The organism is Marinomonas primoryensis (assembly GCF_013372285.1).
Taxonomy (GTDB): Bacteria; Pseudomonadota; Gammaproteobacteria; order Pseudomonadales; family Marinomonadaceae; genus Marinomonas; species Marinomonas primoryensis.
In genome coordinates this window covers 3,807,501-3,863,491 of sequence record NZ_CP054301.1, presented here as the reverse complement: position 1 = coordinate 3,863,491, position 55,991 = coordinate 3,807,501, and the positions used below count along the sequence as shown (strand labels likewise).

The 55,991-nt window shown below is 44.7% G+C and carries 60 protein-coding genes and 1 rRNA gene (2 of these 61 cut by a window edge); 56 read left to right on the top strand and 5 right to left on the bottom strand.

The annotated features are described in order from the left end of the window. The 37 genes from rplA to rplQ form a co-directional block, all read left to right on the top strand. Positions 1–684, top strand: partial view of a 50S ribosomal protein L1 gene (gene rplA, locus MP3633_RS18005; protein ID WP_112135185.1) — the 3' portion only. The gene continues 18 nt to the left of window position 1, outside the view; the window shows 684 of its 702 coding nt (coding positions 19–702); the start codon falls outside the window, past its left edge; its stop codon occupies positions 682–684. Between the two features lie 232 nt (positions 685–916). Beyond that, positions 917–1,417 carry a 50S ribosomal protein L10 gene (rplJ, locus tag MP3633_RS18000; RefSeq protein ID WP_112135184.1) on the top strand — a complete coding sequence of 167 codons (501 nt, stop codon included), beginning with the start codon at positions 917–919 and terminating at the stop codon, positions 1,415–1,417. A gap of 77 nt (positions 1,418–1,494) precedes the next feature. After that, positions 1,495–1,863 (top strand): 50S ribosomal protein L7/L12, encoded by a 369-nt coding sequence (gene rplL, locus MP3633_RS17995; RefSeq protein WP_112135182.1) that lies wholly within the window; start codon positions 1,495–1,497, stop codon positions 1,861–1,863. Positions 1,864–2,051: 188 nt separating this feature from the next. Beyond that, entirely contained in the window at positions 2,052–6,152 is a 4,101-nt protein-coding gene (gene rpoB / locus MP3633_RS17990) for a DNA-directed RNA polymerase subunit beta (RefSeq protein ID WP_112135181.1), read from the top strand. A gap of 65 nt (positions 6,153–6,217) precedes the next feature. Further along, a complete protein-coding gene (rpoC, locus tag MP3633_RS17985; RefSeq protein ID WP_112135179.1) occupies positions 6,218–10,420 on the top strand; it encodes a DNA-directed RNA polymerase subunit beta' in 4,203 nt (1,400 codons plus the stop codon). A 137-nt stretch (positions 10,421–10,557) separates the two neighbouring features. Then, a complete protein-coding gene (rpsL, locus tag MP3633_RS17980; protein ID WP_013659444.1) occupies positions 10,558–10,929 on the top strand; it encodes a 30S ribosomal protein S12 in 372 nt (123 codons plus the stop codon). Positions 10,930–11,028: 99 nt separating this feature from the next. Beyond that, positions 11,029–11,502: a 30S ribosomal protein S7 gene (rpsG, locus tag MP3633_RS17975; RefSeq protein ID WP_176336548.1), complete on the top strand. Its 474-nt coding sequence runs from the start codon at positions 11,029–11,031 to the stop codon at positions 11,500–11,502. Positions 11,503–11,523: 21 nt separating this feature from the next. Continuing rightward, the gene (fusA, locus tag MP3633_RS17970) at positions 11,524–13,617 is read left to right on the top strand and encodes an elongation factor G (protein ID WP_176336547.1); all 2,094 of its coding nucleotides are present in this window, start codon (positions 11,524–11,526) and stop codon (positions 13,615–13,617) included. Between the two features lie 35 nt (positions 13,618–13,652). Then, positions 13,653–14,876 carry an elongation factor Tu gene (gene tuf, locus MP3633_RS17965; RefSeq protein ID WP_176336546.1) on the top strand — a complete coding sequence of 408 codons (1,224 nt, stop codon included), beginning with the start codon at positions 13,653–13,655 and terminating at the stop codon, positions 14,874–14,876. Between the two features lie 207 nt (positions 14,877–15,083). Beyond that, the gene (gene rpsJ / locus MP3633_RS17960) at positions 15,084–15,395 is read left to right on the top strand and encodes a 30S ribosomal protein S10 (protein WP_012071937.1); all 312 of its coding nucleotides are present in this window, start codon (positions 15,084–15,086) and stop codon (positions 15,393–15,395) included. Between the two features lie 127 nt (positions 15,396–15,522). After that, complete coding sequence (rplC, locus tag MP3633_RS17955) at positions 15,523–16,161, top strand: 50S ribosomal protein L3 (protein WP_176336545.1); 639 nt, start codon at positions 15,523–15,525, stop codon at positions 16,159–16,161. A 12-nt stretch (positions 16,162–16,173) separates the two neighbouring features. Continuing rightward, positions 16,174–16,779, top strand: a complete 606-nt coding sequence (gene rplD, locus MP3633_RS17950; RefSeq protein WP_176336544.1) for a 50S ribosomal protein L4 — start codon at positions 16,174–16,176, stop codon at positions 16,777–16,779. Next, complete coding sequence (gene rplW / locus MP3633_RS17945) at positions 16,776–17,072, top strand: 50S ribosomal protein L23 (RefSeq protein ID WP_112135167.1); 297 nt, start codon at positions 16,776–16,778, stop codon at positions 17,070–17,072. The genes rplD and rplW overlap by 4 nt, the downstream gene beginning before the upstream one ends. Positions 17,073–17,086: 14 nt before the next feature. Next, entirely contained in the window at positions 17,087–17,911 is an 825-nt protein-coding gene (gene rplB, locus MP3633_RS17940; protein ID WP_112135165.1) for a 50S ribosomal protein L2, read from the top strand. 15 nt (positions 17,912–17,926) lie between these two features. Further along, complete coding sequence (rpsS, locus tag MP3633_RS17935; RefSeq protein WP_112135163.1) at positions 17,927–18,202, top strand: 30S ribosomal protein S19; 276 nt, start codon at positions 17,927–17,929, stop codon at positions 18,200–18,202. A gap of 13 nt (positions 18,203–18,215) precedes the next feature. Next, complete coding sequence (gene rplV / locus MP3633_RS17930) at positions 18,216–18,548, top strand: 50S ribosomal protein L22 (protein WP_012071931.1); 333 nt, start codon at positions 18,216–18,218, stop codon at positions 18,546–18,548. A 14-nt stretch (positions 18,549–18,562) separates the two neighbouring features. After that, on the top strand, positions 18,563–19,243 hold the full coding sequence (gene rpsC, locus MP3633_RS17925) for a 30S ribosomal protein S3 (protein WP_176336543.1): 681 nt from the start codon (positions 18,563–18,565) through the stop codon (positions 19,241–19,243). A gap of 10 nt (positions 19,244–19,253) precedes the next feature. Beyond that, positions 19,254–19,667 (top strand): 50S ribosomal protein L16, encoded by a 414-nt coding sequence (gene rplP, locus MP3633_RS17920; protein WP_024023522.1) that lies wholly within the window; start codon positions 19,254–19,256, stop codon positions 19,665–19,667. Further along, a complete protein-coding gene (rpmC, locus tag MP3633_RS17915) occupies positions 19,668–19,859 on the top strand; it encodes a 50S ribosomal protein L29 (RefSeq protein ID WP_112135159.1) in 192 nt (63 codons plus the stop codon). It begins immediately after the preceding gene. Position 19,860: 1 nt separating this feature from the next. Next, on the top strand, positions 19,861–20,121 hold the full coding sequence (gene rpsQ / locus MP3633_RS17910) for a 30S ribosomal protein S17 (RefSeq protein WP_024023520.1): 261 nt from the start codon (positions 19,861–19,863) through the stop codon (positions 20,119–20,121). Positions 20,122–20,173: 52 nt separating this feature from the next. Continuing rightward, positions 20,174–20,542, top strand: coding sequence for a 50S ribosomal protein L14 (gene rplN / locus MP3633_RS17905; protein WP_112135157.1), 369 nt, complete (start codon positions 20,174–20,176; stop codon positions 20,540–20,542). An 18-nt stretch (positions 20,543–20,560) separates the two neighbouring features. Continuing rightward, positions 20,561–20,878, top strand: coding sequence for a 50S ribosomal protein L24 (rplX, locus tag MP3633_RS17900; protein WP_112135155.1), 318 nt, complete (start codon positions 20,561–20,563; stop codon positions 20,876–20,878). Between the two features lie 17 nt (positions 20,879–20,895). Continuing rightward, a complete protein-coding gene (rplE, locus tag MP3633_RS17895) occupies positions 20,896–21,435 on the top strand; it encodes a 50S ribosomal protein L5 (RefSeq protein WP_112135153.1) in 540 nt (179 codons plus the stop codon). A gap of 12 nt (positions 21,436–21,447) precedes the next feature. After that, positions 21,448–21,753: a 30S ribosomal protein S14 gene (gene rpsN, locus MP3633_RS17890; protein WP_112135151.1), complete on the top strand. Its 306-nt coding sequence runs from the start codon at positions 21,448–21,450 to the stop codon at positions 21,751–21,753. Between the two features lie 131 nt (positions 21,754–21,884). Beyond that, entirely contained in the window at positions 21,885–22,277 is a 393-nt protein-coding gene (gene rpsH / locus MP3633_RS17885; RefSeq protein WP_176336542.1) for a 30S ribosomal protein S8, read from the top strand. An 8-nt stretch (positions 22,278–22,285) separates the two neighbouring features. After that, the gene (gene rplF, locus MP3633_RS17880) at positions 22,286–22,819 is read left to right on the top strand and encodes a 50S ribosomal protein L6 (protein ID WP_112135148.1); all 534 of its coding nucleotides are present in this window, start codon (positions 22,286–22,288) and stop codon (positions 22,817–22,819) included. Between the two features lie 10 nt (positions 22,820–22,829). After that, on the top strand, positions 22,830–23,180 hold the full coding sequence (gene rplR / locus MP3633_RS17875) for a 50S ribosomal protein L18 (RefSeq protein ID WP_112135146.1): 351 nt from the start codon (positions 22,830–22,832) through the stop codon (positions 23,178–23,180). Positions 23,181–23,190: 10 nt separating this feature from the next. Beyond that, positions 23,191–23,691 (top strand): 30S ribosomal protein S5, encoded by a 501-nt coding sequence (rpsE, locus tag MP3633_RS17870; protein WP_112135144.1) that lies wholly within the window; start codon positions 23,191–23,193, stop codon positions 23,689–23,691. Between the two features lie 6 nt (positions 23,692–23,697). Next, positions 23,698–23,883, top strand: a complete 186-nt coding sequence (rpmD, locus tag MP3633_RS17865) for a 50S ribosomal protein L30 (RefSeq protein WP_012071918.1) — start codon at positions 23,698–23,700, stop codon at positions 23,881–23,883. A gap of 1 nt (position 23,884) precedes the next feature. Beyond that, on the top strand, positions 23,885–24,319 hold the full coding sequence (gene rplO, locus MP3633_RS17860; protein WP_024023510.1) for a 50S ribosomal protein L15: 435 nt from the start codon (positions 23,885–23,887) through the stop codon (positions 24,317–24,319). Then, positions 24,320–25,651, top strand: coding sequence for a preprotein translocase subunit SecY (gene secY / locus MP3633_RS17855; RefSeq protein ID WP_112135142.1), 1,332 nt, complete (start codon positions 24,320–24,322; stop codon positions 25,649–25,651). A 19-nt stretch (positions 25,652–25,670) separates the two neighbouring features. Then, entirely contained in the window at positions 25,671–25,784 is a 114-nt protein-coding gene (gene rpmJ, locus MP3633_RS17850) for a 50S ribosomal protein L36 (RefSeq protein ID WP_012071915.1), read from the top strand. Between the two features lie 128 nt (positions 25,785–25,912). After that, positions 25,913–26,269, top strand: a complete 357-nt coding sequence (gene rpsM, locus MP3633_RS17845) for a 30S ribosomal protein S13 (protein WP_112135140.1) — start codon at positions 25,913–25,915, stop codon at positions 26,267–26,269. Positions 26,270–26,334: 65 nt separating this feature from the next. Continuing rightward, positions 26,335–26,727 (top strand): 30S ribosomal protein S11, encoded by a 393-nt coding sequence (gene rpsK, locus MP3633_RS17840; RefSeq protein WP_012071913.1) that lies wholly within the window; start codon positions 26,335–26,337, stop codon positions 26,725–26,727. Positions 26,728–26,743: 16 nt separating this feature from the next. Beyond that, positions 26,744–27,364, top strand: a complete 621-nt coding sequence (gene rpsD, locus MP3633_RS17835) for a 30S ribosomal protein S4 (protein ID WP_112135138.1) — start codon at positions 26,744–26,746, stop codon at positions 27,362–27,364. A 33-nt stretch (positions 27,365–27,397) separates the two neighbouring features. After that, entirely contained in the window at positions 27,398–28,402 is a 1,005-nt protein-coding gene (locus MP3633_RS17830) for a DNA-directed RNA polymerase subunit alpha (protein WP_112135136.1), read from the top strand. 42 nt (positions 28,403–28,444) lie between these two features. Then, positions 28,445–28,822, top strand: coding sequence for a 50S ribosomal protein L17 (gene rplQ / locus MP3633_RS17825; protein ID WP_024023505.1), 378 nt, complete (start codon positions 28,445–28,447; stop codon positions 28,820–28,822). Between the two features lie 120 nt (positions 28,823–28,942). On the opposite strand, the gene uvrA is transcribed toward rplQ, so the two are convergent. Then, positions 28,943–31,765, bottom strand: coding sequence for an excinuclease ABC subunit UvrA (uvrA, locus tag MP3633_RS17820; RefSeq protein ID WP_112135134.1), 2,823 nt, complete (start codon positions 31,763–31,765; stop codon positions 28,943–28,945). A 156-nt stretch (positions 31,766–31,921) separates the two neighbouring features. Here uvrA and MP3633_RS17815 point away from each other — a divergent pair, with 156 nt between their 5' ends. The 6 genes from MP3633_RS17815 (at position 31,922) to MP3633_RS17790 (ending at position 39,786) form a co-directional block, all read left to right on the top strand. Next, positions 31,922–33,280 carry an MFS transporter gene (locus MP3633_RS17815; protein ID WP_176336541.1) on the top strand — a complete coding sequence of 453 codons (1,359 nt, stop codon included), beginning with the start codon at positions 31,922–31,924 and terminating at the stop codon, positions 33,278–33,280. Positions 33,281–33,318: 38 nt separating this feature from the next. Beyond that, on the top strand, positions 33,319–34,056 hold the full coding sequence (ssb, locus tag MP3633_RS17810; protein WP_176336540.1) for a single-stranded DNA-binding protein: 738 nt from the start codon (positions 33,319–33,321) through the stop codon (positions 34,054–34,056). A 125-nt stretch (positions 34,057–34,181) separates the two neighbouring features. Next, positions 34,182–34,763: a DNA endonuclease SmrA gene (smrA, locus tag MP3633_RS17805; protein ID WP_176336539.1), complete on the top strand. Its 582-nt coding sequence runs from the start codon at positions 34,182–34,184 to the stop codon at positions 34,761–34,763. 169 nt (positions 34,764–34,932) lie between these two features. After that, positions 34,933–37,854, top strand: coding sequence for an insulinase family protein (locus MP3633_RS17800; RefSeq protein WP_176336538.1), 2,922 nt, complete (start codon positions 34,933–34,935; stop codon positions 37,852–37,854). 52 nt (positions 37,855–37,906) lie between these two features. After that, positions 37,907–39,019, top strand: a complete 1,113-nt coding sequence (locus MP3633_RS17795) for a 1-acyl-sn-glycerol-3-phosphate acyltransferase (protein WP_176336537.1) — start codon at positions 37,907–37,909, stop codon at positions 39,017–39,019. Between the two features lie 14 nt (positions 39,020–39,033). Beyond that, on the top strand, positions 39,034–39,786 hold the full coding sequence (locus MP3633_RS17790) for a lysophospholipid acyltransferase family protein (RefSeq protein WP_176336861.1): 753 nt from the start codon (positions 39,034–39,036) through the stop codon (positions 39,784–39,786). A gap of 80 nt (positions 39,787–39,866) precedes the next feature. Here the strand turns inward: MP3633_RS17790 and fabB are convergent, their stop codons facing one another. Together fabB and fabA are read right to left on the bottom strand one after the other, a co-directional pair. Continuing rightward, positions 39,867–41,081 (bottom strand): beta-ketoacyl-ACP synthase I, encoded by a 1,215-nt coding sequence (gene fabB / locus MP3633_RS17785; protein WP_112135120.1) that lies wholly within the window; start codon positions 41,079–41,081, stop codon positions 39,867–39,869. A gap of 26 nt (positions 41,082–41,107) precedes the next feature. Then, entirely contained in the window at positions 41,108–41,623 is a 516-nt protein-coding gene (fabA, locus tag MP3633_RS17780; RefSeq protein ID WP_112135118.1) for a bifunctional 3-hydroxydecanoyl-ACP dehydratase/trans-2-decenoyl-ACP isomerase, read from the bottom strand. Positions 41,624–41,909: 286 nt separating this feature from the next. On the opposite strand from fabA, the gene MP3633_RS17775 reads away from it, so the two are divergent. Beyond that, positions 41,910–42,806 (top strand): alpha/beta fold hydrolase, encoded by an 897-nt coding sequence (locus MP3633_RS17775; RefSeq protein ID WP_176336536.1) that lies wholly within the window; start codon positions 41,910–41,912, stop codon positions 42,804–42,806. Between the two features lie 44 nt (positions 42,807–42,850). Here the strand turns inward: MP3633_RS17775 and ispB are convergent, their stop codons facing one another. Further along, positions 42,851–43,831 (bottom strand): octaprenyl diphosphate synthase, encoded by a 981-nt coding sequence (gene ispB / locus MP3633_RS17770; protein ID WP_112135114.1) that lies wholly within the window; start codon positions 43,829–43,831, stop codon positions 42,851–42,853. Between the two features lie 282 nt (positions 43,832–44,113). On the opposite strand from ispB, the gene rplU reads away from it, so the two are divergent. From rplU to MP3633_RS17745, 5 genes are all read left to right on the top strand, one after another. Further along, positions 44,114–44,422 (top strand): 50S ribosomal protein L21, encoded by a 309-nt coding sequence (rplU, locus tag MP3633_RS17765; protein ID WP_112135112.1) that lies wholly within the window; start codon positions 44,114–44,116, stop codon positions 44,420–44,422. A gap of 31 nt (positions 44,423–44,453) precedes the next feature. Next, positions 44,454–44,711, top strand: coding sequence for a 50S ribosomal protein L27 (gene rpmA, locus MP3633_RS17760; RefSeq protein WP_012071897.1), 258 nt, complete (start codon positions 44,454–44,456; stop codon positions 44,709–44,711). A 108-nt stretch (positions 44,712–44,819) separates the two neighbouring features. After that, positions 44,820–46,010 (top strand): Obg family GTPase CgtA, encoded by a 1,191-nt coding sequence (gene cgtA, locus MP3633_RS17755; RefSeq protein ID WP_112135110.1) that lies wholly within the window; start codon positions 44,820–44,822, stop codon positions 46,008–46,010. A 26-nt stretch (positions 46,011–46,036) separates the two neighbouring features. After that, positions 46,037–47,161: a glutamate 5-kinase gene (gene proB / locus MP3633_RS17750; protein ID WP_112135108.1), complete on the top strand. Its 1,125-nt coding sequence runs from the start codon at positions 46,037–46,039 to the stop codon at positions 47,159–47,161. 14 nt (positions 47,162–47,175) lie between these two features. Continuing rightward, positions 47,176–47,538: a diacylglycerol kinase gene (locus tag MP3633_RS17745; RefSeq protein WP_176336535.1), complete on the top strand. Its 363-nt coding sequence runs from the start codon at positions 47,176–47,178 to the stop codon at positions 47,536–47,538. A 67-nt stretch (positions 47,539–47,605) separates the two neighbouring features. On the opposite strand, the gene rpsT is transcribed toward MP3633_RS17745, so the two are convergent. Further along, entirely contained in the window at positions 47,606–47,869 is a 264-nt protein-coding gene (gene rpsT / locus MP3633_RS17740) for a 30S ribosomal protein S20 (protein WP_012071893.1), read from the bottom strand. A gap of 232 nt (positions 47,870–48,101) precedes the next feature. Between rpsT and murJ the strand changes: the two genes are divergently transcribed. The 7 genes from murJ to MP3633_RS17705 all read left to right on the top strand — a co-directional run. Then, a complete protein-coding gene (murJ, locus tag MP3633_RS17735; RefSeq protein ID WP_176336534.1) occupies positions 48,102–49,670 on the top strand; it encodes a murein biosynthesis integral membrane protein MurJ in 1,569 nt (522 codons plus the stop codon). Between the two features lie 137 nt (positions 49,671–49,807). Beyond that, the gene (gene ribF / locus MP3633_RS17730) at positions 49,808–50,743 is read left to right on the top strand and encodes a bifunctional riboflavin kinase/FAD synthetase (protein WP_176336533.1); all 936 of its coding nucleotides are present in this window, start codon (positions 49,808–49,810) and stop codon (positions 50,741–50,743) included. A gap of 27 nt (positions 50,744–50,770) precedes the next feature. Beyond that, positions 50,771–53,593, top strand: a complete 2,823-nt coding sequence (gene ileS, locus MP3633_RS17725; RefSeq protein WP_176336532.1) for an isoleucine--tRNA ligase — start codon at positions 50,771–50,773, stop codon at positions 53,591–53,593. Between the two features lie 14 nt (positions 53,594–53,607). Then, positions 53,608–54,099, top strand: coding sequence for a signal peptidase II (gene lspA / locus MP3633_RS17720; RefSeq protein WP_425324750.1), 492 nt, complete (start codon positions 53,608–53,610; stop codon positions 54,097–54,099). Next, complete coding sequence (locus MP3633_RS17715; RefSeq protein WP_176336530.1) at positions 54,096–54,527, top strand: FKBP-type peptidyl-prolyl cis-trans isomerase; 432 nt, start codon at positions 54,096–54,098, stop codon at positions 54,525–54,527. The genes lspA and MP3633_RS17715 overlap by 4 nt, the downstream gene beginning before the upstream one ends. Further along, the gene (gene ispH / locus MP3633_RS17710; protein ID WP_176336529.1) at positions 54,524–55,474 is read left to right on the top strand and encodes a 4-hydroxy-3-methylbut-2-enyl diphosphate reductase; all 951 of its coding nucleotides are present in this window, start codon (positions 54,524–54,526) and stop codon (positions 55,472–55,474) included. The genes MP3633_RS17715 and ispH overlap by 4 nt, the downstream gene beginning before the upstream one ends. 490 nt (positions 55,475–55,964) lie before the next feature. Beyond that, positions 55,965–55,991: ribosomal RNA gene (locus tag MP3633_RS17705) — 16S ribosomal RNA — on the top strand (it continues 1,514 nt past the right edge of the window).

The window sequence follows — 55,991 nt, the reverse complement described above, 5'->3', positions numbered from 1 at the left end:
CGCGCTCGTTTGATCGCGGAAAAAGTAGAAGCGACAAAGTTGTACTCTGTTGAAGAGGCTGTTGCTCTTTTGTCTGAGCTTTCTACTGTTAAGTTCAAAGAGTCTATCGATGTATCTATTAATCTAGGCGTTGATCCTCGTAAGTCTGATCAGGCTGTGCGTGGTTCTACAGTTTTGCCTAACGGTGCTGGTAAAGATGTTCGCGTTGCTGTGTTTGCGCAAGGTGCAAATGCTGAAGCTGCGAAAGAGGCCGGTGCAGATATTGTTGGTTTTGAAGATTTAGCTGAGCAAGTTAAAGCTGGCAATCTAGATTTTGACGTGGTTATTGCGTCTCCAGATGCAATGCGAATCGTTGGTCAACTTGGTCAAATCTTAGGCCCACGTGGTCTAATGCCTAACCCTAAAGTTGGCACAGTAACGCCTGATGTTGCGACTGCAGTGAAAAATGCAAAAGCAGGTCAAGCTCGTTACCGTACAGATAAAAATGGTATCATTCATGCGGCGGTTGGTTCTATTGAATTCGCTGCGGATGCTATCAAAGGAAACCTTGAAGCACTTTTGGCTGACTTGCGTCGTGCTAAGCCTGCTTCTTCTAAAGGTATCTACATGAAAAAAGTGACTATGTCCTCTACAATGGGACCTGGTCTACAAATTGATTTAGGTACACTTAGTTCTACTAAGTAAGTATTTGAATCATGCGCTTTGGGGTCTGTCTTCATTAGTTTGTTGAGCAGGCCGTCAAAGACCGCAGGAACCTCTTGAAGGTTTAATGAAACGTTGAAAAATGTTTGTCCTGCGCAGATGGTGTGGCCCGATTCAGATTTACTGGATCTAACTCACCAGCAAGTACTTCGAGTAATCGAAGAGTTGGTAAAAAATAGGGGAATTTATTCCCTGCTAATCCAGGAGAAAACCAGTGGCATTAGGTCTAGAAGACAAAAAAGCCATTGTCGCCGAAGTTAGCGAAGCTGCTAAAACTGCATTGTCTGCAGTAGTTGCTGATTCTCGCGGTGTTACCGTGAGTAATATGACAGCACTACGCAAAGAAGCGCGTGAAGCGGGTGTTTATGTACGTGTAGTACGTAACACTTTGGCTCGCCGTGCAGTTGAAGGCACTGACTTCGAATGTCTAACTGAGAGCTTTGTTGGTCCTACGTTGATCGCTTTCTCTAACGAGCACCCAGGTGCGGCAGCTCGTTTATTGAAAACGTTCGCGAAAGCGAACAGCAAGTTTGAAGTGAAGGCGTTGGCGTTCAACGGTGAGTTGATCCCAGCTGGCGACATTGATCGTTTGGCAACACTGCCTACATACGACGAAGCTATTGCGAAACTGATGAGTGTAATGCAGGGCGCAACAAGCAAGTTTGTACGTACTCTTGCAGCAGTTCGCGATCAAAAAGAGCAAGAAGCGGCGTAATTCAATTTACCCACTACTTTTTGAAACAAAATTTTATCACCTTCGGGTGATTTGAAAGAATGCTAGGAATCTGAGTCATGGCTCTAACTAAAGAAGATATCATCAATGCAGTAGCAGAAATGTCTGTAATGGACGTTGTTGAACTAATTTCAGCAATGGAAGAGAAATTCGGTGTAACTGCAGCTGTTGCTGCTGCCGGTCCTGCTGCTGACGCTGGTCCTGCTGCTGAAGAGCAAACTGAATTTGACGTTATTCTTACTGCCGCTGGCGATAAGAAAGTTAACGCAATCAAAGCTGTTCGTGCAGCGACTGGCCTTGGCTTGAAAGAAGCTAAAGCTATCGTTGACGGCGCTCCAATGGCTGTTAAAGAAGGCGTTTCTAAAGAAGATGCTGCCGCTCTTAAAGCAGCTCTTGAAGAAGCTGGTGCATCTGTCGAAGTCAAGTAATGATACTTGTATTTCCAGATTTCGACCAATAGTCGAAATGGCTGGTGACTTTTTGTCACCGGCCTTTTTGGGTTTCTAAAACTCAAATAAAACTTAAAAGAATTTTTCAAGTGGGAGATAATGCTCCCATAAATGGTAAGGCCTGATTTGGGCCTTTTGCGTCAATGTGCACAAGCTGGGGAATGCTGATGGCTTACTCATACACTGAGAAAAAACGTATCCGTAAGGATTTCGGTAAACTGCCGCCCGTTTTGGATGTGCCATACTTGCTGGCAATTCAGCTTGAATCCTACCGTAATTTTCTGCAAGAAGGCAAAAGTCTTGCGGAGCGTGGGGAATTAGGTCTGCATGGGGCTTTTAAATCTGTCTTTCCAATGGTTAGCTTTTCTGGTAGCGCGGCGCTTGAATACGTCGATTATCGTTTAGGTAAACCAGTATTTGATGTTAAAGAGTGTCAGTTGCGCGGTGTTACTTATGCGGCTCCTCTTCGCGTTAAAGTTCGACTCATCATTTATGATAAAGAGTCCTCTAACAAAGCGATTAAAGACATTCGCGAGCAAGAAGTCTACATGGGTGAAATACCGCTCATGACAGATAATGGTACCTTTGTAATTAATGGGACTGAGCGTGTTATCGTTTCTCAATTACACCGCTCTCCTGGTGTGTTTTTTGATCACGATCGTGGTAAGACTCACTCTTCAGGTAAATTACTACATTCTGCTCGTATTATTCCTTACCGTGGTTCTTGGTTGGATTTCGAGTTTGATCCAAAGGATTGCGTATTTGTTCGTATTGACCGTCGTCGTAAGTTGCCGGCAACTATTTTGTTGCGCGCTTTGGGCTACGGAACGGAGCAAATACTCGATGCATTCTTTGAGTCTACCCGTTTCTACTTGAAGCGTGATGGCTTTGAGATGGATCTGGTTGCGAATCGTCTGCGTGGTGAAACGGCATTATTTAATATTGCTGATGCGAATGGTGAACTGATAGTAGAAGAAGGTCGTCGCATAACTGCTAAGCACATTCGTGTGATGGAAAAAGCAGGCCTTGAGCGTTTGTCTGTACCGCTTGAATATATGCTTGGCAAAGTAACGGCTAAAAACCTAGTTCATCCTGCGACGGGTGAGTTGATTGCAGAAGCAAATACTGAGCTATCTGTTGATTTACTAGAGGCCTTGGTTGCTTCTGGGATCACGGAAGTGGATACGCTTTACACGAACGATTTGGACAACGGTCCATTTATTTCTGACACGCTGCGTATTGACCCAACGAGTAATCAGTTGGAAGCGTTGGTAGAAATTTATCGCATGATGCGTCCTGGCGAGCCGCCAACCAAAGAGTCAGCTGAAGGTCTATTTCAAGGTCTGTTTTTCACGGAAGATCGTTATGATCTATCGGGCGTTGGTCGAATGAAATTCAACCGCCGCTTAGGTCGTGATGAAGATACTGGCCCAGGCATTTTGAATAATGATGACATCGTTGCTGTGCTAAGAACCTTGCTGGATATCCGTAATGGTAATGGCATGGTTGATGATATCGATCACTTGGGTAACCGTCGAGTTCGTTCTGTTGGCGAAATGGCTGAGAACCAATTCCGAGTTGGCCTTGTGCGTGTCGAGCGTGCAGTGAAAGAGCGTCTGTCTATGGCGGAGGCTGATGGCCTAATGCCACAAGACCTTTTAAATGCGAAGCCTGTTGCTGCTGCGATTAAAGAGTTCTTTGGTTCTAGCCAATTGTCTCAGTTTATGGACCAAAATAATCCGCTTTCTGAAGTGACGCACAAACGTCGTGTTTCAGCGTTAGGGCCTGGCGGTCTTACGCGTGAGCGTGCTGGTTTTGAAGTTCGTGACGTACACGCCACTCACTATGGTCGTGTTTGTCCAATCGAAACGCCGGAAGGTCCAAACATCGGTTTGATTAACTCGCTATCAACTTACGCGCGTACCAACAGCTACGGCTTCTTGGAAACGCCTTATCGTAAAATTGTTGATGGCAAGATGACAGATGATACCGTTTATATCTCTGCGATCGATGAAGCAAAATATGTTATTGCTCAAGCGTCAGCGAATGTTGATAGCGAAGGCCGTTTGGTTGATGAGTTGGTTCAGGTGCGTCATATGCACGAAACCACTTTGATTCCGAAAGAAAAAGTAAATTTAATGGACGTGTCTCCTCGTCAGGTTGTTTCAGTCGCGGCGTCTTTGATACCGTTCCTTGAACATGATGATGCTAACCGTGCCTTGATGGGATCGAACATGCAGCGTCAGGCTGTACCGACGCTTAAGGCAGATAAGCCTGTTGTTGGTACTGGCATGGAGAAAAACGTTGCTAAAGACTCTGGTGTTTGTATCGTCGCTTCTCGTGGTGGTGTGATTGAGTCTGTTGATGCTAGTCGTATCGTTGTACGTGTGAACTCAGAAGAGACTATCGCTGGTGAAGCAGGTGTGGATATCTACAACCTGACTAAATACGTGCGCTCTAACCAGAATACATGTATTAACCAGCGCACTTTGGTGATGAAGGGTGAGAAGGTTGCCTCTGGCGATATTATGGCTGATGGTCCTTCTGTTGATATGGGTGATTTGGCGCTTGGTCAAAACATGCGTATCGCTTTCATGCCTTGGAATGGTTACAACTTCGAAGACTCGATTCTAGTCTCTGAGCGTGTTGTCGAAGAAGATCGCTTCACTTCCATTCATATTCAAGAGCTGACATGTGTGGCTCGTGATACGAAGCTTGGGCCAGAAGAAATCACTTCTGATATCCCGAACGTCGGTGAAGGTGCGCTTTCTAAACTGGATCAATCCGGTATCGTTTACATCGGTGCTGAAGTAGAACCAGGTGATATTCTAGTTGGTAAAGTAACACCTAAAGGTGAAACTCAGCTGACGCCTGAAGAGAAGCTTTTGCGAGCTATCTTTGGTGAGAAAGCGTCTGACGTGAAAGACACGTCTCAGCGCGTTAAGACAGGTACACGCGGTACAGTTATCGATGTGCAAGTCTTTACTCGTGATGGTATTGAAAAAGATGATCGTGCTAAGTTTATTGAAAAATCGCAACTTGATCAGGTTCGTAAGGACTTGAACGAAGAGTTTCGTATTGTTGAAAAAGCGACGTTCGAACGTTTGGCTGAAACACTCGTTGGTCAGCAAGCGGAAGGCGGTCCTGGTTTAGCTCGAAACGCGATTATTACGGAAGAATACTTATCTAATTTAGATCACCCAGAGTGGTTTAAGATTCGTGTTGCTAATGAAGAAGCGAGTGATCAGCTTGAAAAAGCACAAATCGCTTTGATTGAGCGCCGTAAAGAGCTTGATGCTAAATTCGAAGATAAAAAACGTAAAGTTCAAACTGGTGATGACTTGGCACCTGGCGTTCTTAAGATCGTTAAAGTGTATGTTGCTATCAAGCGTCGTATTCAGCCTGGTGATAAGATGGCTGGTCGTCATGGTAACAAAGGTGTCATCTCTAAGATCATGCCAGTGGAAGACATGCCGTACGATGAAAACGGTGATCCAGTTGATATCGTATTGAACCCGTTGGGTGTTCCATCGCGTATGAACGTTGGTCAGGTTTTGGAAACTCACTTAGGTGCGGCGTCTAAAGGCTTGGGTCGTAAGATCAACGAAATGCTTATTGTAGAGCGCGAGAAAGCAGAAGCCGTTGCAGAACTGCGAAGCTTCCTTGATGAAATTTACAATGGTTACGAAGGCGATTTGCGTTGTGCACGTACGGAAGATTTAGACAGCTTTACAGACGAAGAAATTTTAACCTTGGCGTCAAACTTAACAGGTGGCGTGCCAATGGCGTCTGGTGCCTTTGATGGTGCAAAAGAGTCTGAAATCAAGCGGATGTTGCGCTTAGCTGGAATCAACGAAAGCGGTCAAGTTAAATTGTTTAACGGCCGTACTGGTGATGCTTTCGAGCGACCTGTAACCGTCGGTTACATGTACATGTTGAAGTTGAACCACTTGGTTGACGACAAAATGCACGCACGTTCTACTGGTTCTTACAGCTTGGTTACTCAACAGCCGTTGGGTGGTAAAGCTCAGTTTGGTGGGCAGCGTTTCGGTGAGATGGAAGTATGGGCGCTAGAAGCATACGGTGCCGCTTACACTCTTCAAGAAATGTTGACTGTGAAATCTGATGATGTGAATGGCCGTACGAAGATGTATAAAAACATCGTCGATGGTGATCACAGAATGGAACCTGGAATGCCTGAGTCCTTCAACGTATTGGTGAAAGAGATTCGTTCTCTTGGTATCGATATCGAGCTGGAAACCGAATAAGCACGAATCACATTTGACCTGCTGGGGAGCAAGACTCCCCGGCCTTACGAGTGGGGCGAATACACATGAAAGACTTATTAGGTCTTCTAAAATCACAAGGACAATCTGACGAGTTTGATACGATCCGTATCGGCTTGGCGTCACCAGATATGATTCGTTCATGGTCTTACGGTGAAGTTAAAAAACCGGAAACCATTAACTATCGTACGTTCAAACCAGAACGTGACGGTTTGTTTTGTGCCAAAATCTTTGGTCCTATCAAGGACTATGAGTGCTTGTGTGGTAAATATAAGCGTTTAAAACACCGCGGTGTTATTTGTGAGAAATGTGGCGTTGAAGTGGCTCTGTCTAAAGTGCGTCGTGAACGCATGGGTCATATCGAGCTTGCATCACCTGTTGCTCACATTTGGTTTTTGAAATCTCTTCCGTCACGTATTGGTCTTATCATGGATATGACATTGCGTGATATTGAGCGTGTTTTGTACTTTGAGTCTTTCATCGTGATTGACCCAGGTATGACGACGCTTGATAAAGGGCAATTGATGAATGACGAGCAATACTTTGAAGCGCTAGAAGAGTTCGGTGACGAATTCGATGCCCGCATGGGTGCTGAAGCGGTTCAGATGTTACTTCGTGATTTAGATATGCCTGTAGAAATCAACAGCATGCGTGAAGAGCTGAACAGTACAAATTCCGAAACTCGTATTAAGAAGCTGTCTAAGCGTCTTAAGTTAATTGAGGCATTTTTTCATTCAGGCAACAGCCCTGAGTGGATGGTGCTGGATGTGTTGCCAGTGCTTCCGCCAGATCTTCGTCCGTTGGTGCCTCTTGAAGGTGGCCGTTTCGCGACGTCTGATTTGAACGATCTTTACCGTCGTGTGATTAACCGTAACAACCGTCTAAAACGACTACTAGAGCTGTCTGCTCCAGATATCATCGTACGTAACGAAAAACGTATGTTGCAAGAATCTGTTGATGCCTTGCTTGATAATGGTCGTCGTGGTCGTGCAATTACCGGTTCTAATAAGCGTCCTTTGAAATCTTTGGCTGATATGATCAAAGGTAAACAAGGTCGTTTCCGTCAGAACTTGCTAGGTAAGCGTGTTGATTACTCTGGTCGTTCGGTAATAACAGTAGGTCCGTCACTGCGTTTGCATCAGTGTGGTCTGCCTAAGAAAATGGCACTTGAGCTATTCAAGCCATTCATTTTTTCTAAGCTTGAGCTTCGTGGCATGGCGACGACAATCAAAGCAGCGAAGAAAATGGTTGAGCGTGAAACGCCTGAAGTGTGGGATATCCTTGAAGAGGTTATTCGCGAACATCCAGTGATGTTGAACCGTGCGCCAACACTTCACCGTTTGGGTATCCAAGCGTTTGAGCCTATGTTGATCGAAGGTAAAGCGATTCAGTTGCACCCACTTGTGTGTGCGGCTTACAACGCCGATTTCGATGGTGACCAAATGGCGGTCCACGTTCCGTTGACAATTGAAGCTCAGCTTGAAGCCCGAGCTTTGATGATGTCTACGAACAACATTCTATCGCCTGCAAACGGCGAGCCTATCATTGTGCCTTCTCAGGACGTTGTATTGGGTCTGTATTACATGACTCGTGAGAAAATCAATGCTAAAGGTGAAGGCATGGCGTTTGCTGACATCAAAGAAGTGCATCGTGCGTTTGGTGCGAAACAGGTTGAATTGCACGCTAAAGTAAAAGTGCGTATCAGCCAAGTTGATACGACTCTTGATGGCGATAAGGTACCTTCTACTTTCATCGCAGACACCACAGTCGGTCGTGCTCTTTTATTTGATATCGTACCAGATGGTCTCCCTTTCTCTGTTGTTAACCAAAGCATGAAGAAAAAGGCGATCTCTAACCTGATTAATGAGTGTTATCGTAAAGTAGGCTTGAAAGAGAGCTGTATTTTTGCTGATCAGCTGATGTATATGGGCTTTGCTTATGCAACCTATTCAGGCTGTTCTGTTGGTGTGGATGACTTTGTTATTCCGCCAGAAAAAGCGGCAATCATTGCTAAAGCAGAAGCGGAAGTAAAAGAAATCGAATACCAATACGCGGATGGTCTTGTAACGCAAGGCGAGAAGTACAACAAGGTAATCGATTTATGGTCTCGTACTAACGAAACCGTTACTGAAGCAATGATGAAAAACTTAGCAAAAGAAACGACAGTCAATAAAGCGGGTGAAACGGTAGATCAACAATCCTTTAACTCGGTTTATATGATGGCTGATTCTGGTGCCCGTGGTAGTGTGGCTCAGATGCGTCAGTTGGGTGGTATGCGTGGTTTGATGGCGAAACCAGATGGTTCGATCATCGAAACACCGATCACTGCGAACTTCCGTGAAGGTCTATCAGTACTTCAGTACTTTACCTCTACACACGGTGCTCGTAAGGGTCTTGCTGATACGGCTTTGAAAACGGCTAACTCTGGTTATTTGACGCGTCGTCTTGTTGATGTTGCTCAGGATTTGGTTATCACTGAAGTAGATTGTGGTTCCACTAACGGTATTACTGTGGCGGCTATGATTGAAGGTGGTGATGTTGTTGTTCCTTTGGGTCATCGTGTATTGGGTCGTGTCATTGCCCAAGATGTGATTGATGCAAAAGGCAACGAAATCCTTCCTGCTGGCGTTTTGATTGATGAGCATAATGTTCGTACGATCGAAGCGGCGGGTATTGATGAAATGCTCATTCGCTCTGTAATCACATGTAATACACGACATGGTGTATGTGCTAAGTGTTACGGTCGTGATTTGGCTCGTGGTCATCAAGTGAATATTGGTGAAGCAATTGGTGTTGTGGCAGCACAATCCATTGGCGAGCCAGGTACTCAGTTGACGATGCGTACTTTCCACATCGGTGGTGCGGCATCTCGAGCGTCTGCAGTAGATAGTGTTCAAGTTAAGAGTGCTGGTACCGTTCGTTTTAATAAAATGAAGAGTATTGAGCGTCATACTGGTCATTTGGTTGTTGCGTCTCGTTCTTCTGAGTTGGCAATTGCTGATGAAGCGGGTCGTGAGAAAGAACGTTATAAGCTTCCTTATGGTGCGGTGTTAAGTGTGCGTGAAGGTGATAAAGTAACTGCGGGTCAAATCGTAGCAAACTGGGATCCACATACACACCCAATCGTATCTGAGATGGAAGGTCGTCTTGAGTTTAGTGGTATGGAAGAAAACGTGACGATTCGTCGCCAATCTGACGAAATGACCGGCCTGACAACCATTGAAATCTTGGAAGTGCGTGATCGTCCATCAGCGGGTAAAGATCTACGCCCAATGATTGCGGTTGTTGATGCGGAAGGAAATCCTGTATTAATTCCGGGTACAGACTCTCCTGTACAATACATGTTGCCTGAAAAAGCTCTATTGAGTTTGGATCACGGTGCAACAGTGAAGTCTGGTGAGGTTCTTGCTCGTATTCCTCAAGAATCGATTGGTAACAAAGATATTACCGGTGGTCTGCCGCGAGTGGCTGACCTATTTGAAGCGCGCCGTCCGAAAGATCCTGCAGTTATGGCAGAAACAACGGGTGTAGTGAGCTTTGGTAAAGAGACAAAAGGTAAGATCCGTTTGGTTATCACACCACAAGATGGTAGTGATCCAATTGAGACATTGATTCCTAAGTGGCGTCAAATTAACATCTTTGATGGTGAAGAAGTGGCAAAAGGTGAAGTGATCGCCGATGGTCCTTTGAGCCCTCATGATATCTTGCGTCTTCAGGGTGTAGAAGCTTTGGCTGATTACATCACCAATGAAGTGCAAGAAGTCTATCGCTTGCAAGGCGTTGTGATTAACGATAAGCACATTGAAGTTATCGTTAACCAGATGTTACGTAAAGTAGATGTTGGTGAGTCTGGCGATACAGATCTTATCCAAGGTGATCAGGTTGAATTTACTAAGTTGTTGGATGCGAATGAAAAAGCAGAAAACGAAGGTAAATTCCCTGCGAAGTACGAACGTGTACTTCTAGGTATCACGAAAGCTTCTTTGGCGACTGAGTCCTTTATATCGGCGGCGTCATTCCAAGAGACAACTCGAGTCTTAACGGAAGGTGCGGTAACTGGTAAAAAAGATCACTTACGTGGCTTGAAAGAAAACGTTGTTGTAGGTCGCTTGATACCAGCTGGTACAGGTTTGGCTTACCACAATGAGCGCAAGCGTAAAAAAGAGCTTGCGCAAGCAGCGAAGGAAGGAAGTGCAACAATTAGTGCCTCTGATGTAGAAGAAGCGCTAAGTGCAGCACTGAAAGACTAGTTATTTGCTGCTAAATCGCAAGGGAGGTGGTTTTTTAGTCGCCTCCCTATTGACTGTTTTATAGGCGCAAATTAAACTTGCGCCTCCTTAATTTTGGCGATTTCCGTCATAAGAATTGGAATTGTGGAGCTTGTCTAATGGCAACCGTTAACCAGTTGGTTCGTAAACCACGTAAACGTAAAGTGGCAAAGAGTGACGTTCCTGCGTTACAAGCTTGTCCGCAACGCCGCGGTGTCTGCACTCGCGTATATACTACTACACCTAAAAAGCCTAACTCGGCTTTACGTAAAGTATGTCGTGTTCGCTTGACTAACGGCTTCGAAGTTACTTCATACATCGGTGGTGAAGGTCACAACCTACAAGAACACAGCGTAGTGCTGATTCGTGGCGGTCGTGTAAAAGATCTACCGGGTGTTCGTTATCACACAGTTCGTGGTAGCTTGGATACTTCAGGCGTACAAAATCGTAAGCAAGGCCGTTCTAAATACGGTACTAAGCGTCCTAAGTAAGCTAACGCTACTTAATTTATCGTTTAGAAATAATTTTTTAATACAGTAAGGCCGAGCAATAATTGCATTGTCTCGGGCGAACCTGAAGAGGATATAGCTATGCCTAGAAGACGCGTCGTCGCTAAGCGTGAAATCCTTCCGGATCCTAAACACGGAAGCCAACTTCTCGCTAAATTTATCAACCATGTAATGGTTAGTGGTAAGAAATCTGTTGCAGAGAGCATTGTTTATAATGCACTAAATACTGTTGCAACGCGTGCTAAAACAGATGAGCCAATGGCTATCTTTGAAAAAGCGCTAGAGTCTATCCAGCCAATGGTCGAGGTTAAATCTCGCCGTGTTGGTGGTGCGACTTATCAGGTCCCTGTTGAAGTACGCCCAGTTCGTCGCGCAGCATTGTCTATGCGTTGGTTGGTTGATGCTTCTCGTAAGCGTGGTGAAAAATCCATGGCTCTACGTCTTGCAGGCGAGATTCTAGATGCTGCTGAAAATAAAGGTTCTGCTGTTAAGAAACGTGAAGACGTTCATCGCATGGCAGAAGCTAACAAAGCATTCTCTCACTACCGTTTCTAATTATCCGGAGAAGGATACACAGTGGCACGTAAAACACCTATCAACCGTTACCGTAACATCGGTATTGTTGCGCATGTTGATGCAGGTAAAACGACGACGACTGAACGCGTTCTTTTCTATACTGGTCTGTCTCATAAAATTGGTGAAGTGCACGATGGTGCGGCAACAATGGACTGGATGGAGCAAGAGCAAGAGCGCGGTATTACGATAACTTCAGCAGCAACAACTTGCTTCTGGAGTGGGATGAATAAACAGTTTGAGCATCACCGTATTAATATTATTGATACGCCTGGGCACGTAGATTTTACTATTGAAGTAGAGCGTTCTTTGCGTGTTCTGGATGGTGCTGTTGTTGTGCTTTGTGGTTCTTCGGGTGTGCAGCCTCAAACTGAGACGGTTTGGCGTCAAGCAAACAAGTATGAAGTTCCTCGTATGGTGTTCGTCAATAAGATGGACCGTACAGGGGCTGATTATTTGTGGGTTGTGCGTCAGTTAAAAACTCGTCTTGGTGCGAACGCTATCCCAATTCAAATGAATATCGGCGCTGAAGAAGACTTCAGGGGCGTGATTGATTTGATGTTGATGAAAGCTGTGATGTGGAATGAAGAAGATCAGGGGATGACTTTCTCTTTAGAGGATGTTCCCGCAGATTTGCTTGATGGTGCGTTAGAGTTGCGTGAGCAAATGGTTGAGGCGGCAGCGGAAGCGAATGATGAGCTGACGGATAAGTACCTTGAAGAAGGTGAACTGTCTGTTGACGATATTAAAAGCGGTCTGCGAGCTCGTACATTAGCTAATGAAATTGTCTTGGTGATGTGCGGTTCAGCCTTTAAAAATAAAGGTGTGCAAGCGGTTTTGGATGCTGTTATTGAATATTTACCTTCTCCGCTTGAAGTTAAGGCGATAGAGGGTACGCTTGAGGATGGTGAAACGGTTGTTAATCGAGTTGCTAGTGATGAGGCTCCGTTCTCTGCGCTGGCTTTCAAGATAGCAACAGATCCATTTGTAGGTACATTGACATTCATTCGCGTGTACTCTGGGATGTTACGTTCTGGTGATGCTGTTTATAATTCTGTTAAGCAGAAGCGTGAGCGCATTGGTCGAATGGTTCAGATGCACGCTAATAATCGCGAAGAAATCAAAGAAGTTTTTGCGGGCGATATTGCCGCTGCTGTAGGTATGAAGTATGTAACTACGGGTGATACGCTTTGTGATATGAGTGATGTTGTTGTACTGGAGCGTATGGAATTTCCAGAGCCTGTGATATCTGTTGCGGTTGAGCCTAGATCTCAGGCCGATCAGGATAAAATGGGTGTTGCGCTGGGTAAGTTGGCGCAAGAAGATCCTTCTTTTCGGGTGGAAACACATGAAGAGACGGGTCAAACAATTATTTCCGGTATGGGTGAGCTGCATCTTGATATACTTGTTGATCGTATGCGTCGCGAGTTTAAGGTGGAGGCAAACATTGGTAAGCCTCAGGTTTCCTATCGGGAAAAAATTCGCAAAGAGGTGGTGGTTAATCACAAATTTGTGCGTCAATCCGGTGGTCGTGGTCAATACGGTCACGTCGTGATGAAATTGATTCCAACTGATAAAGATGGGCTCGAGTTTGTCAACGAGATTGTTGGTGGTGCTATTCCTAAAGAATACATCCCTGCAATAGAGAAGGGTGTTTCGGAGCAGATGAAGAACGGCGTAATTGCTGGGTATCCTTTGTTGGGTATCAAGGTTGTGTTGTTCGATGGTTCATTCCATGATGTTGACTCTAATGAAATGGCCTTTAAAATTGCAGCTTCTCAGGGGCTGAGAAAGGGGGCGGCTGATGCTGATCCCTGTGTTCTTGAACCTGTAATGAAAGTGGAAGTTGTAACTCCTGAAGAATACATGGGGGATGTGATGGGAGACCTGAATCGTCGTCGAGGTATTGTTCAGGGGATGGACGATTCCCCGTCAGGGAAGATTATTCGAGCTGAAGTTCCTCTTGGGGAAATGTTTGGATATGCAACTGACGTGCGCAGCTTGTCGCAAGGGCGTGCAAGTTATGCAATGGAGTTTGAGAAATACGCTGAAGCACCGGCTAGTGTGGCAGACGCGATCATCAAAAATGAAGATTAATCATCATACTTACTAATTCTTAAGGTGTATGTATCATGGCAAAGAGTAAATTTGAACGTAATAAACCACATGTTAACGTTGGTACAATTGGCCACGTTGACCATGGTAAAACAACCCTAACAGCTGCACTAACTCGTGTATGTGCAGAAGTTTATGGTGGTACAGCTGTTGCTTTTGACGGTATCGATAATGCTCCAGAAGAGCGCGAGCGTGGTATCACAATCTCGACTTCTCACGTTGAGTATGATTCACCAGTTCGTCACTATGCGCACGTAGATTGTCCTGGACACGCCGATTATGTTAAAAACATGATCACTGGTGCTGCTCAAATGGACGGCGCAATTTTAGTGTGTGGTGCGACTGACGGCCCTATGCCTCAGACTCGTGAGCACATCCTTCTTTCTCGTCAAGTAGGTGTACCTTACATCGTAGTTTTCCTAAACAAATCTGATTTGTTGGCTGAAGACTGTGGTGGTGCGGATTCTGAAGAATACGCTGAAATGCTAGAGTTGGTTGAGATGGAATTGCGTGACCTTCTTTCTGAATACGACTTTCCAGGCGATGATACTCCAATCATCCCGGGTTCTGCTCTAATGGCGTTGAAAGGCGAAGATGAAAACGGCATGGGTACAACGGCTGTGATGAAACTGGTTGAAACGCTAGATTCATACATTCCTGAGCCAGAGCGTGCAATCGATGGTGCATTCTTGATGCCTATCGAAGATGTGTTCTCTATCCAAGGTCGTGGTACGGTTGTTACTGGTCGTGTTGAGCGTGGCATCGTTAAAATCCAAGAAGAAGTTGAAATTGTTGGTATCGTTGATACTACTAAAACAACTTGTACTGGTGTTGAGATGTTCCGTAAACTTCTTGATGAAGGTCGTGCTGGCGAGAACTGTGGTATCTTGTTGCGCGGTACTAAGCGTGAAGATGTTCAGCGTGGTCAAGTATTGGCTAAGCCTGGTTCTATTACTCCTCACACAGAGTTTGAAGCAGAAGTTTATGTGTTGGGTAAAGATGAAGGTGGTCGTCATACACCATTCTTTAAAGGCTACCGTCCACAGTTTTACTTCCGTACAACTGACGTAACTGGTGCTTGTTCTCTTCCTGAAGGCGTAGAAATGGTTATGCCTGGTGATAACATTCAAATGACTGTTGCTCTAATTCACCCAATCGCAATGGACGAAGGTCTACGTTTTGCGATTCGTGAAGGTGGCCGTACAGTTGGTGCTGGTGTTGTAGCTAAAATCATTAAGTAATTAGATATTTATATCTTGTTGCTTTGATTTGAAAAAAGGCTGCCCGTGTTGGGTGGCCTTTTTATTTTGTGGTTTATTTTGTTTGTTCAGAAATTGGTTACTTGACAACCACTTTTTGAATGGCTAATATTCGCCGTCCTTAAAAAAGGATTGTGGCTTAATAAATGTACAGTTAAGTCATACAAAACATTGTATTTGGAGTTGGAAATGCAAAGCCAAAAAATTCGTATTCGTCTGAAAGCATTTGATCACCGTCTGATTGATGCTTCAACACAAGAAATTGTGGACACAGCGAAACGTACAGGTGCGCAAGTACGTGGACCGATTCCACTTCCTACTCGCAAGGAGCGTTATACAGTATTGATTTCTCCACACGTGAACAAAGATGCGCGTGATCAGTATGAAATCCGTACACATAAACGTGTTCTAGACATCGTTGAGCCAACTGAAAAAACAGTTGATGCTTTGATGAAGTTAGATCTTGCGGCAGGCGTGGAAGTACAAATCTCTTTGGGTTAATAGCTCAAAGTTTGGGGTGCGACAACCGACTGGTTATCAGTCGGCTTATGCACATTAGTGGAATGATCTGGAATGATCAGCCGTAGCGGGTGATAGCCCCATACACAACTGGCAAATGAGGTAAAAAATGACTATTCAATTAGTCGGACGCAAAGCCGGAATGACACGTATCTTCACTGAAGATGGTGTATCCGTGCCAGTAACCGTCATCGAGGTTGAACCGAACCGCGTTACTCAGGTGAAAACAACAGGCACTGACGGCTACCAAGCTATTCAAGTAACTGTAGGTTCTCGCCGTTCGAGCCGCGTTAACAAAGCTGCTGCGGGTCATTATGCAAAAGCGAATGTTGAAGCAGGTCGTGGTTTGTGGGAGTTCCGCCTGGCAGGTGACGAAAAAGAAATCAATGTTGGTGATGAGCTAACAGTTGCTGATTTCGAATCTATCCAGATGGTTGATGTAACTGGTCAATCAAAGGGTAAAGGGTTTCAAGGTGCCATCAAGCGTCATAATTTTAGTATGCAAGACGCTACTCATGGTAACTCGTTGTCTCACCGTGCTCCTGGCTCTATCGGTCAATGTCAAACACCTGGTCGTGTTTGGAAAGGCAAGAAGATGGCTGGCCATATGGGCGCTGCACAAGTTACTACTCAATCACTAGAAGTGGTTCGTGTAGATACAGAACGTAACCTTATCCTAGTGAAAGGTGCCGTACCTGGTGCAGTGAATGGTGATGTTATTCTTCAATCAGCTGTTAAAGCTCGCTAAGAGGGGTAGACAATGAACTTGAATCTAACAGGCTCTGAAGGAACTGTTGAAGTTTCCGATTTAGCCTTTGCTCGTGAATACAACGAGGCGTTGGTTCACCAAGTAGTTACATCTTACTTGGCTGGCGCTCGTCAAGGCTCACGCGCTCAAAAAACTCGCTCTGAAGTAGCTGGCGGTGGACGCAAACCTTGGAATCAAAAAGGTTCTGGTCGCGCTCGTGCAGGTACTATCCGCAGCCCTTTATGGCGCTCTGGTGGTGTGACTTTTGCTGCAAAACCGCAAGATCACTCTCAGAAAGTGAACAAGAAGATGTACCGTGCAGCAATGCGCACTATCTGGTCTGAACTTGTACGTCAAGACCGTCTTGTTGTAGTTGAAGAGCTGACATTAGAAGCTCCGAAAACTAAGCTATTCATAGCAAAAATGGCAGAATTGAATATTGTAAACGCTTTGATTATTTCCAATGAATTGGATGATAATTTATTTTTGGCGGCTCGCAACATTCCTAACGTAGATGTGCGTGATGCAGCATCTATCGACCCTGTTAGCTTGATTGCTTACGACAAAGTGTTGGTGACAGTTGGTGCTCTGAAACAAGTTGAGGAGGCACTAGCATGATCGGCGAACGCATTTATAAAGTTCTGTTGGGTCCACATATTTCCGAAAAAGCAACTATCGTAGCCGAAGGCAATGGTCAGTATGTTTTTCGTGTAACTGGTGATGCAACGAAACCTGAAATCAAACAAGCTATCGAAGCGCTTTTTGAAGTCAAAGTTGAGTCTGTGCATACGTTGAACCATAAAGGTAAAACTAAGCGTACAGTTCGTGGTCTAGGTAAACGTAAAGACGTGAAAAAAGCGTATGTACGTTTGGCCGAAGGTCAAGACATCGATTTCATGGTCGCTGAATAAGGGGAGATAGGTCAATGGCTGTTGTAAAAAGTAAGCCAACGTCTGCAGGCCGTCGTCACGTTGTTAAGGTTACTAATAACGATTTGCACAAAGGCGCACCATATGCACCTTTGCTTGAAAAGAAAAGCAGATCGGGTGGACGTAACAATAACGGACGCATCACTACGCGTCACGTAGGTGGTGGTCATAAGCAGCATTATCGTATGGTTGATTTTCGTCGTAACAAAGACGGTATTCCTGCGGTAATTGAGCGTTTGGAGTATGATCCAAACCGTTCTGCAAATATTGCATTGATTAAATATGCTGATGGTGAGCGTCGTTACATTATCGCTTCCAAAGGTATGGTGGCTGGCGCTGTTGTTTTTAGTGGTGCAGATGCCCCTATCAAAGCAGGTAATACTTTGCCTCTGCAAAATATTCCTGTTGGTAGTACGGTGCACTGTATTGAGCTTAAGCCTGGTAAAGGTGCACAAGTTGCGCGCTCTGCCGGTACTTCTGCTCAGCTGGTTGCTCGTGAAGGTCGCTACGTTACACTTCGCCTACGTTCAGGTGAAATGCGTAAAGTATTGACTGAATGTCGCGCTACCTTGGGTGAAGTATCAAACTCTGAGCATAGCTTAAGAGTTCTTGGTAAAGCTGGTGCTACGCGTTGGCGTGGTGTTCGTCCTACCGTTCGCGGTTCGGCGATGAACCCAGTTGATCACCCACATGGTGGTGGTGAAGGTCGTAGCAAAGGTGGTCGTCACCCAGTTACACCATGGGGTGTACCTACTAAAGGGTACAAAACACGCAGCAACAAGCGTACTGATAAACTTATTGTACGTCGCCGTACTAAGTAATAAGAGGAAACGACTGTGCCACGTTCACTAAAAAAAGGTCCTTTTATCGACCTTCATTTGTTGAAAAAGGTAGAGGCTGCGGTAGAGAAAAAAGATCGTCGTCCAATTAAGACTTGGTCGCGCCGTTCTACTATCTTCCCTGATTTTGTAGGGTTGACTATCGCTGTCCATAATGGTCGCCAGCATGTCCCAGTTATTGTAACTGAAGACATGGTCGGTCATAAATTGGGTGAGTTCGCTCCGACCCGTACATATCGTGGTCATACTGCGGACAAGAAAGCCAAACGGTAATAAGGGGTATTAAATGAGTGAAGTAAAAGCTTCATTGAAGGGTGCTCGCCTCTCAGCGCAGAAGGCCCGTTTGGTTGTAGATCAAATCCGCGGTAAATCTGTTAGCGAAGCGCTGAACATTTTAACGTTCAGTCCTAAGAAGGCGGCAGTAATTGTCAAAAAAGTACTAGAGTCTGCTATAGCTAACGCTGAGCATAACGAAGGTGCTGATGTAGATGACTTGCGCGTTTCTACGGCTTACGTTGATGAGGCAATGACTCTGAAGCGTATTATGCCACGTGCCAAAGGCCGTGCTGACCGTATTTTAAAACGCGGTTGTCATATAACAGTTAAAGTCGCTGACTAATTAGGAGAAACCCAATGGGTCAGAAGGTTCATCCAACTGGTATACGCCTAGGGATAGTTAAAGATCATACTTCTACTTGGTATGCGAACAATCAAAACTACTCTAAGCTACTATTAAATGATCTTCAGGTTCGTGAGTACTTGGAGAAAAAATTGGTCCAGGCTTCTGTGTCTCGTATTGAGATTCAGCGTCCTGCTCAGACAGCTCGCATTACTATTCATACTGCCCGTCCGGGTATTGTGATTGGTAAGAAGGGCGAAGATGTCGAGAAACTGCGTAATGCTGTTTCTGAGATGATGGGCGTTCCTGTCCACATCAACATCGAAGAGATTCGTAAGCCTGAAATGGACGCGAAATTGGTTGCGGCAAATATCGCAAGCCAACTAGAGCGTCGCGTTATGTTCCGTCGTGCTATGAAGCGCGCCGTACAGAACGCCATGCGTGCAGGTGCGAAGGGTATCAAGGTTCAGGTAAGTGGTCGTTTAGGCGGTGCAGAGATTGCACGTGCTGAGTGGTACCGTGAAGGCCGTGTGCCTCTACATACACTACGTGCTGACATCGACTACTCCCCTTATGAAGCTCTTACAACTTACGGCATTATTGGCGTAAAAGTGTGGATCTTTAAAGGCGAAATCTTGGGCGGTATTGAACAAGTGCGAGCTGACAAAGGCGCACAAAAGAAGAAGTCTAAGTAGGGGGTAAGTCATGTTACAACCGAAACGTACTAAATTCCGCAAAATGCAGAAAGGTCGTAATCGCGGTCTTGCTCTTCGCGGAAATCAGGTTAGCTTTGGTGAATTCGGATTAAAGTCCACAGAGCGTGGGCGTCTTACTGCTCGTCAAATTGAAGCGGCGCGTCGTGCAATGACTCGTCACATCAAGCGTGGTGGTAAAATCTGGATTCGTGTATTCCCTGATAAGCCGATTACTCAGAAACCTCTAGAGGTTCGTCAGGGTAAAGGTAAGGGTAATGTAGAATACTGGGTTGCACAGATTCAACCTGGCAAGATGCTTTATGAAGTTGAGGGCGTTTCAGAGCAACTAGCACGCGAAGCTTTCGCACTAGCTGCTGCTAAACTACCTTTGTCCACAACTTTCGTAACGCGTACGGTGATGTAGATGATAGCAAAAGAACTGCAAGAAAATTCTGTAGCAGAGCTACAGGCGACCTTAATTGAGCTTTTGCGTGAGCAATTTACATTGCGCATGCAGAAGGCCACTGGTCAGCTGACGCAAACTCATTTGCTTTTGCAAGTCCGCCGCAATATCGCACGCGTTAAAACCGTGCTAAATGATAAGGCAGGTAACTAAAATGGCAGAAACAAAAGCGCGTACAGCTACTGGTAAGGTAGTCAGCGACAAAATGGATAAAACCATTACAGTACTAGTTGAACGTACAGAAAAACATCCTCTTTACGGTAAGTTTGTACGTCGTTCAACTAAATTACACGCTCACGATGAAAACAATGAGTGCCAGATTGGTGATACTGTTAAGGTCGTAGAAACACGTCCTTACTCTAAGTCTAAGACTTGGAACCTGGTTCAAGTTGTTGAGAAAACAGCGGCTTTATAAGCTGCTTTTTTCCTTCGTGAGACTTGTTATCTAACTTGATTGGAGAGCAGAAATGATTCAAACAGAATCGATGCTTGATGTTGCAGATAACAGCGGCGCAAAGCGTGTTCAGTGTATTAAAGTACTGGGTGGCTCACATCGTCGTTATGCTGCTATCGGTGACATTATTAAAGTCACAGTGAAAGAAGCGATCCCTCGTGGTCGTGTTAAAAAAGGGCAGGTTCTTAACGCAGTTGTCGTTAGAACTAGGAAAGGTGTTCGTCGCTCTGATGGTTCCGTGATCCGTTTTGATGTAAACTCAGCGGTTTTATTGAATGCTTCAGGACAGCCACTTGGTACTCGTATCTTTGGCCCTGTAACACGTGAATTGCGTACAGAGCAGTTCATGAAAATAGTTTCTCTTGCACCTGAAGTGCTGTAAGAGGGAAAGGGGACATTTATGCGTAAGATCAAACGTAACGACGAAATTATTGTGATTGCTGGGAAAGACAAAGGCAAGCGCGGTAAAGTTGTTAAGGTAGTAGACGACAGCCGAGTTCTAGTTTCTGGTATTAATACCGTTAAGAAACATGAAAAACCAAACCCTATGAAGGGTTCAACTGGCGGCATCGTTGAACAAGAAGCACCTATTCAGGTTTCAAATGTAGCCATTTTTAATAGTGCTACTGGTAAAGCGGATCGCGTCGGCTTTAAGTTGAATGAAGATGGTACGAAAGTGCGTATCTTTAAATCAAATAGTGAAGCGATCGACGCCTAAGAGCGAGAATTACAGCCATGGCGAGACTTAAGCAAGTATATAAAGATCAAGTTGTAGGAACTCTTATTGAAGAGTTTAGCTACAAAAATGTGATGGAAGTGCCTAAAATCACTAAAATCACATTAAATATGGGTGTTGGTGAAGCTATCGCAGACAAGAAACTTCTTGAGCATGCGGTAAACGATCTTGAAGCACTTAGCGGCCAGAAAGTTGTAGTGACTAAGGCTCGTAAATCTGTAGCAGGCTTTAAAATCCGTGACGGTTATCCGATCGGTTGTAAAGTGACGCTACGTGGTGAGCGTATGTGGGATTTCTTTGACCGTTTGGTTGATGTAGCTATTCCGCGTATCCGTGACTTTCGTGGACTTAATCCAAAGTCTTTTGATGGTCGTGGTAACTACAGCATGGGTGTTAAAGAGCAGATCATCTTCCCAGAAATCGAGTATGATAAAGTGGATCGTGTACGTGGTATGGATATTACCATTACAACGACTGCTCGTACCGACGAAGAAGGTCGTGCTTTGCTAGCCGCCTTTAGTTTCCCTTTCAAGAAATAAGAGGTAGGAATCATGGCTAAGACATCAATGATTCAGCGCGAAGCAAAACGCACTAAATTAGTAGCTAAGTACGCTGAAAAGCGTGCGGCTCTAAAAGCGATCATTAGCGACGTTAATGCATCGGACGATGAAAAGTGGGACGCATCGCTTAAATTACAAGCGCTGCCACGCGATTCATCTTCTTCTCGCCAACGTAACCGTTGTCAAATAACGGGCCGTCCTCATGGCGTTTATCGTAAGTTTGGTTTGTCAAGAATCAAATTACGTGAAGCGGCTATGCGCGGTGACGTACCAGGTTTGAAGAAAGCAAGTTGGTAAGCAAGTAGAGCACGATCATAATACATTGTAGAAAGAGGGGTGTTCATCAAATGCTGGACATCCCACTCTCTGCTGTGTACTATGCGCGAGCTCTATTTGCTGCACAATGTTTTTAAATTAGGAGCTCTTAAATGAGTATGCAAGATACCCTTGCGGATATGTTCACACGTATTCGTAATGCACAGATGGCTGCAAAGACCTCTGTGAGCATGCCTTCATCAAAAATGAAGGCATCGATTGCTGTTGTTCTACGCGAAGAAGGTTACGTAGGTGACTTTTCAGTAGACGATGCAATCAAGCCGACACTAACCATCGAGTTGAAATACTACGAAGGTAAGCCGGTTATTGAACAAATTAAACGCGCATCTCGCCCAAGCTTGCGTCAATACAAAGGCACTGCAGCGCTACCTAAAGTAGAAGCAGGCCTTGGTGTTGCAATCATCTCTACCTCTAAAGGTGTGATGACAGACCGTGCAGCTCGCGCTGCTGGTATCGGTGGCGAAGTAATCTGCACAGTATTCTAGGAGTTAGTATGTCTCGAGTTGCTAATAGTCCCGTGACGCTTCCTAGTGGTGTAGATTTAACCCTAAATGGCCAAACTGTCGTTGTTAAAGGCGGTAAAGGTTCTTTAGAGTTTAATATTCACACAAGCGTACAGGTGTCTAAAGAAGAAAATGTTATTACCTTCGCTGCGCGCGATGGTGCAAAACAAAGCCGTGCCTTAGCTGGTACAACTCGTGCTTTGGTTAACAACATGGTTGTTGGTGTTAGTCAAGGTTTCGAAAAAAGATTGCTTCTTCAAGGTGTTGGTTACCGTGCTGCGCTTAAAGGCAATGTACTTAACCTATCTCTGGGTTTTTCTCATCCAGTAGATTATGAATTACCTGAAGGCATAACAGCTGAATGTGCTTCTCAAACAGAAATCGTGATCAGAGGCGTTGATAAACAAGCCGTTGGTCAGGTTGCTGCAGAAGTTCGCGGTTTCCGTCCGCCAGAGCCTTATAAAGGCAAAGGTGTTCGTTATGCTGACGAGATTATTCGTCGTAAAGAAGCTAAGAAGAAGTAGGTAGACATTCATGAACACTAAAAAACAATCTCGGATTCGTCGTGCACGCCGTGCGCGTTTGCATATTCGTGAGTTAGGTGCGAATCGTCTTACTGTACATCGCACACCACGCCATATGTATGCTCAAGTGATTTCTCCATGTGGTAGTAAAGTGCTTGCTAGCGCCTCTACTCTTGAAGAAGCTCTACGTGGTACAGCGACAGGTAATAAAGTTGCGGCGAAAGAAGTCGGTACTTTGATTGCTACTCGCGCTAAAGAAGCAGGTGTCACTTCGGTCGCTTTTGACCGTTCTGGCTTCAAATATCATGGTCGTGTTCAGGTTCTTGCTGACGCTGCACGTGAAGCCGGTCTAGAGTTCTAAGGGGTAGCAAATGGCGTTTAATGATCAACAAACTAGCGACCTCCAAGAGAAGCTAGTTCAAGTAAACCGCGTTGCTAAAGTTGTAAAGGGCGGACGTATCTTCTCTTTCACAGCTTTGACAGTTGTCGGTGATGGAAAGGGTAAAGTTGGCTTTGGTCGTGGTAAGGCGCGTGAAGTTCCTCAAGCTATTCAAAAAGCAATGGAACAAGCTCGCCGCAACATGGTTTCTGTGAAGCTTAATGGAGATACACTTCAGTATCCTGTTAAAGCTAACCACGGGGCATCTAAAGTTTACATGCAGCCTGCATCTCAAGGTACTGGCATTATAGCCGGTGGTGCAATGCGTGCGGTTCTAGAAATCGCAGGCGTTCACAATGTATTGGCTAAATGTTACGGTTCTACAAACCCTGTAAACGTGGTTCGCGCTACGATTAAAGGTTTGCAGGATATGAAAGCACCTGAACAAATCGCGGCAAAACGCGGTAAGTCAGTCGATCAAATTTTGGGGTAATGTGTCATGGCGAATAATACCATCACAGTTCAACTAACCCGCAGCCCGATCGGTCGTCTTCCAAAGCACCGTGAAACTGTTAAAGGCTTGGGTTTGCGTAAAGTTGGCCAAACACGTGAGTTGGAAGATACTCCTTCAGTACGTGGTATGGTTAATAAAGTTTATTACATGGTAAAAGTGGTAGGGGAATAATATGTTTTTAAATACACTTAGTCCTGCCGAAGGTAGCAAGCATGCTCCTAAACGTGTTGGTCGCGGCATTGGTAGCGGCTTGGGTAAAACCGGCGGGCGAGGCCATAAAGGTCTTAAATCCCGCTCTGGTGGCTCAGTAAAACCTGGTTTTGAAGGTGGTCAAATGCCTTTGCAGCGTCGTCTGCCAAAATTCGGTTTTACTTCACGTCAAGCGAAGTATGTTGCTGAAGTTCGTTTAAACGAACTTGCTGCTGTAAATGCTGAAGTTGTAGATTTGGCTGCTCTTAAAAGTGCGGACATTCTTGGTCATCAAATTAAGACTGCACGTGTAATTTTGTCTGGTTCAATCGACAAAGCTGTTACTGTTCGTGGACTTAAAGTGACTAAAGGTGCTCGTGCCGCAATTGAAGCAGCTGGCGGAAAAGTCGAGGAATAAATGGCAAAGCGTGGCTCACTACCTGCTGGAATGCAAAACGGATTAGGCGAGCTTTGGGCTCGTATTCGTTTTGTGTTTATAGCGATTATTGTATACCGAATCGGTGCACACATTCCTGTCCCAGGTATTAATCCTGACAGATTGTCCGCATTGTTTGACCAAAATGAAGGCACTATTCTGAGTTTATTTAACGTATTCTCAGGGGGCGCGCTTGAACGCATGAGTATTTTTGCGCTCGGGATTTTGCCCTATATTTCTGCCTCTATTATTATGCAGTTATTGACGGTTGTGAGTCCGCAGCTAGAGCAGTTAAAGAAAGAAGGTGAGGCGGGTCGTCGTAAGATTACTCAATACACTCGTTATGGTACTGTGCTTCTTGCTCTTGTTCAGTCGGCCAGTATGGCTGTGGGCTTGGCAAGTCAAGGGATCTCATTCAGTAGTGGTATGGAATTCTATGCTGTTGCAGTGGTGACTCTTGTTGCTGGTACTGTCTTCTTGATGTGGTTAGGTGAGCAAGTTACAGAGAAGGGGATTGGTAATGGTATTTCCATTCTAATCTTCGCTGGTATTGTTGCTGGTCTGCCATCTGCTTTAGGCCGTTCATTTGAGTCGGCTCGTCAAGGCGATATTAATATTCTTGCTTTGTTGTTGATTGGTATAATGGCTATTGCGACTATTGCGTTCGTTGTTTTCATCGAGCGTGGTCAACGTCGCATTACAGTTAATTACGCTAAGCGTCAACAAGGTAAAAAAGTGTTTGCTGCACAGAAGAGTCATTTGCCTCTTAAAGTGAATATGGCTGGTGTTATACCTCCTATCTTTGCTTCAAGTATCCTTTTGTTTCCTGCTTCGATCGGCCAGTGGTTTGGTCAGGGTGATGGAATGGAATGGTTGCAAAATGTCTCTTTGGCACTGGCTCCTGGGCAACCGCTCTATGTGCTGTTGTTTGCGATAGCAATTGTTTTCTTTTGCTTTTTCTATACAGCGCTAGTGTTCAATCCTAAAGATGTGGCAGATAACTTGAAAAAATCCGGTGCTTTCTTGCCGGGTATTCGTCCAGGCGATCATACAGCTCGATATATTGATGGTGTAATGACTCGTTTGACACTGTTTGGTGCTTTGTACATCACACTAGTGTCACTGATGCCTCAATTCTTTGTTGTTGCGTGGAATGTTCCATTCTACTTTGGCGGTACTTCTATGTTGATCGTAGTTGTTGTTGTCATGGACTTTATGTCGCAAGTACAAAGCCATTTGATGAGTCAGCAATATGAGTCGTTAATGAAGAAATCTAATCTGACTGGTTATGGTCCCAATGGCCTAATGCGCTAAGCGTTGGTTGGAGTTGAACATGAAAGTACGTGCATCTGTAAAGAAAATCTGTCGTAACTGTAAAATCGTTCGTCGTAACGGTTCAGTTCGAGTAATTTGCGTTGAGCCTCGTCACAAACAGCGTCAAGGTTAATAGCGAGTTAGCTCGATGATAGGAAAGGGTGGTTGATTTATGTCCTAAAGATAGGCATAATCAGCCGCCCTCATGAAAGTAAAGTGATGAATTATCATTTAATCATCAATAACAACGGAGTAAAATGAATGGCTCGTATAGCCGGTGTCAATATTCCTGACAATAAACATGCGGTCATTTCTCTGACTTACATCTTCGGAATTGGTCGCACCCGTTCGCGCGCTATTTGCGCTGCTACAGGTGTTACGGAAACTGCGAAAATAGGTTCTTTAAGTGATGATATCCTTGATGAACTTCGTGGCGAAGTTGCTAAGTACATTGTAGAGGGTGACTTACGTCGTGAAGTCAGTATGTCTATCAAACGTTTGATGGACTTAGGTTGTAACCGCGGGATTCGTCATCGCCGCAGCCTACCAGTTCGTGGTCAACGCACCAAAACGAACGCACGTACACGAAAAGGCCCTCGTAAGCCTATTCGTAAGTAATTTGAACGCGTTTCGCTCTAGTTACTAAGTTAATTAGAGCTGAGCATTAAATAGGAAAGTGCAATATGGCTAAGCCAGCTACGCGCAATACCAAGAAAAAAGTCAAAAAGACAGTTGTTGATGGCGTTGCTCATGTACACGCATCATTTAACAATACAATTGTGACTATCACCGATCGTCAAGGCAATGCTTTGTCTTGGGCTACTGCCGGTGGTTCTGGTTTTCGCGGTTCTCGAAAAAGTACACCTTTCGCAGCTCAAGTAGCAGCGGAGCGTGCCGGTACTGTCGCACAAGAATTCGGCCTTAAAAACGTTGACGTAATGATTAAGGGTCCTGGCCCTGGTCGTGAGTCCGCAGTTCGTGCATTGAATGCATTGGGCTTGCGTATCAATAACATCACAGATGTGACGCCAATTCCGCACAACGGTTGTCGTCCACCTAAGAAACGTCGCGTTTAACTGAGGAGACAGATACATGGCTCGTTATATAGGTCCAACTTGTAAGTTGTCTCGTCGTGAAGGTACCGACTTGCAATTGAAGAGCGGTTCACGCGCTCTTGAGTCAAAATGTAAAGCAGATACGGTTCCTGGTGTGCATGGTGCACGTCGTAGCCGTCTTTCTGATTACGGCTTGCAATTACGTGAGAAACAAAAAGTTCGTCGTATGTACGGTGTTCTTGAAAAACAATTTAGTAATTACTACAAATCTGCCGCTCGTCTAAAAGGCGCAACTGGTGAAAACCTTTTGCAATTTTTGGAATCACGTTTAGATAACGTTGTTTATCGTGCAGGTTTTGGCTCTACACGTGCGGAAGCTCGTCAACTAGTTGGCCATAAAGGCATTCTAGTTAACGGCGCTACGGTTAATATTGCGTCTTACCAAGTTAAAGCTGGTGATGTAGTGTCAATTCGTGAAAAAGCTAAGAAGCAATTGCGCGTACAAAGCGCACTAGAGCTATCTAAAGGTCGTGCACCGATCCATTGGATCGAAGTTGATTCAACTAAACTGGAAGCTACTTATAAAGCAGTTCCAGAACGTGCCGATTTATCAGCTGAAATTAATGAGAACCTAATTGTCGAACTTTACTCTAAGTAAGCCGGTAATTAGGATTAAGATATAGGTGGATCTATGCAGCGTTCAGTGAGCGAATTGTTAACCCCACGCAACATTGAAGTTCAGGAAATAAGCAATACTCGCGCTAAAGTAACACTGCAACCGTTAGAACGTGGTTTTGGTCATACTTTGGGTAACGCGCTACGCCGTATTCTTCTGTCTTCAATGCCAGGTTGTGCGATTGTTGAAATTGAAATCGACGGTGTATTACACGAATACAGCGCAATCGAAGGGGTTAAAGAAGATGTAATTGAGATTCTTCTTAACCTGAAAGGAGTTGCGATCGCTCTACACGGGCAGGATGAAGCAACTCTTACTCTAAGTAAAAAGGGTCCTGGTATCGTAACAGCTGGAGATATTCAGTTGGTTGCTGATGCAGAGATTGCTAACCCTGATCATGTAATTGCGCACTTGGATGATACTGCTGAATTAACTATGCAGATCAAAGTCGCTCGTGGTCGTGGTTATGAGCCTGCTGATGCTCGTATTGCTGGCGACGATGAGACTCGTCCAATTGGTCGCTTGCAACTGGATGCCTCGTTTAGCCCTGTTCGACGTGTTGCTTACAGTGTTGATAATGCTCGTGTAGAGCAGCGTACAGATTTAGATAAGTTAGTCTTAGACATCGAATCTAATGGTACGATTGACCCTGAAGAAGCTATTCGTCGTGCAGCGACTATTCTACAACAACAGATTGCTGTGTTCGTCGCCCTTGAAAGCGAGAGTGAAGCGCCTGTTGTAGAAGAAGAGGATGAGATTGATCCAATTTTGCTACGCCCGGTTGATGATCTTGAATTGACCGTTCGCAGTGCTAACTGTTTAAAAGCAGAGAACATTTATTACATCGGTGATTTGATTCAACGTACTGAGGTTGAGCTTCTTAAGACGCCTAACCTAGGTAAGAAGTCGTTAACTGAAATCAAAGATGTTTTAGCACAGCGTGGTTTGTCTTTGGGAATGCGTTTAGAGAATTGGCCACCGGCTAGTTTGAAAGACGATAGCAAAGTTCTAGCTCGCTAGGTCATTGTTCCCTGACCACCGTAGTTTGGTAAGGAATGTAAAATGCGTCATCGTAAGAGTGGTCGTCACTTAAACCGTACTAGCTCACATCGTAAAGCGATGTTTAAAAATATGGCTGCTTCTTTGTTTGAGCACGAAGTTATTAAAACTACGTTGCCAAAAGCAAAAGAATTACGCCGTGTTGCTGAGCCTTTGATTACATTGGCGAAAATTGATTCGGTTGCGAATCGTCGTCTAGCCTTTGCTCGTACTCGTAGTAAAGATGCTGTAGGTAAATTGTTTACTGAACTTGGTCCTCGTTACCAAGCTCGTCCTGGCGGTTACATTCGCATTTTAAAATGTGGATTCCGTACAGGTGACAATGCTCCTATGGCTTACGTTGAATTGGTCGATCGACCAGTCGCGGAAGCCGCTGAGTAATATCAGTTAGTAACAAAAAAGCCGAGCTTACTAGCTCGGCTTTTTTTTGTTTTCTAAAAGTATTAGTGCCAAAAAAAACACCCTATGTCATAGAGTGTTTTTTGTTTTATGGCTGTGACTTTAATTGAGCATTAACTTTAAGAACCGCCCTGTGTGTGAATTATCTGCTTGAGCAATGTCCTCAGGTGTTCCTTCGGCAACAATATAGCCACCACCGCTACCACCTTCAGGCCCTAAATCGATCACCCAATCGGCTGTTTTTATGACGTCTAAATTGTGCTCAATAACAACGACGGTATTACCGTGATCTCTAAGTCTATGAAGGACCTTTAGAAGTTGTTCAATATCGGCAAAATGCAATCCGGTAGTTGGTTCATCTAATATGTACAGAGTCGCCCCTGTGTCCCTCTTAGATAACTCTTTTGCTAGTTTTACTCGTTGAGCTTCCCCCCCTGAAAGCGTTGTTGCGGCCTGCCCTAAACGAATATAACCTAGACCAACATCAACGAGTGTTTGTAATTTTCTGGCGATAGATGGAACGGGATCAAAGAACTCACGCGCATCTTCAATAGTCATTTCAAGACATTGACGGATGTTTTTGCCTTTGTAATGAATTTCTAAGGTTTCACGATTGTAGCGTTTGCCTTTACACGTGTCGCAAGGTACATACACATCTGGAAGGAAGTGCATTTCTACCTTAATTACGCCATCTCCTTGACAGGCTTCACAGCGTCCACCTTTTACGTTGAAGCTAAAACGCCCCGGTTTATAACCGCGTGAACGAGCTTCTTGTGTTGCTGAGAAGAGTTCCCGCATTGGTGTGAAGATACCTGTATAAGTGGCAGGGTTAGAGCGAGGCGTCCGACCGATGGGGCTTTGGTCAATATCGACGCACTTATCAAATAGTTCCAAGCCGTCAATACGCTCATGGGGGGCGGCTTTTAATGTTGTTGCGCCATTAAGTGCCGTTGCCGCCAGCGGGTATAAGGTACCGTTTATAAGTGTTGACTTACCTGAACCTGATACGCCTGTAACGCACGTCATTACGCCCACTGGAATTTTTAAGTCTACAGTGTTTAGGTTGTTGCCTGTTGCACCTATTAGTTTAAGAAATTGTTTGTCTTTGGCTTGGTGTCGAATTGCTGGAATTTCAATTTTTCGTTTACCAGTCAAAAATTGCCCTGTAATGGATTCTGGGCAATCCATAATGTCTTGTGGTGTTCCGCTGGCGATGATTTGGCCGCCATGGACGCCGGCTCCCGGGCCAATATCGACAACAAAGTCAGCTACACGAATGGCGTCTTCGTCGTGTTCTACCACGATAACGGTATTGCCTAAATCTCTGAGTCTTGTGAGTGTTGCAATCAGGCGTTCGTTATCTCTCTGGTGTAAGCCAATGGATGGCTCGTCAAGAATGTACATAACGCCGACTAACCCTGCACCGATTTGGCTGGCAAGTCGAATACGCTGCGCTTCGCCGCCTGATAGCGAATCGGCTTTGCGGTCAAGGGTTAGGTACTCAAGACCTACATTAACTAAGAATGTCAGCCTATCACGAATCTCTTTTAGTATTTTGGAGGCGATTTCACCACGAGAGCCTGGTAATTCAAGTGTTTCGAAATATTTTAAGCATTCTGCAATCGGATAGGTCACCACTTCAGGTAAGGTTTGTTCGGCAATGAAGACATTACGTGCGGAACGATTTAGTCGAGATCCGTGGCACTCAGGACAAGATTGAACGCTTATGTATTGTGATAAGTCATCACGAACGCTGTCGGATTCTGTTTCATGATAACGTCGTTGTAAATTTGGAATGACACCTTCAAAAGAATGTGAGCGAGTCATTTTATCGCCACGCTCATTAATATAGATAAAGTCTATTTTGTCCTTTCCTGAGCCTTGAAGTATACGTTTTTTAAAATCCTCTGGTATGTCCTGATATTTAGACTCGATATCAAAGCCATAATGCTTCGCTAAGGCGGTGAGTTGCTGGTAGTAGAAAATGCTACGTCGTCCCCAGCCACGAATTGCGCCTTCTGCTAATGTCAGTGTTTCATCATGAATGATTCTATCTGGATCAAACATTTGATGCGTACCAAGGCCATCACAAGTTTGGCAAGCACCGTTTGGATTATTAAAAGAAAAAAGGCGGGGCTCTAGTTCCGTTAAGCTGTATCCGCAAACAGGGCAGGCGAATTTACTAGAAAAAATATACTCTTCTTTGTCATCATCCATGTTAATGACTTTGGCAATACCATCGGATAAGCCAAGGCAGGTTTCAAAGGACTCGGCTAAGCGAAGTTGTAAGTCCGACCGTACTTTAAAACGATCGATGACGACTTCAATGGTATGTTTTTTATTTTTTTCTAAGGTAGGTGCATCATCTAAATCCACGACGATGCCATCAATGCGTGCACGAATGAACCCCTTTGAAAGCAAGTCGCTAATGGTGTGTAAATGCTCACCTTTTCTATCTTTGACGATAGGAGCTAGCAGCATCATTTTCGTTTCTTCAGGTAGCGATATAACTTTATCGACCATTTGTGATATGGTTTGCGCCTCTAATGGCTCACCATGATCTGGACAGCGAGGTTGTCCTGCTCGGGCAAATAACAGTCGCAGATAATCATAAATCTCTGTTATTGTACCGACGGTTGATCTAGGGTTATGTGAGGTTGATTTTTGTTCAATTGAGATCGCCGGCGATAGTCCTTCAATGTGGTCAATGTCAGGTTTCTCCATCATGGATAAAAACTGGCGAGCGTATGTTGAGAGAGATTCTACATAGCGGCGTTGCCCTTCGGCATATAGTGTATCGAAGGCGAGCGAGGATTTCCCTGAGCCTGATAGGCCAGTTATCACCACAAGTTTGTCTCTTGGGATGTCTAGGTCCACATTTTTAAGATTGTGAGTGCGGGCCCCGCGTATGGTAATGGTATCCATGAGTCTCCAATGTGAAGTCGATCAACAGAAAAAATCTGCTAGTAAATTAAATAACTGTCTATTTTTACAGTAGTTGAAATGGAGCTTCAACGGTATTTTTTGTAAAATGAACATCTTTTTTCTTAATCCCCTAAGTTAAGTGGTTGTAACTTCCTTATGGATCTACTTGAACGTCGTTCTGTCCTTGCACTAGCGCTGATCTATTTATTTAGAATGTTAGGTTTATTCCTTATTCTGCCTGTCATCGGTGTTGCGGCTGACGGATTAACGGGAGCAGATGCCGCTTTAATTGGAACCGCGATTGGCATTTATGGACTTACGCAAGCGAGTCTGCAAATTCCGATGGGAATGTGGTCCGATAAAATAGGCCGTAAACGCGTGATTGTCATTGGTCTTTTGTTGTTTGCTATTGGTAGCCTGATTTGTGCGAATGCCGATGATATTATGGTGCTAATTGTTGGCCGAGCCGTTCAGGGTGCGGGTGCAATTGCCAGCACCTTGATGGCACTGCTAAGTGATGTGACAAGGGAACAAAATCGCACGAAAGCAATGGCAATTGTTGGCGTTAGTATTGGCGCCTCTTTTATGCTTTCTTTGGTGTTGGGGCCATGGATTTTCGCATTGGTTGGCCTTTCTGGTCTTTTCTACCTTTCTTTTGTTTTATCATTACTTGGCATCATTTTGATTATTTTTGCTGTGCCAAATATTGTACAGCATACCTTTCGGCGTGATACGACACCTAGCCTTACAGCACTCGGTCTTGTCCTAAAAGATTCAAATTTACGTTTTTTAAACATCAGCGTGTTGCTGTTGCACGCGAGCTTAACGGCTTTGTTTGTTACCGTGCCAGGATTGTTGGTAAATCAATTTGATTTACCACTGTCGCAACACAGTTGGTTATACCTCGCCATCATGGGTTTTGCTTTTGCAGGTATGTTACCATTAGTGATTATTGCTGAGTCAAAAGGCAAGATGAAAGGCGTGCTCGTCGCGGTGCTTATGCTGTTAGGTGTAAGCTCGATATTGCTACAATGGGCTCCTTATCTTTGGGTCTTTGGTGTTTTATTGTGGGCCTATTTTGTCGGCTTTAATTCATTAGAAGCGACATTGCCTTCATTGATTAGTAAACTGGCCCCTGTTGGTTATCGAGGCACGGCAATGGGGGTGTTCTCTACTCATCAGTTTATGGGGTCTTTTTTGGGTGGTGTTGGCGGCGGTTGGCTGCTTCAAAACCATTCAAGCAGTGGCGTCTTTTGGTTTGTTGGTGTTATGTTTTTGATTTGGTCGATGGTCGGTGCTGTTCAACCGGCCCCTCGTCAGTTAAGTAGTTTGGCGTTTAGCTTACCCAATATGACAGATGAAGAAGTATCGACGTTGGCGAATCAACTTTCTGAAATCCAAGGAGTGGAAGGTATGCAAATTTTCAAAGATGAGCAAACGGCTTATCTTAAAGTCGATAAGAAATTATTAGATAAAGACACTTTGATGCGATTGGCACCACAAGTGATTCTTTAAAACACATCATTTTATCTTTTTAGTTGGAGAACAACGTCATGGCACGTGGAATAAACAAAGTAATCTTGATTGGTAACGCAGGCAATGATGCCGAAGTGCGTTTTATGCCATCTGGAGCAGCGGTTGCAAACGTGAACATAGCGACATCAGAAAGTTGGCGTGACAAGCAAACCGGTCAAATGCAAGAGCGCACCGAGTGGCACCGCGTAGCCTTTATGGATCGCGGCAACTTCCGACTGGGTCAAATTGCGGGCGATTTCATTAAGAAAGGCTCAAAAGTTTACGTAGAAGGCTCGTTGCGTACTCGTGAATGGGAAAAAGATGGTATCAAACGCTACACTACAGAAATCGTTGCTAACGAAATGCAATTGTTAGATGGTCGTGGAGATGGCGGAAACGCAGGCCAGCAAGGCGGATACGATTCAGCCGGTGGACAGGGCGGTTATGGCAATGCGCCACAACAAGCAGCACCTCAGCAAGGTGGTTACGGACAAGCTCCGGCCGCTGCACCACAGCAAGCACCGCAAGGCTTTAACCAGCCGCAAAGTGGCGGTTATGGTCAAGCTCCACAGCAAGCGCCAGCACCTCAACAAGCTGCGCCACAGTCCTTTGGTAGCTGGGGTAATGCTCCTCAACAAGCGCCTGCTCAAGCGGCACCACAACAACGAGCTCCTCAGCAGGCCGCTCCGCAGCGTGCGCCAGCACCAAAAGCACCTGAGCCGAAACCTCAGCAAGCGCCAAACTTTGATGACTTTGACGATGACATTCCCTTTTGAGGTTTACATAAATTAAAAATGTCTAATTAAGCTTAAAATGAAAAAGGCCTGTTCGCGTTTGCACAGGTCTTTTTTGTTATGTATATAGATGCTGAAGAAGGTCGATGAATAATGGGGTATAGGCGGTGAGTGACGAAGATGACACATCTTTGTTTGCGCAAGAGGTGGCGGGAATTAAGCCGCTTAAAAAATACGAAGTCTATCTGCGGAAAAAAGGCCCTCAGGTGGACTTTCATGTCCGTAAACAAGCCGCCTCGATTGCTCAAGAAGCCGACAGAAATCACTTATCACACGATTTCGTTGAGAAGGTGGAACCGAACGATGTGCTTGGGTATAAACGTTCTGGTGTCCAAGACGGTGTTTTTAAGCGTTTAAGGCAAGGTAAATACGGGATTGAGGCACGTTTAGATTTACATCGTCATACCGTGGCTCAAGCTCGCGAGCAAGTGTATCAATTCGCGGATGATTGTATGCGCAATGATATTCGGGTGGCGATCATCGTGCATGGGAAGGGCGATCGAACGCCAGAACCAGAAAATCAGGCAATGATTAAAAGCTATATAAATAAATGGCTTAGAGATCTCGATGTGGTAATGGCGTTTCACAGTGCGCAGCGACACCATGGCGATCTAGGCGCCGTTTATGTGTTGTTCAAGAAAACAGAAAAAGCCCGTTTGGAAGATTGGGAAAAACATCAAAAGCGCTAGTATCATGTTGCGCCTGAAAAGAAAGCGTTCACGTTAGTTCGTGCAGTAAATAGCATATTTTTGCTATAATTCCGCCACTTTGCTGTCTTGGACTTATGTTGTCTTGAATGTATCCAAGCTGCCCCAAAACATTGTAATCATCGTATTCAAAATCCTATCGAGGTAGAGAATGGCAAACCGCACCGCGCACCATCCTGCATTTACATTTCTTCGCAGTGAGTTTATCGACGCTCTTAATGTGACTGTTCAAGAGTTTGAGCACACCATAACGGGTGCTAAGCATTTTCATATCGCATCAGAAAACGATGAAAACGTTTTTTTGGTCGGTTTAAAAACTGTTCCAACTGATTCTTGTGGTGTGGCACATATTCTTGAACACACCGTATTGTGTGGCTCTGAGCGTTTTCCAGTGCGTGATCCTTTCTTTATGATGATTCGACGTTCGTTGAATACCTTTATGAATGCTTTTACGTCTTCAGATTGGACGGCTTATCCGTTTGCGAGTAAGAACAAGAAAGATTTCCATAACCTACTGGACGTGTATTTAGATGCGGTGTTCTTTTCTCGCTTAGATGAGCTGGATTTTTCTCAAGAAGGTCATCGTTTAGAGTTTGCTGAACCTGACAATGCTGAGTCGGATTTGACCTTTAAAGGGGTTGTTTTTAATGAGATGAAAGGCGCAATGAGTTCGACGACGTCGGTCTTGTGGCAAACCTTGACGAAATACTTGTTCCCGAATAATACGTATCATTTTAATTCCGGTGGCGAGCCAACAGACATTCCAGATTTATCTTATCAGGATTTGTTGGCATTTTACCGTACGCATTATCATCCTTCTAATGCGGTGTTTATGACGTTTGGTGATATTCCAGCGGAGATCTTGCAAACCGAATTTGAAGACAAAGTTTTAAGCCGATTTGAACGCTTAGAGACGCAAGTGAGTGTGCCGTATGCCAAACGTTATTTCTCTCCGGTTCGTGTCGAAGAAGGTTATGCGGCAGATGAAGTGAAAGAAGATGGCAGTCATGTGGTTGTTGGTTGGTTGCTGGGTGAAAGTACCGACTTAAACCAGCAATTTGAAGCGCAACTACTTTCGAGTGTATTGTTGGATAACAGTGCTTCGCCTTTGCTTCGGGTATTAGAAAACAGTGATCTTGGTCGCGCGCCGTCACCATTATGTGGTCTTGAAGACAGCAATAAAGAAATGAGCTTTATGTGTGGTTTAGAAGGCGTGAAACGTGACGATGCGGAAAAAGTAGAGGCATTGATTTTAACCACGCTGGAAGACATCGCAAAAAATGGTGTGCCACAAGAGTCGGTAGACGCCATGTTACATCAATTGGAATTGAGTCAACGTGAAGTGGGTGGCGGTAGCTATCCATATGGGTTACAGCTGATCTTGGCTGGGTTGTCGACCGCTGTGCACGATGGTGATGTTATTGCTCAACTGGATTTAGATCCGGTTATCGACGCCATGCGCGAAAAAGTGCGTGATACACAATACATTCCAAACCTTATTGAAACCTTATTGTTGTCAAACGCACATCGTGTATCGATCACATTGAGTCCTGATGACGCATTAGAAACGCGTCGAAATCAGGCTGAAACGGATCGACTAAGCAAAATCAAAGCGGCGTTGTCTGATGAAGATAAAGCTAAGATTGTTGCTCGCAGTGCCGCGTTAAAAGCGCGTCAATCGCAAATTGATGATATGAGTATTTTGCCAAAAGTGGGCTTGGAAGATGTTCCAGCTCGTTTGCCTGAATACGAAAATGAAAAAGTATCAGGTGATTTGCCAATTACCTTTTATCCTCAAGGCACGAATGGTTTGGTATACCAGCAATTGGTAATAGATTTACCGGAACTAGATGAAGAGGAAATAGAGTATTTGCCTTTGTTCTCTTCGATGATGACAGAATTAGGTATTGGTGAAGAAGACTATTTAATCGTTCAAGAACGTCAGGCTCAGGTTTGTGGTGGTTTGGGTGCTTCCAACTCCATTCGTGCCACCATTGAAGACCGACAAGCGCTTAATGGTTATTTTATTTTGTCATCTAAAGCGTTAGTACCAAATGTCAGAGCTATGAGTGAATTGCTTAAAGACACCATGCTGAATGTTCGTTTTGATGAAGCAAGTCGAGTCAAAGAGCTGGTTGCTCAGCGTCGTGCTCGCCGTGAGCAATCTATCACAGGACAAGGTCATTCGCTGGCGATGACTGCGGCAGCGAGTGCGCTTTCTGGGTTGGCGGCGCAACAAGAAAAATGGGGCGGAATGTCCGGTATTCGTGCGGCAATTGCCTTAGATGATTCCATGAAAGCCGATGGCAGCACCGTTGATCGTGTGTTGGCAATATTTAAGCGCTTACATGCGAAGTTATTGCTGGCGAATAAACAGCTTCTTTTGGTAGCTGAACCCCAGCATGAGGCGAGTATATTGAGCGATGTTCAGGCTGTTTTCGCAGACTTGCCAATGGGTAGCGAAGTGACGAAATTTTCGTTAGTGCCTGCGGATTCTAAAGTGAATGTTGCTTGGTTAACATCCACTCAGGTGAGCTTTTGCAGTAAAGCGTTTCGCACTGCATGCGGGGATCATCCTGATGTTGCAGCGTTGACTGTATTGGGTGGCTTTCTACGTAATGGCTTTTTGCACCGGGTGATTCGAGAGCAAGGTGGTGCCTACGGTGGCGGTGCGAGTTTTGATGGAAGTACGGGCGCTTTCCGCTTTTACTCTTATCGTGATCCGCGTTTGACTGAAACCTTGTCGGATTTTGATGCTTCGATTGAGTGGATGCAGAATGAGACGCACACAGAAGAAGCGCTTGAAGAGGCTATTCTTGGTGTAATTGGTTCCATGGACAAACCTGGATCGCCCGCTGGCGAAGCGCAAAGTGACTTTTATGTCCATTTACATGGTCGTAGTTTGACGTACCGAGAAGCGTTCCGAGCCAAAATATTAGCCGTGACCATTGCTCAATTGAAGCAAGTGGCTAAGACGTATTTAACCAAAGAGAATGAAAACACCGCCGTGGTAACATCCACGTCAAAACGTGCGGAATTAGAAGCATTAGGGTTTGATATTCAGGCCTTATAATTTGGCATTTTTATAATAAAATACAAAGCAGTTTTTACTGACGGAAAATTAAATGGATCAGTTTCACGATATACGCCCCTACAACGACGATGAGGTCGCCGAGGTGCTGCATAACTTGGTTGAAACACCAGACTTTGTTAATACTATTATTGGCTTTCGATTTGCCCAATGGCCCAAGTTTTTAAGGGGGCCTTTGGTATTTGGTGTTAAGTTTGCTCTAAAGCGCCAAATTTCTAAGATTACTAATATTCACGATTTTCAGTCGATTGTTGCGAACTATATGGAGCGGATGATCAAGACTACGACCTCTAACGTAGAATATCGAGGCATTGAAAAATTAGATAAAAAAACGGGCTATTTGTTCCTATCAAATCATAGGGATATCGCAATGGATCCCGCCTTCGTAAACTATGGATTGTATTTGGCTGGTTTAAATACGGTACGTATTGCGATCGGTGATAACCTCTTGCGCCGTCCTTTTGTGTCGGATCTTATGCGCTTAAATAAGAGTTTTATCGTGAAGCGTTCTGCCAATGGCATTCGCGAAATGATGGCGGCTTTTGGGCAGCTATCGGGCTATATTACTCATTCTTTAATGCAGGACCAATGCAACATTTGGATTGCTCAAAAAGAAGGTCGAGCAAAAGATGGCTTGGATCAAACAGATCCTGCGATCATAAAAATGTTTTACATGAGCCAGAAAAAAGAGAAAAAACCGTTTGCTGAGGCCATGGCGAACTTGAAAATTGTTCCGGTTTCTATTTCCTATGAATACGATCCGTGTGCCTTTGATAAGGCGAATGAGTTACATCAGAAGTCGACCACTGGCAATTATGAAAAAGCAGAGTTTGAAGACATAGACAGTATTAAAAACGGGATCGTCGGTCAGAAAGGTAAGGTTGTTGTGACCTTTGGTGATGTCATTAAAGATGGCTTTGAAACGCCAGAAGAATTTGTCGCCGAGGTAGATCGCCAGATTATTACGCATTATGCGATCCAATCTACGAATGAAGCGGCGTTGGCATTGCAGAAAGGAGAGTCTTCGACAGACAGTGCTTTTTCAAGCTACCTAGAGCGTTGTCCAGAGAATCTGAGAGAAACCGTGCTGGCAATGTATGCTAATCCATTAAAGCAGCAGCAAAAATATCTGAATAAACAACCGTAGGGAGTAAGGTGTCAATGGGCGTATGGGAGTCATTAAGGTCTTGGGTAGGCTCAATAATCTTTTTTGTTTATTATGCGATCTCAACCATTCTGTTTGGTGCGCTTGCACCTTTGGCGACAGTGTTGTTGCCGAAGGCTTGTCGTCAGCCAGTACTTAATCTGCACAATAAAGGCTTGCTGTTTGTCTTTCGCGTTGTGTGTGGGGTGAAAGTCGAGATCATTGGGCTCGAGCATATTAATAAAAATCGACCATTTGTGTTGGTGGCAAATCATCAAAGTGAATGGGAGACGTATGTGTTACAAGTATTGATGGCACCCGTTTCGACAGTACTAAAAAAAGAGCTGCTTTCGGTGCCATTCTTTGGTTGGGGGCTACGAATGGTGCAGCCTATTGCAATAGATCGTTCTCAAAAAACCAATGCTTTGAAGCAAATCATTAGTCAGGGAAAAGAGCGTTTAGAAGATGGACGTTCTGTTTTGATTTTTCCAGAAGGCACCAGAATAGCTCCGAATGAAGTCGAAGCTTTTAATAAAGGTGCGGCTATGCTGGCAACGTCTGCGAATGTGCCAATATTGCCTGTTGTGCACAATGCTGGTTATGTTTGGCCTGGTAAGCGGTGGCGTAAGTTTCCGGGTTCGATTCGTGTTGTTATCGGCCCTATTATTGAATCTGAAGGGAAAAAAACATCTCAGCTGCACGACGAAATGGATGCTTGGATGCGTACTGAGATGGCCAAACTTCCAAAAGGAAATGATTTCCTTTTTTAGATTAAAAGATTTCAGAGTCAGGTTTATAAACATAAAAAAAGCCGCATCAATGAATGCGGCTTTTTTGTGGGCTTAAATTTCTATGCTTGGTATTTTTTGAATACCAAGCTGGCGTTTGTACCACCAAAACCAAAGCTGTTAGACATAACCAGATTTAGGTCTGCATTGTCTTTGCGAGTCATCACAACAGGAATGTTGCCAGCCGCTGGATCAAGGTTATCTATGTTTGCAGAAGCTGCGATGAATTTGTTCTCCATCATTAGCAAGCAATAAATAGCTTCATGAACGCCTGCCGCACCTAGAGAGTGACCTGACAAGGATTTAGTGGAGCTAATCAATGGAATTTTGTCACCAAACGTTTCGTTAACCGCTTGAAGCTCTTTCATGTCGCCAGCAGGAGTACTTGTACCATGAGTATTGATGTAGTCAATATCACCATCAATTGTGCTCATTGCCATCTGCATACAACGTACTGCGCCTTCACCAGATGGTGCTACCATGTCGTAGCCATCAGACGTTGCGCCATAACCCACCAACTCAGCGTAGATTTTCGCGCCACGTGCTTTAGCGTGCTCAAGCTCTTCAATAACGAGCATGCCGCCACCGCCAGCGATAACAAAACCATCACGGTTTGCATCGTAAGCGCGAGACGCTTTTTCTGGTGTTTCGTTATATTTAGAAGATAGAGCGCCCATAGCGTCAAACATACAAGTCTGAGCCCAGCTTTCTTCTTCGCCGCCGCCAGCAAAGACAATGTCTTGCTTGCCAAGTTGGATTAATTCCATGGCATTACCAATACAGTGGGCACTGGTCGAACAGGCAGAAGTGATTGAATAGTTAACGCCTTTGATTTTAAAAGGTGTCGCTAAACAAGCGGAAACCGTACTTCCCATTGTCTGAGTTACACGGTATGGACCGACGCGTTTAACGCCTTTTTCGCGTAATGTATCGGCAGAGTCAACTAGGTTTTGAGCAGATGCACCGCCAGAACCAGCCACTAAGCCTGTACGTACGTTAGATACTTGGTCTTCTGTCAGGCCTGAATCTATAATCGCTTGTTGCATAGATACATAAGCATAAGTCGCAGCATCAGCCATGAAGCGGCGAATCTTACGATCAATATTACTTGCATCTAAGTCAATACGACCACAAACATGGCTACGGAAACCGTATTCTTTGTAATCTTCAGCGAAACGAATGCCAGATTGGCCTTCGCGCAAGGAATTCAGAACGCTCTCTTTGTCATTACCTAGGCAACTGACAATACCAAGACCTGTTACTACTACACGACGCATAAATGTGCCTCTTTCATTCTTAATCTTTAGAAGTTATCAGTTGAAGTGAATAAGCCTACACGCAAATCTTTTGCTGTGTAAATTTCACGACCATCAACGGATACGCTTCCATCTGCAATACCCATAACCAACTTGCGTTCAATGACGCGCTTAAGTTGGATATGGAAAGTGACTTTTTTGGCGGTTGGCAGGATTTGGCCTGTAAATTTCACTTCGCCGGAACCAAGTGCGCGACCGCGACCTTTATTGCCTTTCCAGCCTAGAAAAAATCCGACCAGCTGCCACATAGCGTCTAAGCCAAGGCAACCAGGCATAACTGGGTCGCCAGGGAAGTGACATGCAAAGAACCAAAGATCAGGGTTTATGTCTAGCTCAGCAATAATTTCGCCTTTGCCATGTTCCCCGCCATCAGTCGAGATATGTGTTATGCGATCCATCATTAGCATATTGCCGACAGGAAGTTGGGCATTGCCTGCACCAAACATTTCTCCGTGGCCGCATTTTAATAGTTCGTCTTTTTCAAAAGATGAAGCTGTAGTCATTATAGTCCTATATCCACATCCAACCGATGACTCAAAATGGTCAGGTGGATTCATGTGGTCCAGTTTGCAGTATAAAATCTAGCTGATTATATCGGTTTGGAACCTTAATATGAATGTTTGAACGGAAAAAAACCGAATTACCTGAATAAAAAATGATCATTATTATGTTAATTCTAGCATTTAGGGAAGATTAGAGGGTTTTGAGAGTGTTTGTTATTACCATTTCCGTTTATTTTTTCTGTTAGGATATTTGCTTTGGTAATATCTTACTGGTTTGAGAGCCCTTATGAGAGTGAAAAAAAATACAAATCTAGCCGTATGGCAGCATCAAGTAGGCAGTGGTCATATTCAGGGATACCTGAGTCAGATTGAGAAAAATCAGCCGACCATTCATTTTCTTCATGGTAATGGTTTTTCGGTAAAGACATACCAGCATTTTTTGGAAAAACTCGATGGCTATAATTTGATTATGCAGGATGCGGCGGGTCATGGTGAATCAACGTCTGGTGAGCGGTTTGTCGGTTGGAATGTGACGGCCTCTCGTTTTACTGAATCATTGAATGTGCAGCGAGCAATGCTCCCTAACACGGAACTGATTGGTCTTGGTCATAGTTTTGGTGGTTGTATGACGGCTTTGATGAGCGAGAAGACGCCTTCTCTTTTTGATCGTCTGGTTTTGTTGGATCCCGCACTTTTTCCTCCTCGACTATTGTGGATGATGCGAGGTGTAAAACTAACAGGCTTGAAAAGTCAGATACCCTTGGTAAGGCAGGCTCGTCGGCGTCGTACTCAATGGGAAAGCTTCTCTCAGGTAAAAAACAGTTTTTATGAAAGGGGAACGTTTAAAGGTTGGGAAGATGCTTGTCTAGACGATTATATTAGCTCATCGATTAAGCGAGATGAAAAAGGGCACTATCAACTGGGGTGCCCGCCATGGATGGAAGCCGCCATATTCTCAAGCTACCCAAAAGGACTTTGGAAGGCAATCGCTAATATTTCTGTGCCGACCACTATTATTCAGGGCAAAGACACCTTTGATTACTTTAAGGAGGCTTATCAGCTTGCGGCAAAGCGTAACCCAAATATCCATGTTGTTGAGGTCGAGGGAGGGCATTGTTTTATGCAGCAGCATACTACTATGGCGGCTGACGCTGTGATCAATGTGTTGAAAGGGGAGAAATAAACCAAACACATTTGATGTGTCTGTGTTTGGTTTTTAATGGGAGATTAGTTACGGCGCTTTACTGATGCATTTGCTAAGGCAATGAGTGCCGTTTTGTATTCAGACTCTGGTAGCGAAGCGATAACAATGATTGCTAAATCCGCTTGCTCTTGTGCTTTTTGCTGTGTGTATTCAATCGCACCACAGTTTTGCACGTCATTAATAATGGTTTCTAGCTGCTCTAGTCCACCTGTGAGTATGGCTTGCCTTACTCGCTCAACGGCGTCTTTCTCACCGTATTTCATTGTATAGATTAACGGTAAGGTGGGTTTGCCTTCAGCAAGATCATCGCCAACACTTTTGCCCATTTCTTCCGCCGTGCTGGTGTAATCCATGACGTCATCAATGAGCTGGAAGGCGGTGCCAACATACATGCCGTATTGTCGTAACGCTTCTTGAAATTCAGTACTTGCATCCGCTATAACGGCGCCGCAAAGTGCTGCGCCTTCAAACAGTTTGGCTGTTTTGTACTGAATAACCTTTAGGTAGCTTTCTTCTGATGTGTCTGGGTCGCCGCAGTTTATGAGTTGTTGAACTTCGCCCTCGGCAATGATGTTGGTGGTTTTTGCTAAAATACTCATGCATCGCATGCTGCCAACATCGACCATGATTTGAAAGGCGCGAGAATACAGGAAGTCGCCAACCAAGACGCTCGGTGCATTGCCCCACTCTTCATTAGCGGTCTTTTTGCCACGGCGCATGTCGGATTCATCGACAACATCATCATGTAGCAGGGTAGAAGTATGGATGAACTCTATAATCGTTGCCATTTGAATAGCTTGATTAAGTTTGGTTGTATCGAGTTCTGCGCTGGCTCTTGCCGCCAATAATACCAATAGTGGCCGCAGTCGCTTTCCACCATTGCTAATGATGTAGTAGCCGATCTGTTCTATTAAAGGGATGTCACTACTAAGTTGTGACACAATATACTCGTTCACTTGGCCAAATTCATTGGCCACAACGTCATGTATTTGTATAGGTTGCATGCAATTTCCGAAGCTAAATAGTCTCACGCTGATCAGCAAGTGTGCCTCATGCTAGGTAAGGCTTGTGTCAGGGTCAACCTAAAATGCGAAAAATGTATAAAGACATTGCTTTTAGCTTGTGTTGAGTGGTGTGATTTTGTACAATCTCGCGTCCGATTTATCCACATTTTGCTCCCTATCATATGGTTAGTAATTTTTGTCCAACTAGGTCAGAAACTTATTGCCACTAGACGTAGGTCAAATTCAATTTCAGTAGCCGGATAAATCTTATTGGAGATAAACATGTTTGCAGTGATCAAAACTGGCGGTAAGCAATACCGTGTAGAAGAAGGCCAAACCCTTAAAGTTGAGAAATTAGCTATTGAAGAAGGTGGCGTGTTTCAATTCGACGACATTCTTCTTGTATGCAATGGCGACGACATTAAAGTTGGTGCACCAGTTGTAGAAGGCGCTAAAGTAACGGCTGAGGTTGTTGCTCATGGTCGCGGAGACAAAGTGAAAATTTTGAAATTCCGTCGTCGTAAGCATTCTATGAAGCGTATGGGTCATCGTCAGTGGTTCACGGAAGTGAAAATAACTGGTATTAACTAAGCGCTAACTATTCAAATTTAAGGAGTAAGTCATGGCTCATAAAAAGGCGGGTGGTAGTACTCGTAACGGTCGCGATTCCGAGTCGAAACGATTAGGTGTCAAACGTTTTGGTGGTCAAGTTGTGATCCCGGGTAACATTCTTGTTCGTCAGCGTGGTACTCAGTTCCACCCTGGTGTTGGTGTTCAAATTGGTAAAGATCACACTTTGTTCGCTGTTGTTGAAGGCCAAGTGAAGTTTGAAGTGAAAGGTAAGTTGAAGCGTCGTACAGTTTCTGTCGTAGCTGCTTAATCACTTACTAAAAACTTAAAAAAAGCTCCGCGACGCGGGGCTTTTTTTTTGGAAGAATTCTATAATCAGAGTTTGTTGATTCTGATAATCCACCGAAGAGGTGTATCTGTGAAATTTGTTGATGAAGCCGGTATCTATGTAAGAGCGGGTAAGGGTGGTAATGGTTGTTTGAGCTTTTGGCGCGAAAAGTACGTCGCTAAAGGCGGTCCTGATGGTGGTGATGGCGGTAATGGCGGCAGTGTTGTGCTGGTGGCCGATGAAGCCTTAAACACTCTGATCGATTTTCGTTTTACGAAAAAATACATTGCTGAGAGTGGAGAGACGGGTCAAGGCCAAGACATGACGGGTTCGAAAGGGCCGGATCTTGAGATTAAAGTGCCTGTTGGAACGACCGTAATCGATGACGATACGGGCGAGACGCTTGGGGATCTTGTTCGTGACGGTCAAACGTTAAAAGTGGCTCAAGGTGGTCATCATGGTTTGGGGAATACTCGATTTAAATCAAGTACTAACCGTGCGCCAAGACAGACGACGAAAGGTACGGTAGGTGAAGAGCGTACATTGAAGCTAGAGATGAAAGTCTTGGCGGATGTGGGTTTGTTAGGTCTTCCTAATGCAGGTAAATCAACCTTTATTCGTGCGGTTTCTTCTGCCAAGCCAAAAGTAGCTGATTATCCTTTTACAACCTTGGTGCCGAATCTTGGTGTGGTAAAAGTGAAGAAGCACCAGAGCTTTGTAATTGCCGATATTCCTGGAATTATTGAAGGGGCGTCTGAAGGTGCGGGTCTTGGTATTCGATTCTTGAAGCACTTGGTACGTAACCGTATCTTGCTACACATTGTCGACTTGGCGCCTTGGGACGAAATTACACCTGCAGAAGCGGCTGTGATTGCCGTCAATGAATTGCATCAGTTTAGCCCTGCTTTGGCAGAGCGGGATCGTTGGTTGGTATTGAATAAAACCGATATGGTGCCAGAAGACGAATTGGAGGAGCGCTGTAAAAGTGTGACGGATGCGCTGGGCTGGGAAGGTAAGGCTTACCGAATTTCTGCAATTTCTGGTGATGGTACAGAAGTTCTTTGTCTGGATCTGATGACGGCGTTGGATGAACAGCGAGAGTTGTTGGCTGAGAGTGCTGAAGCGCGTGAAAAAGAAAAAGCAATGCGTACGTTGATCGATGAAGAGGGTCGGAATCGTATTATGTCATTACGTGAGAAGCGTCGTAAGGCAGGTAAGCCGCTGGACGATGATGACTTTGATGAAGATGATTACGATGTCGAAGTGGAATACGTTAGCTAATCTGTTTGGTGGGAAGCGGTAGTATCATGGAAATGCGAGAAAAAATTGCTAAGGCAAAGCGTATCGTCGTTAAGATAGGCAGTGCTTTATTGACAAACGATGGTCAAGGGTTAGATGTTGCCCGAATTGGTCTTTGGGTTGCTCAAATTGCTCAGTTGCGGGCGCAAGGAAAGGAAGTTGTCTTAGTCTCTTCTGGTTCTATTGCAGCTGGTATGAAGCGCCTTGGTTTTTCTTCTCGCCCCACGCAGATAAATGAGCTGCAGGCCGCTGCGGCTGTTGGTCAGATGAAGCTAGTCGGCGTCTATGAGTCACATTTTGAGAAACATGGCTTGTGCACGGCGCAAATTCTACTGACGCATGATGATCTATCTAATCGTCGACGTTATTTAAACGCTCGCTCTTCGTTGAGAACGCTGCTTGGTTTCGGTGTTGTACCTATTATTAATGAAAACGATACGGTTGTAACCGACGAAATTCGTTTTGGTGACAATGATACGTTGGGGGCTCTGGTGGCCAATTTAGTCGAAGCAGATGTGTTAATTATTTTGACAGATCAGCAGGGCTTATTTGACAAAAACCCACGTGATCATAAAGATGCAACATTGATATCTTATATTTCAGCATCGGATGATCGTTTAGAGTCTATGGCGAGTGGTGGCGCTGGCGTTTTGGGGAGCGGTGGTATGTTGACTAAGGTGCGTGCGGCTCGTCTAGCTGCGCGTTCAGGGGCAGATACCTTGATAGCCTCAGGTCGTGAAGAAAATGTCATTGTTCGGGTGGCGGCTGGTGAATTGTTAGGGTCTTGGTTGCAGCCAGAGCACGGTCGAGTCGCTGCGCGTAAGCAGTGGTTGGCGGGTCATCTGAAGAGTCGTGGTGCTTTGGTTTTGGATGACGGAGCGGTAAAGGCGTTGCGAAAAGAAGGAACGAGCTTATTGCCTGTTGGTGTCAAAGATGCCCAGGGCACCTTTTCTCGCGGAGATATGGTTATTTGTGTTGATGAGCGAGGTGGTTTAGTTGCTCGTGGTTTGGTGAATTACAGTGTCGATGAAACGCTTAAGTTGCTTGGTAAGGCATCGTCTAGTATTGGTGATATTCTGGGTTACAAGGGTGAGCCTGAATTAATTCATCGCGATGATTTGGTTATTATTTAAAGGTTGACGTTATCATGGCAAAGCCGGGAAAGGTGGGTTTAGATCGAGTATTGAGCGCTTTAAAGTATTCATCACAGGGATTGCAGGCGCAGTGGAAACACGAAGCGGCTTTTCGTCAAGAAGTGTGTTTGTTCTTGATTTCTTTGCCCTTTGCTATCTGGCTTGGCGGCAGTGGGCTGGAACGAGCGTTACTTATTTTTTCCGTTGGCATGGTGTTGATTGTTGAAACTCTGAATTCAAGTGTTGAAGCGGTTGTTGATAGAATTAGTCATGAGCATCATGAGCTTTCTGGGCGAGCAAAAGATTTAGGTTCTGCTGCTGTTATGCTGACGTTGTTTTTTGCGGCGGTTGTGTGGCTGGTAATTCTATTTAGCTAGTTTTTTTAGATTGCGGTACGATGAAAAGATATAAAAAAACCGGCATGTGCCGGTTTTTTTATAGGTATTAGGCCAGTGCTTTGATTTTAGCACTCAAGCGGCTCTTATGGCGAGCTGCTTTGTTTTTATGATATAGGCCTTTATCAGCGGCTTTGTCTAGCTTTGAAGTTGCTAGAACGTAAGCTGCTTGTGCGTCAGCTTGATTGCCTGCTTCGATAGCCGCATCTACTTTTTTCAAGTATGTACGAACCATTGAACGAAGGCTACCATTGTGAGCGCGGCTTTTAACAGCTTGGCGCGCGCGTTTTTTTGAACCGGCGGAATTTGCCACGGTCTGGCTCCTTTAATTTTTGGAATAAGAAATGACTCAGCACTCTGCTGCGTCATGAAATTAATGTCAAGTTTAAACTTTAAAATCTCGCGGCGGATTTTACCAGTTTTTAGCGTTGTCACAACCCTATTATACAAATATTAGGGAAATGAGTTTATATATTTGGCTGCGTTACCGTATCTGCAGGTGTTATTCTTGGGCGATATTTTTATTGGCTGCGTTATGGGATTGTATGTCTGAAATAAATGCCTCATCTGGCAAAGAACGTAAGTCTTTGTCTTTATTACGTTCTGGTGTCTTAGTTTCTATTTGTACCTTTCTTTCTCGTATCTTGGGTTTGGTGAGAGACGCCACTTTGGCTTATGTTTTAGGGGCGAGTGGCAGCGCAGATGCGTTTTATGTGGCGTTTAAAATCCCTAATTTTTTTCGGCGATTGTTTGCAGAAGGTGCTTTTGCTCAAGCCTTTGTCCCTGTTTTAAGTGATTACCGTGTTAATGAAACGAAAGCCGAGATTCGTGCTTTGGTTGCAGCGGTGTCAGGCTCGCTTGCGTTGGTGTTGTTGTTTGTGACTGTGCTGTTTATGTTATGTGCTCCTTGGGTGGTGTATGTGTTTGCTCCGGGCTTTTCTGTTGGTTCTGAGCAGTCGGCTTTAACGGCTGAGTTGCTGACGATTACATTCCCCTATTTGTTGTTCATTTCATTAACGGCGTTGGCTGGTGGTATTTTAAATGCCCATGGAGAGTATGCAGTCCCCGCAATTACGCCTATTTTTTTGAATATCTCTCTTATCATTGCCACCTTGTTTTTTGCTCGTTCGGCGGCTCAAGCGGAAACTGCCGTCGCTTGGGGTGTATTTTTTGCGGGTTTGATTCAGCTGCTGTTTCAAGTGCCGTTTTTGGCGAAGCTTCAATTATTACCAATGCCAAGGTTGGGTTTTCGCCACCCCGGCGTTAAGCGTATTTTGCTTTTGATGGGCCCGGCGCTATTTGGCGTGTCGGTCAGTCAAATTAATTTGCTACTGGATACAGTGCTAGCGTCTTTTCTACAAACTGGCAGTATCACGTGGTTATATTTGTCGGACCGGTTGTATGAACTGCCTTTGGGCATTTTTGCAATCGCAATCAGTACGGTCATTTTGCCTTCTTTGTCGCGTAGTTTTTCTGGGGGTGAGTCGACAAAGTTTTCTGATACATTGGATTGGGCGCTGCGTATTTTATTATTAATTGCTATTCCGTCGTCTCTTGCTCTTTTTATGTTGGCTGAGCCTTTGATTGCGACCATTTTTTACCGAGGAGAGCTGACGGTAAACGATGTGCAGATGGCTGCGCGGAGTTTGCAGGCGTATTCGCTAGGGTTGGTGTTTATGATGCTGATTAAGGTCTTGGCGCCAGGCTATTATGCAAGACAAGATACCAGAACGCCTGTGCGCATCGGTATTATCGCGATGGTGTCTAATATGGTTCTCAACCTGATTTTAGTATGGCCGCTGGGGCATGTTGGGCTGGCTCTCGCGACAAGTTTGTCGGCAGGCTTGAATGCCTTTTTGCTTTGGCGCGGGCTGTATAAGAAACAGTATCATGTGTTTTCTGATCAGTGGCGTCGTTTGTTGCGTATCGTGTTGAGTGCAACGTTTTCGTTGGGTGTTTGCTTGTATCTGTTTTTGCAGCAGGGTTGGCAGTGGACGCAAATGGACGATTTGTATCGAGTCGGCTGTACCTTGATGGTTGTCGTTTGCGGCGTGTTTGTGTATTGCGTGGTTGCGGTCGCGGCGGGGTTACGTCCTTCTATTTTGAAGCATTAGGTATTTTTAGTGCGTTTTTTATTTTGAAGTGTGGTTTGCACTGCTTGTGCAAGTTCTGGCCTACCTTCATCTTGCTAACTGCTATATAATCGCGGTTATTTTTTGACGCTGGATTTAATTGTTTTGTACGGGGTTCTATGGAGTTAATTCGCGGTATTCATAATATCCGTTCAAAGCATAAAGAGTGTGTGCTGACGATTGGCAATTTTGATGGTGTCCATTTGGGTCACAGTGCTATTTTGGCGCGCGTCAAAGCCTTAGCAAAGCAGTATGATTCACCTGCGGGGATTATGATTTTTGAACCCCAGCCAAGAGAGTTCTTTGCGCCTGAAACGGCGCCCGGCCGCATTGGGCGTTTGCGTGATAAAGTACGGTTGTTGGAAGGTCAGGGAATAGATTATGTGCTCTGCATGCCATTTAACCCTAAGTTGCAGCAATTAACGGCTCAGGCATTTTGTCAGCAAGTTTTGCTGGATGGGCTGTCTGTGAAGCACTTGGTGGTTGGTGATGATTTTCGTTTTGGCTGTGATCGACAAGGTGACTTTGATTACTTGCAAGAGTTTGGTGGTGGGCATGGTTTTGATGTTGAGAATACACCATCAGTGATGAATGCTCTTGGTGAGCGAGTCAGCAGTACGTTGGTTAGGCATGCACTAGAGTGTGGAGATGTATTGGCTGCTCAGGTGAATATGGGGCACTTGGTGATGTTGAGTGGTCGCGTTATTCATGGGCAGCAGCTTGGTCGTAAATTGGGATTTCCTACGGCGAATGTTCACCTTAAAGGTATTAAACCTGCGCTTTCTGGTGTTTATGCTGTGATGTTTACGGTGGATGGTGTCTCCCATAATGGGGTGGCGAATATTGGTGTGCGCCCGACTGTTGATGGTAAAACGCCAATATTAGAAGTGCATTTGTTCGATTTTAATGGCGATCTGTACGATCAATACGTGCAGGTGACTTTCTGTTATTTTATTCGGGCAGAACGAAAAATGACCAGCTTAGATGCGCTGGAAAAACAAATTCAATGTGATAAAGATGACGCGTTGCGTTTCTTTGTCCAATCAGTGAACTGATGATCTTTGAGGATAATTCGATAAACCATGAGTGATTATAAACCGACACTGAATTTGCCAAACACTGATTTCCCTATGCGTGGAGATCTGGCAAAACGTGAACCTGCAATGCTTAAGCGTTGGCAGGATATGGATCTGTACCAAAAAGTACGTGATGTAAGTAAAGGCCGAAAAACATTTATTCTTCATGATGGCCCTCCGTACGCAAATGGCAGTATTCACATCGGTCATGCAGTTAATAAGATTCTCAAAGATATTATTGTTAAGTCAAAAACTGTCAGCGGCTTTGATGCGCCTTATATTCCAGGTTGGGATTGTCATGGTTTGCCGATTGAGCACAAGGTCGAGCAGCTTATTGGCAAGGCCGGCACGAAAGTGTCTTACAAAGATTTTCGCGCAAAGTGCCGTGAATACGCTTATACGCAAATCGAAGAGCAGAAAAAAGATTTTATCCGTTTAGGTGTTATGGGCGATTGGAAAAATCCCTACCTGACGATGAACTTTGCAACGGAAGCGAATATTGTTCGTGCGCTGGGTAAGATTGCTGAAAATGGCCATCTCGTAAAAGGCTTCAAGCCAGTTTACTGGAGTGTGGTAGGTGGTTCTGCGCTGGCAGAGGCAGAAGTTGAATACCAAGACAAAACATCTTTGTCTTTAGATGTGCGGTATGTGCCGCAAGATGAAGCGGCCTTATTGGCTAAATTTTCTGATGTTGAAGGCGAAGGTAAAGTATCTGTTGTTATTTGGACAACCACACCTTGGACGCTTCCTGCTAGTCAGGCTGTTTCTGTTCATCCTGACTTTAACTATGCCTTAGTTCAAGTTGATGTGGGCTTGGGCAAAGAGCGTTTGATCGTTGCGGAAGACATGGTTGAAGGTTTGATGGCGCGTTACGGTGTGTCTGACTTCCGTATTGTGGGTCGCATTGTTGGTGCAGATCTAAAAGGTACTGTCTTGGATCACCCCTTTTTGGTGCGTGATATTCCCGTTGTTTTGGGTGAGCATGTTACGACGGAAGCGGGTACAGGTTGTGTGCATACTGCACCAGATCACGGCGTAGACGATTTCAATGTCGGTCGTGAAAATGGCATTGGCACTATCAATTTGGTTCAAGACAATGGCGTTTATTCTGATGCAGCGGGTGAATTTGCTGGCTTGCATGTATATAAAGTAGATGGTGCGGTATTAGAAGCGCTTAATCGTAATAACGCTTTGGTGTTTGAATCGAAGATCTTCCACAGTTATCCGCATTGTTGGCGTACAAAAACACCGCTTATTTTCCGCGCGACGCCTCAATGGTTTATCAGTATGACCAAAGAAGGTTTGTTGGATGCGGCAAAACATGCGGTAGACGGCGTGAAATGGGTGCCTAACTGGGGTAAGAATCGCATGGAAGGGATGTTGAATAACAGCCCGGACTGGTGTGTGTCTCGTCAGCGTACTTGGGGTGTACCTATTGCTTTATTTATCAATAAAGAAACTCAAGAGCTTCACCCAGAAACGCCGCGATTGATCGAAGAAGTGGCTAAGCGTATAGAAAAAGAAGGTATAGAGGCTTGGTTCGAAATCGACGCAGAAGAGTTGTTGGGCGCTGATGCTGAAAAATACAGCAAGGTAACCGATACTTTAGATGTGTGGTTCGACTCAGGTGTCACGCATTATTCGGTTATCGATCAGCGTGAAGAGTTGAACTTTCCTGCTGATTTGTATTTGGAGGGCTCAGATCAGCATCGTGGTTGGTTCCAGTCTTCTTTGAAAACATCGATCGCAATTCGTGGTGTACCGCCATATAAACAAGTGTTAACACACGGCTTTACCGTGGATGGCGACGGTCGAAAAATGTCGAAATCTTTGGGTAATGTATTGTCACCGCAAAAAGTGATGGATACTTTGGGCGCCGATATTATTCGATTGTGGGTGGCGGCTACGGATTACACGACAGAAATGACAGTTTCTGATGAGATCCTTAAGCGTGTTGCTGATTCGTATCGTCGTATCCGTAATACGGCGCGTTTTATGATGTCGAATCTAAATGGCTTTGATCCAGCTAAAGATCTTGTTCCTGCCAATGAGATGATCGCGCTGGATCGTTGGATTGTGGATCGTGCTGCGCTGCTTCAAAAAGAATTAGATACGGCTTACAACGAATATCAGTTCCATGCAGTGAATCAAAAAATTCAGAATTTTTGCTCTGTGGATCTAGGTGGTTTTTATCTGGATGTTATTAAAGACCGTCAGTACACCACGCAATCAGACAGTTTGGCACGTCGTTCTGCACAAACCGCTTTGTATCATGTAATGGAGGCGTTCACGCGTTGGATTGCACCGATTTTGAGTTTTACCGCGGATGAAATTTGGCAATCCCTTCCAGGTGAGCGCAGCGAATCTGTGTTCTTGACAACTTGGTATGAAGGGTTAGTCGAATTGTCGAGTGATGAACCAATGGGACGTGAATTCTGGGCGCATGTGTTAGAAGCCAAGGTAGCGACTAATAAGGTGTTAGAGGCGGCGCGTAGCGAAGGTAAAATGAAGGCCAGCTTAAGCGCTGAAATAACGCTTTATTGTGATGCTGCTTTGCAGGCGACTTTGAATGCTTTGGGCGAAGAGTTGCGTTTTGTATTGATCGCTTCAGAAGTCAATGTTCTGCCATTGTCTGAAGCTGACGATGCGGCGGTGGCGACGGAGCTTGATGGGCTTAAAGTGCGTGTTGAGTTGAGTAAGAATACTAAGTGTGTTCGCTGTTGGCATCACCGTGAAGAAGTGGGTCTGCGTGAGACTCATCCTGAGTTATGCGATCGCTGTATTTCTAACTTACCAGACGGAGAAGGTGAGCAACGCCTTTTCGCTTAATGACGATTCTTATTATGTGGAAACGAGTTCAGCGCTGGTGGGCGCTGGCTCTCATTCTATTCATTGTGGATTGGGTGACGAAACAAGCGATTGAATCCAATTTGTTTTATGGGCAAGAAATCCCAGTATTACCTTTTTTTGATTTAACGCTCAGATATAACACAGGGGCTGCGTTTAGCTTTCTGGCGGAAGCGGGAGGCTGGCAGCGTTGGTTTTTTTCCGTGATCGCGTTGGCGGTTGTGGTTGGTATTAGTTGGCGCCTTATTAGAATCGCTAATACGAATCGCCTCGAATCACTCGCTTTGAGTTTTGTTCTAGGTGGTGCTATTGGGAATTTATATGACCGATTGATGTATGGTCATGTTGTCGATTTTCTTCAGCTTCATTGGCAGCAGTCGTGGTATTTCCCCGCATTTAATGTTGCAGACAGTGCGATTACCATTGGTGTTGTTTTAATGTTGCTAGAAAGTGTGGTGACAAAGAAGCAAGAGGAGGCAAAAGAATGAATTTAGTTAAAAAAAGTAGTCGAGTAACGCTGCATTTTGAATTGTCCCTTGAAGATGGCCAAATAGTTGACTCTAACTTCGCGCAAATACCGGCCAGTTTTGTATTTGGCGACGGAAGCTTATTGCCTGATTTTGAATTGGCCCTTTTAGGTATGTCGGTGGGTCAAGAGGCGTCTTATGTTATGTCTCCAGAAAAAGCGTTTGGCGCTCATAATACCAGTAACCTCCAGCGAATGCCTCGCTCTCAGTTTGCTATGGACTTAGAGGAAGGTATGGTGATTTCTTTTGCTGATATGAAAAAAAACGAACTTCCTGGTGTAATAGCAGATATTGAAGAGAAGGAGGTGGTGGTTGATTTTAATCATCCCTTAGCTGGGCGCTCGCTTACGTTTAGAGTGCAGATAGTTGCTATCGAGGAGGCTGCATGAGTTTTGCAATTCAACTTGCCAACCCTCGTGGCTTTTGTGCTGGTGTGGATCGAGCGATCGATATTGTGAATAGGTGCTTAGATTTATTCGAGGCTCCTATCTACGTTCGCCATGAAGTGGTGCACAATAAGTTTGTGGTCGAATCATTAAAAGCGCGTGGTGCGGTATTTGTTGATGAATTGGATCAAGTTCCAGATGACAATATTGTTATCTTCAGTGCGCATGGTGTGTCAAAAGCGGTTCGAGACGAAGCAACAGATCGTGGTTTAAAAGTATTTGATGCGACCTGTCCATTGGTTACAAAAGTGCATTTAGAGGTGCTTCGCTATTCTCGCGATGGTATGGAATGTATTTTGATTGGTCATGATGGGCATCCTGAAGTTGAAGGAACAATGGGGCAGTATGATAGTCGTCAAGGTGGTGCTATTTATTTAGTAGAGCACCCTGATGATGTGGCTGACCTTCCTGTGAAGAATCCAGAGCGCCTTGCCTTTGTGACACAAACCACCTTGTCTATGGATGACACCTCTGTGGTGATTGATACGTTGCGTCAACATTACCCAATGATTCGTGGTCCCAAAAAAGATGATATTTGTTATGCAACGCAAAATCGCCAAGACGCAGTAAAAACCTTAGCTAAAGAGTCGCACTTAGTTTTGGTTGTGGGTTCTGTTAACAGCTCTAATTCAACTCGTCTTAAAGAGCTTGCTGAGCGTATGGGGGCGAAAGCTTTCCTTATTGATAATGCGAACGAAATTGATACAGCTTGGTTGCAGGGTGTTACTAGTGTTGGTGTAACGGCTGGGGCGTCGGCTCCAGAGGTGTTAGTCAATGAAGTGATTGCTCGTCTTGTGGCTGAAGGGGGAAGTGTTCCTCAAGAGTTAAAGGGCCGTGAAGAAAATGTCTCTTTCTCCATGCCTAAAGAGCTTCGCATTATAGAGCTTTAGCCAGGTAAAAATCTTTTTGATGTTTATTTAAATAATTATCAAAAAAAGGGTTGCACAAAATCTGTAGATCCTTAATATCTAATTATCATTTTAGAAAAGGCGCTTAGGCGCCTTTTCTATTATTTGTAATGAGTATGAAACAAAAGTAAAAAACTTTAAAAAAGGGCTTGCGCTAAAAGATTCAGGCTGTATTATACGCCTCCACTGACACGGACAACGACGCAAACAACAGTTTGTCACTTACCTAGTAAGAACGTTGAGACGAAGATCAGATCGCTCTTTAAAATAGATAATCAGATAATTTGTGTGGGCGCTCGCTAGAGGCTTCAGAAGATCATCGCAGACCGGCTTGCCGAGATGTAGTTGATCAAAAAAATTGAAGTCTTACGAGAGTCTACACGGCAATCGCTTTATGTTGATTTGTTGTTCTTAGGGACGATGAATCGATTAAGTTATAGTTAGTGTAATAAGATTTGAGTGAGCAAACTTTTAACTGAAGAGTTTGATCATGGCTCAG

What these genes read in the sequence shown, in the direction of transcription:
- rplL (WP_112135182.1), top strand. Translation starts at nt 1,495, where the DNA reads ATGGCTCTAACTAAAGAAGATATCATCAATGCAGTAGCAGAAATGTCT.
- rpoB (WP_112135181.1), top strand. Translation starts at nt 2,052, where the DNA reads ATGGCTTACTCATACACTGAGAAAAAACGTATCCGTAAGGATTTCGGT.
- rpoC (WP_112135179.1), top strand. Translation starts at nt 6,218, where the DNA reads ATGAAAGACTTATTAGGTCTTCTAAAATCACAAGGACAATCTGACGAG.
- rpsL (WP_013659444.1), top strand. Translation starts at nt 10,558, where the DNA reads ATGGCAACCGTTAACCAGTTGGTTCGTAAACCACGTAAACGTAAAGTG.
- rpsG (WP_176336548.1), top strand. Translation starts at nt 11,029, where the DNA reads ATGCCTAGAAGACGCGTCGTCGCTAAGCGTGAAATCCTTCCGGATCCT.
- tuf (WP_176336546.1), top strand. Translation starts at nt 13,653, where the DNA reads ATGGCAAAGAGTAAATTTGAACGTAATAAACCACATGTTAACGTTGGT.
- rpsJ (WP_012071937.1), top strand. Translation starts at nt 15,084, where the DNA reads ATGCAAAGCCAAAAAATTCGTATTCGTCTGAAAGCATTTGATCACCGT.
- rplC (WP_176336545.1), top strand. Translation starts at nt 15,523, where the DNA reads ATGACTATTCAATTAGTCGGACGCAAAGCCGGAATGACACGTATCTTC.
- rplD (WP_176336544.1), top strand. Translation starts at nt 16,174, where the DNA reads ATGAACTTGAATCTAACAGGCTCTGAAGGAACTGTTGAAGTTTCCGAT.
- rplW (WP_112135167.1), top strand. Translation starts at nt 16,776, where the DNA reads ATGATCGGCGAACGCATTTATAAAGTTCTGTTGGGTCCACATATTTCC.
- rplB (WP_112135165.1), top strand. Translation starts at nt 17,087, where the DNA reads ATGGCTGTTGTAAAAAGTAAGCCAACGTCTGCAGGCCGTCGTCACGTT.
- rplV (WP_012071931.1), top strand. Translation starts at nt 18,216, where the DNA reads ATGAGTGAAGTAAAAGCTTCATTGAAGGGTGCTCGCCTCTCAGCGCAG.
- rpsC (WP_176336543.1), top strand. Translation starts at nt 18,563, where the DNA reads ATGGGTCAGAAGGTTCATCCAACTGGTATACGCCTAGGGATAGTTAAA.
- rplP (WP_024023522.1), top strand. Translation starts at nt 19,254, where the DNA reads ATGTTACAACCGAAACGTACTAAATTCCGCAAAATGCAGAAAGGTCGT.
- rpmC (WP_112135159.1), top strand. Translation starts at nt 19,668, where the DNA reads ATGATAGCAAAAGAACTGCAAGAAAATTCTGTAGCAGAGCTACAGGCG.
- rpsQ (WP_024023520.1), top strand. Translation starts at nt 19,861, where the DNA reads ATGGCAGAAACAAAAGCGCGTACAGCTACTGGTAAGGTAGTCAGCGAC.
- rplN (WP_112135157.1), top strand. Translation starts at nt 20,174, where the DNA reads ATGATTCAAACAGAATCGATGCTTGATGTTGCAGATAACAGCGGCGCA.
- rplX (WP_112135155.1), top strand. Translation starts at nt 20,561, where the DNA reads ATGCGTAAGATCAAACGTAACGACGAAATTATTGTGATTGCTGGGAAA.
- rplE (WP_112135153.1), top strand. Translation starts at nt 20,896, where the DNA reads ATGGCGAGACTTAAGCAAGTATATAAAGATCAAGTTGTAGGAACTCTT.
- rpsN (WP_112135151.1), top strand. Translation starts at nt 21,448, where the DNA reads ATGGCTAAGACATCAATGATTCAGCGCGAAGCAAAACGCACTAAATTA.
- rpsH (WP_176336542.1), top strand. Translation starts at nt 21,885, where the DNA reads ATGAGTATGCAAGATACCCTTGCGGATATGTTCACACGTATTCGTAAT.
- rplF (WP_112135148.1), top strand. Translation starts at nt 22,286, where the DNA reads ATGTCTCGAGTTGCTAATAGTCCCGTGACGCTTCCTAGTGGTGTAGAT.
- rplR (WP_112135146.1), top strand. Translation starts at nt 22,830, where the DNA reads ATGAACACTAAAAAACAATCTCGGATTCGTCGTGCACGCCGTGCGCGT.
- rpsE (WP_112135144.1), top strand. Translation starts at nt 23,191, where the DNA reads ATGGCGTTTAATGATCAACAAACTAGCGACCTCCAAGAGAAGCTAGTT.
- rpmD (WP_012071918.1), top strand. Translation starts at nt 23,698, where the DNA reads ATGGCGAATAATACCATCACAGTTCAACTAACCCGCAGCCCGATCGGT.
- rplO (WP_024023510.1), top strand. Translation starts at nt 23,885, where the DNA reads ATGTTTTTAAATACACTTAGTCCTGCCGAAGGTAGCAAGCATGCTCCT.
- secY (WP_112135142.1), top strand. Translation starts at nt 24,320, where the DNA reads ATGGCAAAGCGTGGCTCACTACCTGCTGGAATGCAAAACGGATTAGGC.
- rpmJ (WP_012071915.1), top strand. Translation starts at nt 25,671, where the DNA reads ATGAAAGTACGTGCATCTGTAAAGAAAATCTGTCGTAACTGTAAAATC.
- rpsM (WP_112135140.1), top strand. Translation starts at nt 25,913, where the DNA reads ATGGCTCGTATAGCCGGTGTCAATATTCCTGACAATAAACATGCGGTC.
- rpsK (WP_012071913.1), top strand. Translation starts at nt 26,335, where the DNA reads ATGGCTAAGCCAGCTACGCGCAATACCAAGAAAAAAGTCAAAAAGACA.
- rpsD (WP_112135138.1), top strand. Translation starts at nt 26,744, where the DNA reads ATGGCTCGTTATATAGGTCCAACTTGTAAGTTGTCTCGTCGTGAAGGT.
- MP3633_RS17830 (WP_112135136.1), top strand. Translation starts at nt 27,398, where the DNA reads ATGCAGCGTTCAGTGAGCGAATTGTTAACCCCACGCAACATTGAAGTT.
- rplQ (WP_024023505.1), top strand. Translation starts at nt 28,445, where the DNA reads ATGCGTCATCGTAAGAGTGGTCGTCACTTAAACCGTACTAGCTCACAT.
- uvrA (WP_112135134.1), bottom strand. Translation starts at nt 31,765, where the DNA reads ATGGATACCATTACCATACGCGGGGCCCGCACTCACAATCTTAAAAAT.
- MP3633_RS17815 (WP_176336541.1), top strand. Translation starts at nt 31,922, where the DNA reads ATGGATCTACTTGAACGTCGTTCTGTCCTTGCACTAGCGCTGATCTAT.
- ssb (WP_176336540.1), top strand. Translation starts at nt 33,319, where the DNA reads ATGGCACGTGGAATAAACAAAGTAATCTTGATTGGTAACGCAGGCAAT.
- MP3633_RS17800 (WP_176336538.1), top strand. Translation starts at nt 34,933, where the DNA reads ATGGCAAACCGCACCGCGCACCATCCTGCATTTACATTTCTTCGCAGT.
- MP3633_RS17795 (WP_176336537.1), top strand. Translation starts at nt 37,907, where the DNA reads ATGGATCAGTTTCACGATATACGCCCCTACAACGACGATGAGGTCGCC.
- MP3633_RS17790 (WP_176336861.1), top strand. Translation starts at nt 39,034, where the DNA reads ATGGGCGTATGGGAGTCATTAAGGTCTTGGGTAGGCTCAATAATCTTT.
- fabB (WP_112135120.1), bottom strand. Translation starts at nt 41,081, where the DNA reads ATGCGTCGTGTAGTAGTAACAGGTCTTGGTATTGTCAGTTGCCTAGGT.
- fabA (WP_112135118.1), bottom strand. Translation starts at nt 41,623, where the DNA reads ATGACTACAGCTTCATCTTTTGAAAAAGACGAACTATTAAAATGCGGC.
- MP3633_RS17775 (WP_176336536.1), top strand. Translation starts at nt 41,910, where the DNA reads ATGAGAGTGAAAAAAAATACAAATCTAGCCGTATGGCAGCATCAAGTA.
- ispB (WP_112135114.1), bottom strand. Translation starts at nt 43,831, where the DNA reads ATGCAACCTATACAAATACATGACGTTGTGGCCAATGAATTTGGCCAA.
- rplU (WP_112135112.1), top strand. Translation starts at nt 44,114, where the DNA reads ATGTTTGCAGTGATCAAAACTGGCGGTAAGCAATACCGTGTAGAAGAA.
- rpmA (WP_012071897.1), top strand. Translation starts at nt 44,454, where the DNA reads ATGGCTCATAAAAAGGCGGGTGGTAGTACTCGTAACGGTCGCGATTCC.
- proB (WP_112135108.1), top strand. Translation starts at nt 46,037, where the DNA reads ATGGAAATGCGAGAAAAAATTGCTAAGGCAAAGCGTATCGTCGTTAAG.
- MP3633_RS17745 (WP_176336535.1), top strand. Translation starts at nt 47,176, where the DNA reads ATGGCAAAGCCGGGAAAGGTGGGTTTAGATCGAGTATTGAGCGCTTTA.
- murJ (WP_176336534.1), top strand. Translation starts at nt 48,102, where the DNA reads ATGTCTGAAATAAATGCCTCATCTGGCAAAGAACGTAAGTCTTTGTCT.
- ribF (WP_176336533.1), top strand. Translation starts at nt 49,808, where the DNA reads ATGGAGTTAATTCGCGGTATTCATAATATCCGTTCAAAGCATAAAGAG.
- ileS (WP_176336532.1), top strand. Translation starts at nt 50,771, where the DNA reads ATGAGTGATTATAAACCGACACTGAATTTGCCAAACACTGATTTCCCT.
- lspA (WP_425324750.1), top strand. Translation starts at nt 53,608, where the DNA reads ATGTGGAAACGAGTTCAGCGCTGGTGGGCGCTGGCTCTCATTCTATTC.
- MP3633_RS17715 (WP_176336530.1), top strand. Translation starts at nt 54,096, where the DNA reads ATGAATTTAGTTAAAAAAAGTAGTCGAGTAACGCTGCATTTTGAATTG.
- ispH (WP_176336529.1), top strand. Translation starts at nt 54,524, where the DNA reads ATGAGTTTTGCAATTCAACTTGCCAACCCTCGTGGCTTTTGTGCTGGT.